At 72.5% G+C, this 56,203-nt stretch carries 51 protein-coding genes, 2 pseudogenes and 1 riboswitch (2 of these 54 cut by a window edge); of the genes and pseudogenes, 26 read left to right on the top strand and 27 right to left on the bottom strand.

Annotated features, from left to right (window positions below; genetic code table 11):
- The 3 genes in view from A4E84_RS25135 to A4E84_RS25125 are tightly spaced (at most 19 nt apart) and all read left to right on the top strand, a layout consistent with a single transcriptional unit that may run on beyond the window.
- Positions 1-283, top strand: the 3' portion of a protein-coding gene (locus A4E84_RS25135; protein ID WP_062928711.1) for a succinate dehydrogenase hydrophobic membrane anchor subunit. The gene continues 200 nt to the left of window position 1, outside the view; 283 of the gene's 483 nt are visible here — the last part of the coding sequence; its start codon lies beyond the left edge, outside the window; its stop codon occupies positions 281-283.
- A 19-nt stretch (positions 284-302) separates the two neighbouring features.
- Positions 303-2,057 carry a succinate dehydrogenase flavoprotein subunit gene (gene sdhA, locus A4E84_RS25130; RefSeq protein WP_062928710.1) on the top strand — a complete coding sequence of 585 codons (1,755 nt, stop codon included), beginning with the start codon at positions 303-305 and terminating at the stop codon, positions 2,055-2,057.
- Positions 2,057-2,836, top strand: a complete 780-nt coding sequence (locus A4E84_RS25125) for a succinate dehydrogenase iron-sulfur subunit (protein WP_062928709.1) — start codon at positions 2,057-2,059, stop codon at positions 2,834-2,836. The genes sdhA and A4E84_RS25125 overlap by 1 nt, the downstream gene beginning before the upstream one ends.
- 111 nt (positions 2,837-2,947) lie before the next feature.
- On the opposite strand, the gene A4E84_RS44735 is transcribed toward A4E84_RS25125, so the two are convergent.
- On the bottom strand, positions 2,948-3,220 hold the full coding sequence (locus A4E84_RS44735; protein WP_237304998.1) for a hypothetical protein: 273 nt from the start codon (positions 3,218-3,220) through the stop codon (positions 2,948-2,950).
- Between the two features lie 231 nt (positions 3,221-3,451).
- Here A4E84_RS44735 and A4E84_RS25115 point away from each other — a divergent pair, with 231 nt between their 5' ends.
- Genes A4E84_RS25115 through A4E84_RS25105 form a run of 3 tightly spaced genes read left to right on the top strand, consistent with a single transcriptional unit; the run spans position 3,452 to position 5,202 of the window.
- Positions 3,452-3,859 (top strand): hypothetical protein, encoded by a 408-nt coding sequence (locus tag A4E84_RS25115; protein WP_062928708.1) that lies wholly within the window; start codon positions 3,452-3,454, stop codon positions 3,857-3,859.
- A gap of 45 nt (positions 3,860-3,904) precedes the next feature.
- Positions 3,905-4,399 (top strand): thiol-disulfide oxidoreductase DCC family protein, encoded by a 495-nt coding sequence (locus tag A4E84_RS25110; RefSeq protein ID WP_062931605.1) that lies wholly within the window; start codon positions 3,905-3,907, stop codon positions 4,397-4,399.
- 56 nt (positions 4,400-4,455) lie between these two features.
- Positions 4,456-5,202: a TetR/AcrR family transcriptional regulator gene (locus A4E84_RS25105; RefSeq protein ID WP_062928707.1), complete on the top strand. Its 747-nt coding sequence runs from the start codon at positions 4,456-4,458 to the stop codon at positions 5,200-5,202.
- 19 nt (positions 5,203-5,221) lie between these two features.
- Here A4E84_RS25105 and A4E84_RS25100 read toward each other — a convergent pair whose 3' ends face one another.
- The 3 genes from A4E84_RS25100 to A4E84_RS25085 all read right to left on the bottom strand — a co-directional run bounded on the left by A4E84_RS25100 (position 5,222) and on the right by A4E84_RS25085 (position 9,087).
- Positions 5,222-6,775 carry an ABC transporter substrate-binding protein gene (locus A4E84_RS25100; RefSeq protein ID WP_062928706.1) on the bottom strand — a complete coding sequence of 518 codons (1,554 nt, stop codon included), beginning with the start codon at positions 6,773-6,775 and terminating at the stop codon, positions 5,222-5,224.
- Positions 6,776-6,959: 184 nt separating this feature from the next.
- Entirely contained in the window at positions 6,960-8,222 is a 1,263-nt protein-coding gene (locus A4E84_RS43260) for a metallophosphoesterase (RefSeq protein WP_237305146.1), read from the bottom strand.
- A 625-nt stretch (positions 8,223-8,847) separates the two neighbouring features.
- The gene (locus A4E84_RS25085; RefSeq protein WP_062928704.1) at positions 8,848-9,087 is read right to left on the bottom strand and encodes an SCO4848 family membrane protein; all 240 of its coding nucleotides are present in this window, start codon (positions 9,085-9,087) and stop codon (positions 8,848-8,850) included.
- Positions 9,088-9,178: 91 nt separating this feature from the next.
- Here A4E84_RS25085 and A4E84_RS25080 point away from each other — a divergent pair, with 91 nt between their 5' ends.
- Positions 9,179-10,492, top strand: a complete 1,314-nt coding sequence (locus A4E84_RS25080; RefSeq protein WP_062928703.1) for a D-alanyl-D-alanine carboxypeptidase family protein — start codon at positions 9,179-9,181, stop codon at positions 10,490-10,492.
- Here A4E84_RS25080 and A4E84_RS25075 read toward each other — a convergent pair.
- The 4 genes from A4E84_RS25075 to A4E84_RS25060 are packed head-to-tail and all read right to left on the bottom strand — an operon-like array spanning position 10,440 to position 13,252.
- Complete coding sequence (locus tag A4E84_RS25075; protein ID WP_062928702.1) at positions 10,440-11,357, bottom strand: YihY/virulence factor BrkB family protein; 918 nt, start codon at positions 11,355-11,357, stop codon at positions 10,440-10,442. The two genes, A4E84_RS25080 and A4E84_RS25075, sit on opposite strands and share 53 nt — an antisense overlap.
- Positions 11,345-11,797 (bottom strand): GtrA family protein, encoded by a 453-nt coding sequence (locus tag A4E84_RS25070; RefSeq protein ID WP_062928701.1) that lies wholly within the window; start codon positions 11,795-11,797, stop codon positions 11,345-11,347. Before A4E84_RS25070 ends, A4E84_RS25075 begins: the two co-directional genes overlap by 13 nt.
- Complete coding sequence (locus A4E84_RS25065; protein WP_062928700.1) at positions 11,794-12,738, bottom strand: decaprenyl-phosphate phosphoribosyltransferase; 945 nt, start codon at positions 12,736-12,738, stop codon at positions 11,794-11,796. Before A4E84_RS25065 ends, A4E84_RS25070 begins: the two co-directional genes overlap by 4 nt.
- Complete coding sequence (locus tag A4E84_RS25060) at positions 12,731-13,252, bottom strand: phosphatase PAP2 family protein (protein ID WP_062928699.1); 522 nt, start codon at positions 13,250-13,252, stop codon at positions 12,731-12,733. The genes A4E84_RS25065 and A4E84_RS25060 overlap by 8 nt, the downstream gene beginning before the upstream one ends.
- 133 nt (positions 13,253-13,385) lie before the next feature.
- On the opposite strand from A4E84_RS25060, the gene A4E84_RS25055 reads away from it, so the two are divergent.
- Both A4E84_RS25055 and A4E84_RS25050 read left to right on the top strand, forming a co-directional pair.
- Entirely contained in the window at positions 13,386-14,768 is a 1,383-nt protein-coding gene (locus A4E84_RS25055; protein ID WP_062931604.1) for an FAD-binding oxidoreductase, read from the top strand.
- A 19-nt stretch (positions 14,769-14,787) separates the two neighbouring features.
- Positions 14,788-15,543: a decaprenylphospho-beta-D-erythro-pentofuranosid-2-ulose 2-reductase gene (locus A4E84_RS25050; RefSeq protein WP_033311457.1), complete on the top strand. Its 756-nt coding sequence runs from the start codon at positions 14,788-14,790 to the stop codon at positions 15,541-15,543.
- 13 nt (positions 15,544-15,556) lie between these two features.
- On the opposite strand, the gene A4E84_RS25045 is transcribed toward A4E84_RS25050, so the two are convergent.
- A complete protein-coding gene (locus tag A4E84_RS25045) occupies positions 15,557-16,135 on the bottom strand; it encodes a 2'-5' RNA ligase family protein (protein ID WP_033311458.1) in 579 nt (192 codons plus the stop codon).
- Positions 16,136-16,274: 139 nt separating this feature from the next.
- Complete coding sequence (trpS, locus tag A4E84_RS25040) at positions 16,275-17,288, bottom strand: tryptophan--tRNA ligase (RefSeq protein WP_062931603.1); 1,014 nt, start codon at positions 17,286-17,288, stop codon at positions 16,275-16,277.
- Between the two features lie 191 nt (positions 17,289-17,479).
- On the opposite strand from trpS, the gene A4E84_RS25035 reads away from it, so the two are divergent.
- On the top strand, positions 17,480-18,157 hold the full coding sequence (locus A4E84_RS25035; RefSeq protein ID WP_062931602.1) for a hypothetical protein: 678 nt from the start codon (positions 17,480-17,482) through the stop codon (positions 18,155-18,157).
- Positions 18,158-18,171: 14 nt separating this feature from the next.
- Here A4E84_RS25035 and A4E84_RS25030 read toward each other — a convergent pair whose 3' ends face one another.
- From A4E84_RS25030 to A4E84_RS25020, 3 genes are all read right to left on the bottom strand, one after another.
- A complete protein-coding gene (locus tag A4E84_RS25030) occupies positions 18,172-19,671 on the bottom strand; it encodes a glycine hydroxymethyltransferase (RefSeq protein ID WP_079129103.1) in 1,500 nt (499 codons plus the stop codon).
- Positions 19,653-19,738: riboswitch (ZMP/ZTP riboswitch) on the bottom strand. (Overlaps the previous gene by 19 nt.)
- Positions 19,739-19,858: 120 nt before the next feature.
- Positions 19,859-21,040: a glutathionylspermidine synthase family protein gene (locus A4E84_RS25025; RefSeq protein ID WP_062928697.1), complete on the bottom strand. Its 1,182-nt coding sequence runs from the start codon at positions 21,038-21,040 to the stop codon at positions 19,859-19,861.
- Positions 21,041-21,055: 15 nt separating this feature from the next.
- Positions 21,056-21,400 (bottom strand): hypothetical protein, encoded by a 345-nt coding sequence (locus A4E84_RS25020; RefSeq protein WP_062928696.1) that lies wholly within the window; start codon positions 21,398-21,400, stop codon positions 21,056-21,058.
- A gap of 124 nt (positions 21,401-21,524) precedes the next feature.
- Between A4E84_RS25020 and A4E84_RS25015 the strand changes: the two genes are divergently transcribed.
- The 7 genes from A4E84_RS25015 (at position 21,525) to A4E84_RS24985 (ending at position 31,083) form a co-directional block, all read left to right on the top strand.
- Complete coding sequence (locus tag A4E84_RS25015; RefSeq protein WP_062928695.1) at positions 21,525-22,367, top strand: DMT family protein; 843 nt, start codon at positions 21,525-21,527, stop codon at positions 22,365-22,367.
- 115 nt (positions 22,368-22,482) lie between these two features.
- Entirely contained in the window at positions 22,483-23,061 is a 579-nt protein-coding gene (locus A4E84_RS25010; RefSeq protein WP_062928694.1) for an antibiotic biosynthesis monooxygenase, read from the top strand.
- Positions 23,062-23,091: 30 nt separating this feature from the next.
- Positions 23,092-25,989, top strand: coding sequence for an aminodeoxychorismate synthase component I (pabB, locus tag A4E84_RS44730; RefSeq protein WP_237304997.1), 2,898 nt, complete (start codon positions 23,092-23,094; stop codon positions 25,987-25,989).
- A complete protein-coding gene (locus tag A4E84_RS25000) occupies positions 25,986-27,509 on the top strand; it encodes an AMP-binding protein (protein WP_062928693.1) in 1,524 nt (507 codons plus the stop codon). The genes pabB and A4E84_RS25000 overlap by 4 nt, the downstream gene beginning before the upstream one ends.
- 23 nt (positions 27,510-27,532) lie before the next feature.
- On the top strand, positions 27,533-29,092 hold the full coding sequence (locus tag A4E84_RS24995; RefSeq protein ID WP_062931601.1) for a class I adenylate-forming enzyme family protein: 1,560 nt from the start codon (positions 27,533-27,535) through the stop codon (positions 29,090-29,092).
- Positions 29,089-30,267, top strand: a complete 1,179-nt coding sequence (locus A4E84_RS24990) for an FAD-dependent oxidoreductase (RefSeq protein WP_062928692.1) — start codon at positions 29,089-29,091, stop codon at positions 30,265-30,267. The genes A4E84_RS24995 and A4E84_RS24990 overlap by 4 nt, the downstream gene beginning before the upstream one ends.
- Before the next feature lie 15 nt (positions 30,268-30,282).
- Positions 30,283-31,083, top strand: a complete 801-nt coding sequence (locus tag A4E84_RS24985; protein WP_062931599.1) for an aminotransferase class IV — start codon at positions 30,283-30,285, stop codon at positions 31,081-31,083.
- A gap of 80 nt (positions 31,084-31,163) precedes the next feature.
- Here the strand turns inward: A4E84_RS24985 and A4E84_RS24980 are convergent, their stop codons facing one another.
- Positions 31,164-31,631, bottom strand: a complete 468-nt coding sequence (locus tag A4E84_RS24980; protein ID WP_062928691.1) for a carboxymuconolactone decarboxylase family protein — start codon at positions 31,629-31,631, stop codon at positions 31,164-31,166.
- Positions 31,632-31,680: 49 nt separating this feature from the next.
- Complete coding sequence (gene pdxR / locus A4E84_RS24975; RefSeq protein ID WP_062928690.1) at positions 31,681-33,069, bottom strand: MocR-like pyridoxine biosynthesis transcription factor PdxR; 1,389 nt, start codon at positions 33,067-33,069, stop codon at positions 31,681-31,683.
- Between the two features lie 46 nt (positions 33,070-33,115).
- Between pdxR and A4E84_RS24970 the strand changes: the two genes are divergently transcribed.
- Both A4E84_RS24970 and A4E84_RS24965 read left to right on the top strand, forming a co-directional pair.
- Entirely contained in the window at positions 33,116-33,625 is a 510-nt protein-coding gene (locus tag A4E84_RS24970; RefSeq protein ID WP_062928689.1) for a carboxymuconolactone decarboxylase family protein, read from the top strand.
- 17 nt (positions 33,626-33,642) lie between these two features.
- Positions 33,643-34,365: an isocitrate lyase/PEP mutase family protein gene (locus A4E84_RS24965; RefSeq protein ID WP_062928688.1), complete on the top strand. Its 723-nt coding sequence runs from the start codon at positions 33,643-33,645 to the stop codon at positions 34,363-34,365.
- A gap of 3 nt (positions 34,366-34,368) precedes the next feature.
- Here A4E84_RS24965 and A4E84_RS24960 read toward each other — a convergent pair whose 3' ends face one another.
- The 9 genes from A4E84_RS24960 to A4E84_RS24920 form a co-directional block, all read right to left on the bottom strand.
- A complete protein-coding gene (locus A4E84_RS24960; RefSeq protein WP_062928687.1) occupies positions 34,369-35,325 on the bottom strand; it encodes an ABC transporter substrate-binding protein in 957 nt (318 codons plus the stop codon).
- Position 35,326: 1 nt separating this feature from the next.
- Positions 35,327-37,276: an ABC transporter permease gene (locus tag A4E84_RS24955; protein WP_062928686.1), complete on the bottom strand. Its 1,950-nt coding sequence runs from the start codon at positions 37,274-37,276 to the stop codon at positions 35,327-35,329.
- Positions 37,276-38,352, bottom strand: a complete 1,077-nt coding sequence (locus A4E84_RS24950) for a quaternary amine ABC transporter ATP-binding protein (RefSeq protein ID WP_062931598.1) — start codon at positions 38,350-38,352, stop codon at positions 37,276-37,278. Before A4E84_RS24950 ends, A4E84_RS24955 begins: the two co-directional genes overlap by 1 nt.
- Before the next feature lie 38 nt (positions 38,353-38,390).
- Positions 38,391-39,923 carry a GMC family oxidoreductase gene (locus tag A4E84_RS24945; protein ID WP_062928685.1) on the bottom strand — a complete coding sequence of 511 codons (1,533 nt, stop codon included), beginning with the start codon at positions 39,921-39,923 and terminating at the stop codon, positions 38,391-38,393.
- Positions 39,924-40,037: 114 nt separating this feature from the next.
- On the bottom strand, positions 40,038-41,558 hold the full coding sequence (locus A4E84_RS24940; protein ID WP_062928684.1) for an aldehyde dehydrogenase family protein: 1,521 nt from the start codon (positions 41,556-41,558) through the stop codon (positions 40,038-40,040).
- 251 nt (positions 41,559-41,809) lie between these two features.
- A complete protein-coding gene (locus A4E84_RS24935; RefSeq protein ID WP_062928683.1) occupies positions 41,810-42,799 on the bottom strand; it encodes a malate dehydrogenase in 990 nt (329 codons plus the stop codon).
- A gap of 359 nt (positions 42,800-43,158) precedes the next feature.
- A complete protein-coding gene (locus tag A4E84_RS24930) occupies positions 43,159-44,451 on the bottom strand; it encodes a helix-turn-helix domain-containing protein (RefSeq protein ID WP_237304996.1) in 1,293 nt (430 codons plus the stop codon).
- A gap of 381 nt (positions 44,452-44,832) precedes the next feature.
- On the bottom strand, positions 44,833-45,276 hold the full coding sequence (locus tag A4E84_RS24925; RefSeq protein WP_062931597.1) for a DUF3017 domain-containing protein: 444 nt from the start codon (positions 45,274-45,276) through the stop codon (positions 44,833-44,835).
- A 127-nt stretch (positions 45,277-45,403) separates the two neighbouring features.
- Positions 45,404-46,258, bottom strand: coding sequence for a bifunctional methylenetetrahydrofolate dehydrogenase/methenyltetrahydrofolate cyclohydrolase (locus A4E84_RS24920; protein WP_059423424.1), 855 nt, complete (start codon positions 46,256-46,258; stop codon positions 45,404-45,406).
- Positions 46,259-46,531: 273 nt separating this feature from the next.
- On the opposite strand from A4E84_RS24920, the gene A4E84_RS24915 reads away from it, so the two are divergent.
- From A4E84_RS24915 to A4E84_RS24900, 6 genes and pseudogenes are all read left to right on the top strand, one after another.
- On the top strand, positions 46,532-47,110 hold the full coding sequence (locus A4E84_RS24915) for a hypothetical protein (protein WP_062928681.1): 579 nt from the start codon (positions 46,532-46,534) through the stop codon (positions 47,108-47,110).
- Between the two features lie 234 nt (positions 47,111-47,344).
- Entirely contained in the window at positions 47,345-48,910 is a 1,566-nt protein-coding gene (locus A4E84_RS24910; protein ID WP_062928680.1) for a protein kinase domain-containing protein, read from the top strand.
- A 43-nt stretch (positions 48,911-48,953) separates the two neighbouring features.
- A pseudogene (locus tag A4E84_RS42400) lies at positions 48,954-49,214 on the top strand (protein kinase); the annotation flags it as partial.
- Between the two features lie 18 nt (positions 49,215-49,232).
- Entirely contained in the window at positions 49,233-49,616 is a 384-nt protein-coding gene (locus A4E84_RS44725; RefSeq protein ID WP_237305144.1) for a M23 family metallopeptidase, read from the top strand.
- Positions 49,617-49,715, top strand: a pseudogene (locus A4E84_RS44720) (ALF repeat-containing protein); the annotation flags it as partial.
- 344 nt (positions 49,716-50,059) lie between these two features.
- Positions 50,060-51,811, top strand: coding sequence for a serine/threonine-protein kinase (locus tag A4E84_RS24900; protein ID WP_062928678.1), 1,752 nt, complete (start codon positions 50,060-50,062; stop codon positions 51,809-51,811).
- Between the two features lie 39 nt (positions 51,812-51,850).
- Here the strand turns inward: A4E84_RS24900 and purH are convergent, their stop codons facing one another.
- Both purH and purN read right to left on the bottom strand, forming a co-directional pair.
- On the bottom strand, positions 51,851-53,413 hold the full coding sequence (purH, locus tag A4E84_RS24895) for a bifunctional phosphoribosylaminoimidazolecarboxamide formyltransferase/IMP cyclohydrolase (protein WP_062928677.1): 1,563 nt from the start codon (positions 53,411-53,413) through the stop codon (positions 51,851-51,853).
- Positions 53,410-54,048: a phosphoribosylglycinamide formyltransferase gene (purN, locus tag A4E84_RS24890; protein WP_062928676.1), complete on the bottom strand. Its 639-nt coding sequence runs from the start codon at positions 54,046-54,048 to the stop codon at positions 53,410-53,412. The genes purH and purN overlap by 4 nt, the downstream gene beginning before the upstream one ends.
- A 305-nt stretch (positions 54,049-54,353) precedes the next feature.
- On the opposite strand from purN, the gene A4E84_RS24885 reads away from it, so the two are divergent.
- Positions 54,354-55,160 (top strand): hypothetical protein, encoded by an 807-nt coding sequence (locus A4E84_RS24885; protein WP_062928675.1) that lies wholly within the window; start codon positions 54,354-54,356, stop codon positions 55,158-55,160.
- Between the two features lie 4 nt (positions 55,161-55,164).
- Here A4E84_RS24885 and A4E84_RS24880 read toward each other — a convergent pair whose 3' ends face one another.
- Positions 55,165-56,203, bottom strand: the 3' portion of a protein-coding gene (locus A4E84_RS24880; protein ID WP_062928674.1) for a cell division protein PerM. The gene runs 791 nt beyond the window's last position; the window shows 1,039 of its 1,830 coding nt (coding positions 792-1,830); the start codon falls outside the window, past its right edge; it ends in the stop codon at positions 55,165-55,167.

Below are 56,203 nucleotides of genomic sequence, written 5' to 3'. Positions count from 1 at the left end.
CGGCCACCTGCTGATCCAGCTCGTGCTGGACGGCGGCGTCTCCAAGATCGGCTTCGCCTTCGTGGCGGGCCGCTGGGCGTCCCCGTTCTGGCAGGTCTGGGACCTGCTGATGCTGTGGCTCGCCATGCTGCACGGCGCCAACGGCCTGCGCACGGTCATCAACGACTACGCGGAGCGCGCGAACACCCGGCTGTGGCTCAAGGGCCTGCTCTACACGGCCACGGTGTTCACCATCCTGCTGGGCACGCTGGTGATCTTCACCTTCGACCCGAACATCCGCTAGGCACGGGGCTGCGAGAATCATGAAGATCCACAAGTACGACACCGTCATCGTCGGCGCCGGTGGCGCGGGCATGCGCGCGGCCATCGAGTCCACGAAGCGCAGCCGCACCGCGGTCCTGACGAAGCTGTACCCCACCCGCTCCCACACGGGCGCCGCGCAGGGCGGCATGGCCGCCGCGCTGGCCAACGTGGAGGAGGACAACTGGGAGTGGCACACCTTCGACACGGTCAAGGGCGGTGACTACCTGGTCGACCAGGACGCCGCCGAGATCCTGGCGAAGGAGGCCATCGACTCCGTCCTCGACCTGGAGAAGATGGGCCTGCCGTTCAACCGCACGCCGAACGGCACCATCGACCAGCGCCGCTTCGGCGGTCACAGCCGCAACCACGGCGAGGCCCCGGTCCGCCGCTCCTGCTACGCGGCCGACCGCACCGGCCACATGATCCTCCAGACGCTGTACCAGAACTGCGTCAAGGAGGGCGTGGAGTTCTACAACGAGTTCTACGTCCTGGACCAGCTGATCACCGAGGTCGACGGCGTCAAGAAGTCCGCCGGTGTCGTGGCCTACGAACTGGCGACCGGCGAGATCCACGTCTTCCAGGCGAAGTCCGTGGTCTACGCGTCCGGCGGCTGCGGCAAGTTCTTCAAGGTGACGTCGAACGCCCACACGCTGACCGGTGACGGCCAGGCGGCCGTCTACCGCCGCGGGCTGCCGCTGGAGGACATGGAGTTCTTCCAGTTCCACCCGACCGGCATCTGGCGCATGGGCATCCTGCTGACGGAGGGCGCCCGCGGTGAGGGCGGCATCCTCCGCAACAAGGACGGCGAGCGCTTCATGGAGAAGTACGCGCCGGTCATGAAGGACCTCGCGTCCCGTGACGTCGTGTCCCGCTCCATCTACACGGAGATCCGTGAGGGCCGCGGCTGCGGTCCCGAGGGCGACCACGTCTACCTCGACCTCACGCACCTTCCGCCGGAGCAGCTGGACGCGAAGCTCCCGGACATCACGGAGTTCGCGCGCACCTACCTCGGCATCGAGCCCTACACGGACCCGATCCCGATCCAGCCCACCGCGCACTACGCCATGGGCGGCATCCCGACCAACGTCGAGGGTGAGGTCCTGGCGGACAACACCACGGTCGTTCCCGGTCTGTACGCCGCGGGCGAGGTCGCCTGCGTGTCCGTGCACGGCGCCAACCGTCTCGGCACGAACTCGCTGCTGGACATCAACGTCTTCGGCAAGCGCGCCGGTATCGCGGCCGCGGAGTACGCGCAGAAGGCGGAGTTCGTCGAGCTGCCGGAGAACCCGGCGGAGCTCGTGGTCGAGCAGGTGGAGCGGCTGCGCGACGCCACCGGCAACGAGCGGGTGGCGGAGCTGCGGCGCGAGCTGCAGGAGACCATGGACGCCAACGTCATGGTGTTCCGCACCGAGCAGACGATCAAGACGGCGGTCGAGAAGATCGCGGAGCTGCGCGAGCGCTACCGGAACGTGGCGATCCAGGACAAGGGCAAGCGGTTCAACACGGACCTGCTGGAGGCCATCGAGCTGGGCAACCTGCTCGACCTCGCCGAGGTCATGGCGGTCTCCGCGCTGGCCCGCAAGGAGTCCCGCGGCGGTCACTACCGCGAGGACTACCCGAACCGCGACGACGTCAACTTCATGCGGCACACCATGGCGTACCGCGAGGTCGGCGCCGACGGTTCCGAAACCGTCCGTCTCGACTACAAGCCGGTCGTCCAGACCCGCTACCAGCCGATGGAGCGTAAGTACTGATGGCTACCCCTGTTCTGGACAAGGAAGACGCGGCCGGCAAGCCCGAGCCCGGTTTCGCCGACTCCCCCTACATCACGGTCACGTTCCGCGTCCGCCGGTTCAACCCGGAGGTCGCGGCGGACGCCACCTGGGAGGACTTCCAGGTCGAGATCGACCCCAAGGAGCGTGTCCTCGACGCCCTCCACAAGATCAAGTGGGAGCTCGACGGTTCGCTGACGTTCCGCCGCTCCTGCGCGCACGGCATCTGCGGCTCGGACGCCATGCGGATCAACGGCAAGAACCGTCTGGCCTGCAAGACGCTGATCAAGGACATCAACCCCGAGAAGCCGATCACGGTCGAGGCCATCAAGGGCCTGACGGTCCTGAAGGACCTGGTCGTGGACATGGAGCCGTTCTTCCAGGCGTACCGGGACGTCATGCCCTTCCTCATCACGAAGGACACGAACGAGCCGACGCGTGAGCGTTTCCAGACGGCCGAGGACCGCGAGCGCTTCGACGACACCACGAAGTGCATCCTCTGCGCGGCCTGCACCACGTCGTGCCCGGTCTTCTGGAACGACGGCCAGTACTTCGGCCCGGCCGCCATCGTCAACGCGCACCGCTTCATCTTCGACTCGCGTGACGAGGCCGGCGAGCAGCGCCTGGAGATCCTCAACGACCGCGACGGCGTCTGGCGCTGCCGCACGACCTTCAACTGCACGGACGCCTGCCCGCGCGGCATCGAGGTCACGAAGGCGATCGCGGAAGTGAAGCGTGCGCTGATCACGCGCCGCTACTGAGCGTTGCCGCTTACTCATGAGGGCCCCGTCTCCGTCGGAGATGGGGCCCTCTGGCATGTGCCACACCAGCGGGTGAACGCAGCGGAACGGGCCGCAGCGAAGTCGTCCGGCCTACGATGATGCTCTCGACACCAGCCACGGGTGGCACCCTGATGTCCGCTGCAGCCGTCGAGCGGCCCTACGGAAGGCGTCCGCCCCCACCAGCACCAGGAAGCCGCTCCCGGCGGAGGCCCGCTCGGCCAGGGCCGTCTGCGCCTCGGGGTCGATCCGGCGAGGCGTGCGCACCGCGTAGCCGTTCAGCACGCGCTCGGTGTCCTCGGGCTGCACGAGCCCCTGGACCACCTCCGGCGTGCGGGCGTTGCACTCCGCGACCTCCTGGAACACCCGGCGCCGGATCAGTTGCCGTACGGGCAGCCGTTCTTCGGCGGTCTCCAGCCCTCAGGCCGTGCGCCGCTCCCCCGCCGTCGTCTCGTCCACGAACGTCACGGTTCCCATGCCGACCACCGTACGAGCCACCACTGACAATCACTCCGCGGCATCGTGTTGAACATGTTCAAAAGTAGGTCTAGAGTCATCCGCGACAGCGTTTTGAACGTGTTCAAGAAGGGTGGGGCTATGGACCGCACGGTCATCGCCTACGTCATCTACCTGCTGGTCAGCATCGGTCTGACCATCTGGGTGGCCCGCACGCTCAGCCACAACGGGAGGGTTTTCCTCGCCGACGTGCTGCACGGCAACGAGAAGCTCGCCGACGCCGTCAACCACCTCCTGGTGGTCGGCTTCTACCTCGTCAACCTCGGGTTCGTCGCGCTGTACCTGAGCGACGACGAGACCATCACCGACGCCCGCGGCGTCTTCGAGGCCCTGTCGACCAAGCTCGGCGTGGTGCTGCTGGTGCTCGGCGTGATGCACCTGGCCAACGTGTACGTGCTCAACCGGATCCGGCGCCGGGGTGCCATGGAGCGGGAGCAGGTGCCCCCGGTGCCGCCGCAGGGCTGGGTGGCCCCGCAGGCGCAGGCCTGAGCGGAGGAGGCCCACGTGAACGCCACCAGCACGAACGCGACCGGCATGAACGCACCCGCACCGGTCCGCCGGCTCACCGTCCTGTACGACGCCGAGTGCTCCCTGTGCGCGTTCCTGCGCGACTGGCTCCTGCGGCAGCCGAAGCTGGTGCCGCTGGAGCCGGTCCCGGCCGCCTCCCAGGAGGCCCGTCGGCGCTTCCCCGGCCTCGACCACGGCGCCACCCTCGACGAGATCACCGTCATCGGCGACGCCGGGCAGGTCTACCGGGGCCCAGCCGCCTGGGTGGTCACCCTGTGGGCGCTGCGCGAGCACCGGCCGCTCGCCCACCGGCTGAGCACCCCGGCCGGCGCCCGGCTGGCCAAGGGCGCGGTGCTCGCCGCCGCCAAGTGGCGCGGGGCGCAGGCCCACCGGGGGCAGCGCGGCGGCGCGCAGTGGGGCGGCCGGGTGTACCGGCGCGCGGACGGCTGGTCGTACGCCCCCGGCAGCGGATGGAGCTACACCGCGCCGGGCTGCGCCGACGGCACCTGCGCCCCCAGGTAAGCGCACCGGTAGCCGCACCGATGGCCGCACCGGTGCTGACGTTAGGCTCTCTTCCCGTGCCCGCGAAGAACGACGGCCCCGACGACGGCGCCACCCCCACCAAGTCCGAGCAGACCCGCGCCCTGATCCTGGAGACGGCCATGCGGCTGTTCCAGGAGCGCGGCTACGACAAGACGACGATGCGGGCCATCGCCAAGGAGGCCGGCGTCTCCGTCGGCAACGCGTACTACTACTTCGCCGGCAAGGAGCACCTGATCCAGGGCTTCTACGACCGGATCGCCGCCGAGCACCAGGTGGCGGTCCGGGAGATCCTGGACCGGGAGCGAGACCTGGAGGCCCGGCTGGCGGGCGTACTGCGGGCCTGGCTGGACATCGCGGCGCCCTACCACGAGTTCGCGGTGCAGTTCTTCAAGAACGCCGCCGACCCGGACAGCCCGCTCAGCCCCTTCTCGCCCGAGTCGGAGCACGCGCGCGAGGAGGCCATCAGCGTGCACCGGGAGGTGCTCGCCGGGGCCACCAAGACCAAGGTCCCCGAGGAACTGCGGGACGTCCTGCCCGAGTTGATGTGGCTGTCCCAGATGGGACTCGTCCTGTACTGGATCTTCGACCGCACCGAGGGGCGCGAGCGCAGCTACCGGCTCGCCGAGCGCGGAGCCCGGCTCACCGCGCGGGGCGTCGCCCTGGCCCGCTTCCGGGTGCTGCGCCCGCTCGTGCGCGAGGTGCACGAGCTGTTCACGGAGTTCCTGCCGGGGATGACGAACGCCATCCCCGATCCGGCGGCCCGGCGGCGCACCGACCCCTGAGCCGCGGCCGGGCGGGACCTCAGAGCGCCGTCAGGCTCCACAGGCGGAACACGCCCGTGCCGTCCGACAGGTACTGACCGCCGCCGACGTCCTCGGTGGTGACGACGTACTCCTTGGCCTGCCACAGCGGCAGCACCGGGACGTCCTCGGCGACGGTCTGCTGCACCGAGCGGAAGTCCTGGTCCGCCTCGGTCCGCTCCGCGAAGCGCCGGCTGTCCGCGATGAGCCGGTCGACGGTCTTGCTGCTGTAGCCGGTGTTCATGGCACTGCCGGTACCGACGAGCGCGGCGCCGAAGGTGTCGGGGTCGGGGAAGTCGGCGACCCAGCCGACGGCGTACGCGTCGAGCTCGCCGCTCGCCCACTGCTTCTGGAAGGCCGTCCACTCGTAGCCCTTGAGGGTGACCTTGAACAGGCCGCTCGCCTCCAGCTCCTTCTTGATCTCGGCGCCCTCCTGCTCGCCGGCCCCACGGCCCTTGGCGTAGCCGTAGGTGAAGTGCACCGGCAGGCTCACACCGGCCTGGGTGAGCAGCTGCCGGGCCTTGTCCGGGTCCGGCTTCGGGTAGTCGTCGAAGAACGAGGCGGTGTGCCCGGTGAGACCGGCCGGAATCAGGGAGTACAGCGGGTCGACGGTGCCGTCGTAGACGGTGGCGGCCAGCCGCTCGCGGTCGATCAGCCAGGCGATGGCCCGGCGGACCTTCGGCTCGTGCAGCGGCTTTCCCGCGCGGGTGTTGAAGTACAGGTTGCGGGTCTCGGAGCCATCGGCCTCGTAGACGCGCTGGGTGGGGTCGCTCGGATTGAGGCCGGCGAGGACGCCGGGCGGCAGCTGGTCGGTCGCGACCTCGACCTGCTTGTCCTTCCGGGCGGTGTCCAGGGCCTCGGGGGTCGCGTAGTAGCGCAGTTCGACGGGCCGGGCGGTGCCGCTGACGGCGCCCCGGTAGTGCCGGCTGGGCGCGAGGACCGCGTCCCGTCCCTTCGTGTACGAGGTGAGGGTGTACGGGCCGGTGCCGTCGACGCGGTCGCCGGTGCGCAGCTTGCCGGCCGGGTACGCGGTGTGGTCGACGATCGAGCCGGCGCCGGTGGCCACCTTGAAGGGGAACGTCGCGTCCGGCGAGGTCAGGTGGAAGGTGACGGTCATGCCCTCGGCGTCCACGGAACCGAGCGTGCCGAACAGGGAGGCCGGGCCGACCGGGGCCTTGATCTTCAGAATCCGGTCGAAGGAGTACTTCACGTCCTCGGCGTTCATCGTCCGGCCGCTCGGGAAGGTGAGGCCGTCGCGCAGCTCGCAGCGGTAGTCGGTGAGGTCGCCTCGGACGAACGCGCAGCTCTTCGCCGCGTCCGGCACGGGGGCGGTGCCGCCCGGCGCGAAGGTCAGCAGCGACTGGAAGACGTTGCTGAACAGCGCCCAGGAGCCCGCGTCGTAGGCGCCGGCGGGGTCGAGCGACGTGACGCCGTCCGTCGTGCCGACCGTGATGGTCCTGGCGTCGCCCTTCGACGGCAGGAGCCGCCAGGCGCCCACACCCACGGCGGCCAGGACGAGCAGCGCCGCGAGTATCCGTATGCGAACCGATCGCATCGGCTTTGCCCTCCCCAGGCCCTTTGAGGACCGTTCAGGCCCGTGTGCGTATGCCACACCCTTCGTGGCGGGCTCACCCAATCACAGGATTTTGAGCAGGGGGAAGGGAGATCCGGCGAGTTGGGAAAGAACTTACCGATGGGCGATTCGGGGTGGTTTCACAGCGCTCTCACAGGGTGCGCGGTCAGGCCTGCTTCGACGCGAGTTCGATCAGGGTGATGTCCGAGGGCGCGCCCACACGGGTGGGCGGGCCCCAGGCGCCGGCGCCGCGCGAGACGTAGAGCTGGGTGTCGCCGTAGCGGTCCAGGCCCGCGAGGGTGGGGTTGACGCCGGCGGCGATGAGGTTGCCCGGCCAGAGCTGGCCACCGTGGGTGTGGCCGGAGAGCTGCAGGTCGACGCCGTGCTCGACGGCGTCGTGGATCTGGACGGGCTGGTGGGCGAGCAGGACGCACGCGCGTGCGGTGTCCCGGTCGCCGAGTGCCTTCGCGTAGTCGGGGCCCTGGCCCTCGGCCTCGCCGGTCACGTCGTTGACACCGGCCAGGTCGAAGTGCGGCATCTCCCTGCGGGCGTTCTCCAGGGGGTCGATGCCCAGGCGGCGGACCTCCTCGACCCACTGCTCGGCGCCGGAGAAGTACTCGTGGTTGCCGGTGACGAAGTAGGAACCGTGACGGGCCCTCAGTTGCGCCAGCGGGGCGGCCGCCGGGCCCAGGTCCTTCACGCTGCCGTCGACCAGGTCGCCGACGACCGCGATCAGGTCGGGCTGGGTCGAGTTGATCGTGTCGACGACCTTCTGTGCGAAGCCGCGTCCCAGGACCGGGCCGAGGTGCACGTCACTGACCACGGCGATCCGGTACCCGTGCGCGGCGCGCGGCAGCTTGGCCAGGGGCACGGTGACCCGCTTGACCTTCGGCCCGCGCAGCACGCCGTACGTCCCGTACCCCACGGTCCCGACGGCCGCGGCCGCGGCGGCCCCGGCGACGACGCGGGAGACGAAGAGGCGACGGGAGAGGCCGGCGGGGGTGGCGGTGCCGGTCGGGTCCGGGGCGGCAGGGGGCTCCGGGGTGCCCTCGGGCGACGCGTCCGGACCCGGCGGGTGGGGGACGGTGGCGGAGGCGCCGTGGCCGGGCTGCGACGCGGCCGCGGGCGCAGATGCCTGGGTGGTGCCGCCGCCCGGCTGGGAGCCTGCCGCCGTCCCGGACGCAGAAGCTCCGCCGGCATCGCCGGGCTCGGGCACGGGAGCCGTGCCGCCGCCCTTCGCCTGCGGCACGGCCGCGGGCGCAGATGTCTGAGTGGTGCCGCCGCCCGGCTGGGAGCCTGCCGCCGTCTCGGACGCAGAAGCTCCGCCGGCATCGCCGGGCTCGGGCACGGGAGCCGTGCCGCCGCCGTTCGCCTGCGGCCCGGCCGTCGCGGCCGTGGACGCGCCGACGCCACCGCCGGGCCGCGGCACGGCCGCGGGCGCAGATGCCTGGGTGGTGCCGCCGCCCGGCTGGGAGTCTGCCGCGGGCGCGGCCGTCGCCGTGGAGGCCGCGCCGACGCCGCCGTCGGGCCGCGAGGCGGTCGCGGAGGTGGCCGGGCCTCCGCCGTCGGCCTGGGGGCCTGTCGGGCCCGTGGCGGGAGTGCCGTCCGCAGGGGAATCGGGGTCCGTGGCCGGCATGCCCGCGGAACCCGCCGGGGCGTGCGCGGTGGGCGTCGCCGGGCCGGGCTGTGTGCCCTGGTCCGTTCGTCTCGCCCGGTGTTCCAGGAAGCGGCGCAGCAACGGTCTGACGATTTCCCCGGCCAGCACCGCCAGCAGCAGGTATATCGACAGGGCCAGCCACAGGAAGCCCGGCCAGGCGAGGACCTGCTGGAGCCAGAACGGGGCGCCCGAGCGCTCGGCGACCAGGGCCGTGATCGCCAGGATCCAGCCGCCGGCGATCAGGACCGCACCCGCGCGGCGCGTCAGGCCCGGGCCGCGGGTCGTGTCGCGGAACAGGCGGCGCCACACGTACCAGTTGGCCGTCACGATGACGGCCAGGACCAGACTTGCGACGAGTACGAAAACGATGACCACGGTGTCGTGTCTCCCGATCGCCCTATGACGTCCGGCGCAGTGCGCGCAGACCACGCAACCCGATGGCCCCGACGACCGTCCCCAATACGAAGGAAACGACGGCGAGCAGCAGGTGCACCCAGAAGTAGGCCGTGGGAAGACCGTCGTCGAAGGCGAGCCCGCTGCCGTCCGCAACCAGGTTCTTGACGAAAGTGATCCAGATGACCCAGCTCCACACCCCGAAGGCGAGCAGGAACCAGGAGACGGGGCGGCTGAGCTTCATGAGACCAGTATCGCCAGAGTCTGTCCGGTTCCGTTCGCGGGGTGGGGCCGGAGGCGGGACTTCCCTCCGTACTGCATGTACGTTTCCGACCGTGCCCGCTCCGAAGAAGACCGCCAGGCGATCCCTGCTGGTCACCTCCGCCGTTCTGTCGTCCCTCGCCCTGGCCGCGCCCGCCGCCGTCGCCGCCCCGAAGCCCTCGGGCAGCCCGTCGGCGAGCGCGAGCCCCTCGGCCACTCCCCCGGCGTCGATGTCGACCGTGGGCGGCGCCCGGCTCGGCAGGCCGGGGACGCAGGTGAACCTGGCGAGCGGCGTGCCGGTGCTGCCGAAGGACCTGAGCGCCCGCTCCTGGATCGTCGCGGACGCCGAGTCCGGTGACGTGCTGGCCGCGCACAACGCGCACTGGCGCCTCGCTCCGGCCAGCACGCTGAAGATGCTGTTCGCGGACACGCTGCTGCCGAAGTTCCCGAGGGACACCAAGCACAAGGTCGTGCCCTCCGACCTGGCCGGCATCGGCCCCGGCTCCAGCATGGTCGGGATAAAGGAGGACGAGACGTACACGGTCCACGACCTGTGGCTGGGCGTCTTCCTGCAGTCCGGCAACGACGCCGTGCACGTGCTGTCCGCGATGAACAAGGGCGTCGAGAACACCGTCAAGGAGATGAACGAGCACGCCGAGGAGCTCCAGGCCCTCGACACGCACGTGGTCAGCCCGGATGGTTACGACGCCGAGGGGCAGGTGTCGTCGGCCTACGACCTGACGCTGATCGCCCGCTCCGGGATGCAGAAGAAGGACTTCCGCGAGTACGCCTCGACGGTCACCGCGAAGTTCCCGGGCGAGACGAAGAAGGGCAAGAAGGGCAAGACGCTCCGTAAGCCCTTCGAGATCCGGAACACCAACCGGCTGCTGGCCGGTGACGTGGACGTGCCCGTCTACCAGGGCATCGCGGGCGTGAAGAACGGCAACACCACCAACGCGGGCGCCACCTTCACCGGCGTCGCCGAGCGCGGCGGCAAAGTGCTGCTGGTGACGGTAATGAACCCGGAGAAGTCCGAGCACAACGAGGTGTACAAGGAGACGGCCCGGCTGTTCGACTGGGGCTTCAAGGCGGCCGGGAAGGTACAGCCGGTGGGTGAGCTGGTGCCGCCCAGGGGTGCAGCGCAGGCCAGTGCCCAGCCCGGCGCGAACCCCTCCGGCGAGGCCGGCGGCTCCGGGGACGGCGCCGACGGCACGGCCGGGACCGGTTCGAAGCCGGTGGCCGGCGCCCCGGTCGCGGACGGCTCCAGCGGCATCGGGACCGCGCTCGGCATCACGGGCGGGGTGCTGGTGCTGCTCGCGGGCGGCGCGTTCCTGGTCAACCGCCGTTGGCCGCTGCCGGATCTGGTGCGCCGCCGGACTCGCCCGTGAGGTCCGGGACTTCGTCCTCCTTGCTCTGCGTCGCCGTCCAGGAGGCGCAGAACAGCACCAGCTTCGAGGTGAAGTTGATCCACAGCAGCAGCGCGACGGGCACCCCGAACGCGCCGTACATGCTCTTCGCCGCCACGCCCTGCAGATAGCCGCTGAGCAGCAGCTTCAGCAGTTCGAAGCCGATCGCGCCGGTCAGCGCCGCCACGAACAGGCGGTGGCGCGTCGGCTCGACGCCGGGCAGCAGGGTCAGGACGTAGAGCAGGAGCAGGAAGTTGGCGAGGACGGCGATCAGGAACGCGACGATGTGCAGCAGGACCCCGCCCCAGCCGCCCTCGTCGATGCCGAGTTCCCGGGTGATCCAGCCGATCATCGCGGAGGCGACGGCGGAGGCGGCGATGGTGACGAGCAGCGCGCCGCCGAGGCCGAGCAGGACCCCCGCGTCCTTGCCGTAGCGCACGGCGGGGTTCTCCTCGTCGTCGTCGAGGTCCCACACCGCCCGCAGGCATTCGCGCATCGAGCCGGCCCAGCTGACGCCCGTGAAGAACAGCAGCGCGCCCGCGATGAGGCCGATCGTGCCGGCGTTGTCCGTGAGGCCGGCGATGTCCAGCTGGTCGGAGATGCCGGGGACCTGCTCGGCGAGCTTGTCCTGGAGCTTCTCCTCCCGCTCCGTGCTGAGCGTGGCGGCGGCGATGGTGGCGGCCACCGTCAGCAGCGGGAACAGCGCGACGAAACTCCTGAAGGTCATCGCGGCGGCCAGCCGCGTCCACTTCACGCGGTCCAGCCGCTCGTACGACCGCCACGCGTGCGTGATCATCAGCCGTTCCGCCCACGGCCCGATCACCGGTAGCTTTTTCAGCCAGTCCATGATCCGACTCTGCCCTCCGCCCGGAACACCCATGTACGGGTACCCCAGAACCGCAGGACTGTGGCCAGTGCCATACCGATGACCGCGCCGGAGACGGTGTCCGCGCGCTGCGAGGTGAGCCCGAGGCCGTAGTGACTGACGGCCAGGCAGAGCAGTTGTACGGCGGCTCCGGCGAGGTTCACGGCGAAGAACACGGCGTACGGGCGCAGGCCTGTGGCGCGCGTGGTCCGATAGGGGCCGAGGGCGTTGCCCGCGTAGGCGACCGTGCAGGCGGCCAGGAAGGACAGGGACTTGGCGGGGAGCGGGTCGAGTCCGGCGGGGCCGCGCAGGTACGTGAACAGGGCGAGGTCGACGGCGTAGGCGAGGAGGCCGACGGTGGCGAAGCCGATCAGTTCCCGGCGGGCCGGGAGCGAGGGGCTCCGCCACACGCGCGTGGTCACCAGTTCGCCACGGCCAGGCCGTACATCGCCACCCATGCCACGCCGATGAGGGCGAGCGCGCGGTCGCGCAGGACGACGTCCTCGGGTTCGCCGGCCGTGCCGCGGTCGGCGAAGACGGCGTAGCGGAGGACCGCCAGGATGAAGGCGACCATGGACAGTTGGCGCCAGGGCAGCACGCTGGTGTGCGGGACGCCGCCCTCCTCCATGGCCCACAGGCAGTAGCCGAGGACGGCGACACCGGCCGCGAGCTGCCAGACGAAGCGGAGGTAGCCGGTGGTGTACTCGGTGAGCAACGCCCGGGTGGCGCCTGCCTTTCCGGCCATCTGGACGGCTTCCGAGTAGCGCTTGGCCGACACCATGAACAGCGCGCCGAAGCCGGTGGTGATCAGGAACCAGCGCGACAGCGGGATGCCGAGGGCGAGTCCGCCGATCATCGCCCGCATCAGGAAGCCGGTGGTGACGACGGCGAGGTCGACGACGAGGACGTGCTTGAGGCTGATGCAGTAGGCCAGTTGCATGGCGAGGTAGGCGGTCAGCAGCGCGGCGACGGCCGGGCCGCACAGCCAGGCCGCGGCGGCGGGCGCGAGGATGCCGAGGCAGCCGCCGACGGCGTAGGCGACGGGCACGGGGACCTGCCCGGCGGCGACCGGGCGGTGTCGCTTCACGGGGTGGGCGCGGTCGGCGTCGGCGTCGCGGGCGTCGTTGACGAGGTAGACGGCGGCGGCGCAGGCGGTGAAGAGGACGAAGACCAGGGCGAGTCGGCCCAGGGCGTGCCGGGAGAAGAGCTCGCCCGCGGCGGCCGGGGCGGCGACCACGAGGACGTTCTTGACCCACTGCTTGGGGCGCGCGGTCCTGAGGAGACCGGCCAGGAGACCGCCCTTGCGGGGTGGTGCGGGCCGCTCCTGGTGGGTGCGCTGCCGCAGGACGGCCGTCTCAGTCATGGTGGGCGCCTCCCCGCATCCAGCGGGCACCGAGCCGGGCCGTGAGGGCGCCCAGGGCCGCACCCGCCGCGACGTCCGTGGGGAAGTGGACGCCGGCCACCAGCCGCGAGACGCACACCAGGCCGGCGAGCGGCGGGACCGCGTGTGCTCCCAGGGCGCCGAAGGCGACGGCGGCGGCCGCCGCGGAGGTGGCGTGCGAACTGGGGAAGGAGTGCCGGCCGGCCGTGCGCACCAGGGGCTCGACGTGCGCCGGGCGCGGACGGCGCACCACCCGCTTCACCCCCATGCTGACGAGGTGCGCCCCGGCGGTGAGGGCCGTGCCCCGCAGCCAGGCACCGCGCCGCCTGCCGTCGACGGCGGCTCCGGCGAGTCCCGCCGCCAGCCACAGCGCCGCGTGCTCCCCCGCCCAGGACAGGGCGCGCGCGGCGCCGGCCACGCGCGGGTCGGTGCCGCACTCCCTGAGCGCCGAAACCATCCGGTGGTCCATGTCGTGCAGGTCGTCGAGGTCGTCCATGGGGACTCACTGTTCACGCCCACCAGGCCTGAACTCCGGCAATATTGAGCGACATCCCATTAATCACCCATTTCGGGGAGAGATGCCATGTTCTCGAACTAATCGCTCACACTTGGACGATACGGTCACGGACATGTCTGCCGAGACCGATTTCGACCCGGACGTCATGGGCCTGGACCACACCACCGTCACGGGCTGGGGTCGCACCGCCCCCACCGCCGCCTGGCTGATCCGCCCGCGCACGTACGAGGAGGCCGCGGCCGCCGTCCTGGACTGCGGGGCCCGCGGCGGGATCCCCCGGGGCCTGGGGCGGGCGTACGGGGACGCGGCGCAGAACGCGGGCGGGTCCGTGCTCGACATGACGGCGCTGGACCGGGTGCACGCGATCGACGCCGACGGCGGCACCGTGCTGTGCGACGCGGGCGTCTCCCTCCACCGGCTGATGGAGGTGCTGCTGCCGCTCGGCTGGTTCGTACCGGTCACCCCCGGCACCCGCTACGTCACGGTGGGCGGGGCGATCGGTGCCGACATCCACGGCAAGAACCACCACGTCTCGGGCTCCTTCGCGCGGCACGTGCTCGCCCTCGAACTGCTCACCGCGGACGGCGAGATCCGCACGGTCATCCCCGGCTCGCCGCTCTTCGACGCCACGGCCGGCGGCATGGGCCTGACCGGTGTGATCCTCACCGCGACGATCCGGCTCCAGCCGGTCGAGACCTCGCTGATGTCGGTCGACACCGAGCGGGCGACGGACCTCGACGACCTGATGGCCCGGCTCGCGGCCACCGACCACCGCTACCGCTACTCGGTCGCCTGGATCGACCTGCTGGCCCGGGGCGCCGCCACCGGCCGCGCGGTCCTCACCCGGGGCGACCACGCGCCGCTGGACGCGCTCCCCGCACGCCTGCGCCGCGACCCGCTCGTCTTTCGCACCCCCCGCCTCCCGGCCACCCCCGCGATCCTCCCCGACGGCCTGCTCAGCCGGACGACCGTGGGCCTGTTCAACGAGCTGTGGTACCGCAAGGCCCCCCACGCCCGCACCGGTCAACTCCAGCGCATCTCCGCCTTCTTCCACCCCCTGGACGGCGTGCCCGACTGGAACCGCGTCTACGGCCGCGGCGGCTTCGTGCAGTACCAGTTCGTCGTCGGCCACGGCCGCGAGGACGCCCTGCGCCGCATCGTGCGCCGCATCTCCGAACGCCGCTGCCCGTCCTTCCTGGCCGTCCTCAAGCGCTTCGGGGAGTCCGACCCGGGCTGGCTGTCCTTCCCCGTGCCGGGCTGGACGCTGGCCCTGGACATCCCGGCCGGCCTGCCCGGCCTCGGCGCGTTCCTCGACGAACTGGACGAGGAGGTCGCCGCCGCGGGCGGGCGCGTCTACCTCGCCAAGGACGCCCGGCTGCGCCCGGACCTGCTCGCGGCCATGTACCCCCGCCTCGACGACTTCCGCGAACTGCGCGCCCGGCTCGACCCGCGCGGGGTGTTCGTGTCCGACCTGGCCCGCCGCCTCAGTCTGTGAGCAACCTCTAGGAGCTGTCATGAAGGACGCCTTCGGTCTCCCCCAGTCCCTGCTCGTCCTCGGCGGTACGTCGGAGATCGCGCTGGCGACCGCCCGCCGGCTGATCGCCCGCCGCACCCGTACGGTCTGGCTGGCCGGCCGCCCCTCCCCCGCCCTGGAAGAGGCAGCGGGGCAGCTGCGCGGGCTCGGCGCCGACGTGCACACCGTCGCCTTCGACGCGCTCGACCCCGGCTCCCACGAGGCCGTGCTCGGCAAGGTCTTCGCCGAGGGCGACGTCGACATGGTGCTGCTCGCCTTCGGGCTGCTCGGCGACCAGGCCCGCGACGAGCGGGAGCCGGAGGCGGCGGTGCGGGTCGCGCAGACCAACTACACCGGCGCGGTCTCGGCAGGGCTGGTGTGCGCCCGCTCGCTCCAGTCCCAGGGGCACGGCTCGCTCGTCGTGATGTCCTCCGTCGCGGGCGAGCGGGCCCGCCGCGCGAACTTCATCTACGGCTCCAGCAAGGCCGGCCTCGACGCCTTCGCGCAGGGCCTGGGCGACGCGCTGCACGGCACGGGCGTGCACGTCATGGTCGTACGCCCCGGCTTCGTCCGGACGCGGATGACCGCCGGTCTGCCCGAGGCGCCGCTCGCCACCACGCCCGAGGCGGTCGCGTCGGCCGTGGAGCTGGGGCTGCGGCGCCGCTCGGAGACGGTGTGGGTGCCGGGGACGCTGCGCGTGGTGATGGCGGCGCTGCGGCACCTGCCGCGCGGGGTGTTCCGGCGGCTGCCGGTCTGACCCCGCGGGCGGGTCAGCGGATGGGGACGGAGCCGCGCTCCACCCGCCCGGCCTGCGGGGGGACCACCGAGCCGCCGAAGGGGAACTCGCGGAGCTTGCGCCAGACGCCGTCGGCGCCCTGTTCGTAGAGGGCGAAGCCGGTGCAGGGCCACTCGGCCTCGTAGCCGGCGAGTTCCTCGAAGGCGCGGTCCATGGCCGCGTCGTCGATGCCGTGCGCCACGGTGACGTGCGGGTGGTAGGGGAACTGCAGTTCGCGGTTGACCGGCCCGGCGGGGTCGCGGACCTGCTGCTGGAGCAGCGTGCAGGCCTCCGCGCCCGCGACGACCTGGACGAAGACCACCGGCGACAGGGGCCGGAAGGTGCCGGTGCCGGACAGCCGCATGGGGAAGGCGCGGCCGGCGGCGGCGACCTCGGCCAGATGCGCCTCGACGGCCGGCAGGGAGGCCTCGTCGATCTCTGTCGGCGGCAGCAGGGTGACGTGTGTGGGGATGCCGTGAGCGGCGGCGTCGCCGAAGCCCGCGCGCAGCTGCTGGAGCTCGCTGCCGTGAGGCTCCGGGACCGCGATCGAGACACCGATCGTTACGGTCCCCACGTCGTCTCCTGTCGTGTCAGTGTGGCCGCTGATACGACCACCCGGTTATCGACTGTACGGCCACGACCGGGTTACGGGCAGGCGCAACCGGAGTGATGTACAGCGCTGTTCGGTGGTACGGCTGTGCGCTGGGGCGGGTTCAGTGCTTGGCGGGCAGGAAGCCGACCTTGTCGTACGCCTGCGCGAGGGTCTCCGCGGCGACCGCGCGGGCCTTCTCGGCGCCCTTGGCCAGGATCGAGTCGAGCGTCTCGGGGTCGTCCAGGTACTGCTGGGTGCGCTCCCGGAACGGCGTCACGAAGTCGACCATGATCTCGGCGAGGTCCGTCTTGAGCGCGCCGTACATCTTGCCGGTGTACTTCTCCTCCAGCTCGCCGATGCTCTCGCCGGTGAGGGTCGAGTAGATCGTGAGGAGGTTGCTGACGCCCGGCTTGTCCCCGGCGTCGTAGCGGATCACCGTGTCGGTGTCGGTGACGGCGCTCTTGACCTTCTTGGCCGTGGCCTTGGGTTCGTCGAGGAGGTTGATGAGGCCCTTCGGCGTGGACGCCGACTTGCTCATCTTGATCGACGGGTCCTGGAGGTCGTAGATCTTCGCCGTCTCCTTGAGGATGTACGGCTTCGGGAGCGTGAAGGTCTCGCCGAAACGGCCGTTGAAGCGCGTGGCGAGGTCGCGGGTGAGCTCGATGTGCTGGCGCTGGTCCTCGCCGACCGGGACCTCGTGGGCCTGGTAGAGCAGGATGTCCGCGACCTGGAGGATCGGGTACGTGAACAGGCCGACCGAGGCGCGCTCGGCGCCCTGCTTGGCGGACTTGTCCTTGAACTGGGTCATCCGGCCGGCCTCGCCGAAGCCGGTGAGGCAGTTCATGATCCAGGCGAGCTGGGCGTGCTCGGGGACGTGGCTCTGCACGAAGAGCGTGCAGCGGTCCGGGTCGAGACCCGCCGCGAGGAGCTGGGCCGCGGCCAGGCGCGTGTTCGCCCGCAGGTCCTTCGGGTCCTGCGGGATGGTGATCGCGTGCAGGTCGACGACCATGTAGAACGCGTCGTGGGTCTCCTGGAGGGCCACCCACTGGCGGACGGCGCCGAGGTAGTTGCCGAGGTGGAACGAGCCGGCGGTGGGCTGGATCCCGGAGAGCACGCGAGGTCGGTCAGAGGCCATGCTCACCATTCTCTCAGGTCCCGGGGGCCGATCCGGAACGGGCCGGAAACAGACGGGATCCCGTTCGGCTCCGGCGGTGTAACAAGGGGTGAGGCGCGGGAGGGGGTGCCCCCGGCCGCGCTCGGGGCGCTGCGGACGGGGAGGGGGATCCCTTGCAGGCACGAGGCGGGGTGGGGCGGGGCGTGCTGGTGATGGCGGTGGCGGGCGCTGTCGCCGGGTGCGCGGCGGTGCCGGCCGCCGTGGCGCTCCCGGCGCGGGGGCGGGACGTGCCCGACGTGGCGATGGTCGTCGCGGGCGCGACGGGGCGGACTGCGGCGGTGCGCTCGGGGCAGCGCGACTTCGCCCGGCTGTGGCAGCTGCTGCAGCCCACGCACACGGAGACGGAGCGGGTGCCGGACGACTGGGCGGAGGGGGACTTCCCGCAGGTGCGGCTCACGGTGCTCTGGGGGCGGTCCGGGGTCGGCGGTTGGCCGAGCACGAACCGGCCGCCGGGCGGGGACGTGGCCGTCGAGCGGCAGGACCAGCTGCTGGTGGCCGAGGACGGCACGCCCTGGGTGCGCTCGGACCCCAGCCCCACCGTGGAGGACGACGACATCCGCTGGCACCGGGCGCCGCGGTCCGTCTTCGAGCGGTTCGACCTGGCCCGGCTGCTCGGTGAGGCGGAGGGCGGACCCCTCGCGAGCCCGGCCGCCGCCGCGGACCCGGACGGTCCGGCGCGGAGTGGCGTCCGGTGGGCGGTGACGGCAGGGGCGCTGGGCCTCGCGGCCGGTGCGGGCGGCACGCTGCTGATACGCCGCGCGGCGGCCCGGCGGGAAGCCGGGCCGCCGCGGGAGGAGCCGCGTCAGGTGCTGATCGACCTGGACGAGTGACGGGCCGGGGGGCGTCAGCCCAGGTCGATCTCCGGGTAGAGCGGGAAACCGGCCACGAGGTCGGTGGCGCGCTGAGAGATCTCGTCGGCCACCTTCGCGTCGAGGACGTGGGCCGCCTTGGAGGGGGCGCCCGACTTGGTCGTGCCCGGCTCCGTGGTGGCGAGGACGCGGTCGATGAGGCCGGCGACCTCGTCCATCTCGGCGGTGCCCAGGCCACGGGTGGTCAGGGCGGGGGTGCCGATACGGATGCCGGAGGTGTACCAGGCGCCGTTGGGGTCGGCGGGGATGGCGTTGCGGTTGGTGACGATGCCCGACTCCAGCAGGGCGGCCTCGGCCTGGCGGCCGGTGAGGCCGTAGGAGGAGGCGACGTCGATCAGGTTCAGGTGGTTGTCCGTGCCGCCGGTCACGAGGGTGGCGCCGCGGCGCATCAGGCCTTCGGCGAGGGCGCGGGAGTTGTCGACGATGCGCTGGGCGTAGTCCTGGAAGGACGGCTGCCGGGCCTCGGCCAGCGCGACCGCCTTGGCGGCCATCACGTGCGGGAGCGGGCCGCCGAGGACCATCGGGCAGCCGCGGTCGACCTGGTCCTTCAGCGAGTCGTCGCACAGGACCATGCCGCCGCGTGGGCCGCGCAGCGACTTGTGGGTGGTCGTCGTCACGATCTGGGCGTGCGGGACCGGGTCGAAGTCGCCGGTGAGGACCTTGCCCGCGACCAGGCCGGCGAAGTGCGCCATGTCGACCATGAGCGTCGCGCCGACCTCGTCGGCGATCTCCCGCATGATGCGGAAGTTCACCAGACGGGGGTAGGCGGAGTAGCCGGCGACGATGATCAGCGGCTTGAACTCGCGGGCGGAGGTGCGCAGCGCCTCGTAGTCGATGAGGCCCGTGGCCGGGTCGGTGCCGTAGGAGCGCTGGTCGAACATCTTGCCGGAGATGTTCGGGCGGAAGCCGTGGGTGAGGTGGCCGCCGGCGTCCAGGGACATGCCGAGCATGCGCTGGTTGCCGAAGGCCTGGCGCAGCTCGGCCCAGTCGGCGTCGGTCAGGTCGTTGATCTGGCGGGCGCCGGTCTTCTCCAGGAAGGGCACCTCGACCCGGGCGCCGAGGACGGCCCAGAAGGCGACCAGGTTGGCGTCGATGCCGGAGTGCGGCTGGACGTAGGCGTGGCGGGCTCCGAAGAGCTCCTTGGCGTGCTCGGCGGCGAGGGACTCGACGGTGTCGACGTTGCGGCAGCCGGCGTAGAAGCGGCGGCCGATGGTGCCCTCGGCGTACTTGTCGCTGAACCAGTTGCCCATCGCCAGCAGCGTGGCCGGGGAGGCGTAGTTCTCCGACGCGATCAGCTTGAGCATCTCGCGCTGGTCGGCGACCTCCTGGCCGATGGCGTCCGCCACGCGGGGCTCGACGGCGCGGATCACGTCGAGGGCGGCGCGGTAGGCGGTGGAAGCGGTGGAGAGGGGCTCGGCTGACATGGTGGACCTCCGGACGTTGCGTTCAGCGTTCACGGTACGGCCCAGGCGCACGGCTCTCTCTGCTCGGGCCGCTCCCCGATGGTTTGTCCATCCCAGCGCGCCAGTCACGGCCCTCGGTCAGCCTACCGGGTGCCCTTCGGTGCCGAGTGCGGGTGGTACGTGGCTTGACGCGCCCACGCGGCGGAGCCGCATATGGACACAGCCCCGCGCCCCTGGGTGTCCGAGCCCCGCCCCCTGCCTAAAGGATCACGTGGGGCAGGAACCTCGCGTATTCGTCCGTTATCAGGCCCGACGACTCTCTGATGCCCAGGCCCGCCGACTCGTTCTCCACCACCCAGGTGCCCAGGACCACGCGGTTGCCGTCGAAGTCGGGCAGGGGGGCCAGTTGCTGGTAGACGCAGGGTTCGTCGCGGAGGGTCGGCGTGGAGCCGGGTTCGTGGATCGTGACGCCCGCGCCCTCTCGGCCCAGGAGGGGCTTGGCCACCCAGCCCGGGGTGGACAGGCCGCGGGGGCCGTCCAGGTACGCGGGGAGGAGGTTCGGGTGGTCGGGGTAGAGCTCCCAGAGGATCGCCAGGAGTGCCTTGTTGCTGAGGAGCATCTTCCAGGCCGGCTCGATCCACAGGGTGGAGCCGGTGCCGCCGCCGTTGTCGAGGGTGTCCAGGACGTGCTCCGCGAAGCGGTCGGTGGTGAGCCATTCCCAGGGGTAGAGCTTGAAGACGCTGCGGATGAAGCGGAGGCGGTTGTCGACGAAGCGGCTGGAGAGGCGGTCCCAGCCGATCTCCTCCATGGCGATCCAGTCGGTGGCCAGGCCTGCCTGTTCGGCGGTCTCCTTGAGGTAGGCGACCGTCATCATGTCCTCGCCGAGTTCGTCGGCGGAGGAGTACGCGAAGTAGAGGGGGCTGCCCGGCGGGAGGAGGGCGGCCTGCTTCTTCCAGGCGTCGATGAGGCGCTCGTGCAGGGAGTTCCACTGGTCGGCGCCGGGGAAACGGTCCTCCATCCAGAACCACTGGGGGGACGCGGCCTCGACCAGTGAGGTGGGGGTGTCGGCGTTGTACTCCAGGAGCTTGGCCGGACCGGTGCCGTCGTAGCGGAGGTCGAAGCGGCCGTAGACGGAGGGGAGTTCGGCTCGGCGGTGCCAGGCCTCGGCGACCCTGCGGGCGACCCGGGGGTCGGTGATGCCCAGGTCGGCGAAGCGGTCCTCGGTGACGATGTGGCCGGCCGCCGCCAGGCACATGCGGTGGAGGTCCTCGACCACCTCCTCCAGGGCCTCGATCTCCTCCAGGGAGAAGACGTAGTACGCGCTCTCGTCCCAGTAGGGGCGCAGGGAGTCGTCGGGGTAGCGGGTCAGGGGGTAGATCAGGCCCTGTTCCTCGACGGTCTGCTGCCAGCCGGGGCGGGGCTCCATGGTGCGGCGTTCCATCGCTGAGTCCGCCCGTCAGCCGCCGCCGCTGCCGGAGCAGCCGAAGCCGCCCCGGTCGACGGCCTCGTCACGGCTGAAGGTGCCGTCGTCGGCCCAGCCGCCGCTGACGTCGGCGTCGTAGTACCAGTCGGCGTCGCTGACCTTCGTCTTGCCGGTCTTCTTGCCCTTGCCGGAGGAGGACGTGCCGGACGAGCAGTTCTTGTCGGCGACGATCTTGTAGCCGTTGATGTAGTCGTAGCTGTCCCGGTCCACACAGCGGCGGTCGGGGTCCGAGCCGCACGCGGACAGGGCCGCCGCCAGGACGCCCATGCCGCCCAGCACCACCGTGCTCGAACGCAACCGTCGCCGTGTTTCAGCCATGTGCGTGTCTCCCCGCATCTCCCCGTGTGCACTGACAGACGGTCAGCCTAGAGATCGGTGTGAACGGCCCCGCATGGCCCCCCGTCCCCGGGAGCTCCCCTACTGTCGATTTGTGATCTTTGGAATGGTGTGTGCCCTCGGCGCGGCGGTCTGCTTCGGTACGGCGACCGTGCTGCAGGCGATCGCCGCGCGGTCGGCGGCGGCGACCGGGCCCAGCGGGGACGTGGCACTGCTGTGGCGGGCGGTGCGGCAGTGGCGCTACCTCGCCGGGCTCGCGCTGGACGGGCTCGGTTTCGTGCTGCAGATCCTCGCGCTGCGGTCGGTGCCGATCTACGCCGTGGGGGCGGCGCTGGCGGCGAGCCTCGCGGTGACGGCCGTGGTCGCCGCGCGGCTGCTCAAGGTGCGGCTGAGCCGCGTCGAGTGGGCGGCGGTGGCGGTGGTGTGTGCCGGGCTCGCACTGCTGGGGCTGGCCTCCGGGGCGGAGGGCGACGAGGGGCCGGCCTGGCTGAAGTGGGCGATGCTCGGGGCGGCGGCCGGGGTGCTGCTGCTCGGGGCGGTGGCCGGGCGGCTGCCGGAGCGGGGGCGGGCGCTGACGCTCGGGCTGGGGGCGGGGCTCGGGTTCGGGGTGGTGGAGGTGTCGGTGCGCTTGATCGACGGGTTCTCACCCGGTGAGCTGTTCCCCGATCCGGCGACGTACGCGCTGCTGCTCGGCGGCGGGGCGGCGTTCCTGCTGCTGACCTCGGCCCTGCAGCGCGGGTCGGTGACCACGGCGACGGCCGGTCTGGTGCTGGGGGAGACGGTCGCGCCCGCGCTGATCGGCGTGGTGTGGCTCGGGGACCGTACGCGGCCGGGGCTGGGGTGGCTGGCGATCCTCGGTTTCGCGGTGGCGGTGGCGGGGGCCCTGGCGTTGTCGCGGTTCGGGGAAGCGCCGGTGCAGGCGGAGGAGAGTGCGGTCACGCCGAGTTGAGCGGATGCGCTTTCCGACCTGCGGGGATTCTTCACCTTCGGGTGACCTCGCAGACAACCGGAAAATTCTTTGTTGAATCTTGAACGCGCGGTGAGCGCTTTCCGTATGGGACGGCGTGACCAGTAATCCCGTCACGGTCACCGTGGCCTATCGCGTGACGCCGGGCCGAGCAGCCGACTTTCACTCGTGGGGGTGGGCGATGCTGGGCGCGACCGCGCGGCAGCCGGGATTCATGGGGGGTGGGGTACTTGTCGACGGAGGGGCGGAGTGGCATGTCGTCTATCGCTTCGCCAGCGAGGGTATGGCCCTGGCCTGGGAGAAATCACCCTCCCGGGAACAATGGGACGCCCGGCTGGCGGGCATCGCCCAGGAGGCGGAGCGCAGGCGGGTTCCCGGCGCCCGGGCCTGGTTCGACGCGCAGACACTGACTCCCCCGCCACCGGCTCCGCCGTCGAAATGGAAACTGTGGTTCGTGAATATGAGCGCGGTTTTCCCGCCGGTGCTCCTGTTCAATCTGACGGTGCTTCCCTATCTCGGTGACCTCAATGCACTTTTTCGCACGCTGTTGTTGTGTCTGTGTGTAACGGCCCTTGTCACCTGGATTCTCATGCCGCGGCTCCAGCGTTTCTTCCGGAAATGGCTGTACCCGTCGCTCCAGGCACTGCGCGGGCGGCACAAACGCCGGGCCGTATAGGCCCGCGAACGAACAGAGGGAGGTGGGCGGGTGAAGACCCTGCTCATCGACAATTACGACTCGTACACGTACAACCTGTTCCAGCTGATCGCCGAGGTCAACGGCGAGGAGCCGGTGGTCGTCCGGAACGACGCTCCCGTCGACGGTCTTCCCGATCTCCGGGCGTTCGACAACCTCGTGGTGTCCCCCGGGCCCGGGCATCCGGGCGAGGCGCGTGATTTCGGTATCGGCAGCAGGCTGCTCGCGACCTCCCCGGTTCCGGTGCTCGGTGTGTGTCTGGGGCATCAGGGGATCGCGCTCGGGGAGGCCGGGCTGGTGGGGCCCGCTCCGGAGCCGCGGCACGGGCATCTGTCCACGGTCCGGCATGACGGCCGGGACCTGTTCCACGGTCTGCCGCAGCACTTCGCCGCCGTCCGCTACCACTCGCTGGCCGTGCGCGAGCCGTTGCCGGAGACGCTTCAGGCCACGGCCTGGGCGGAGGACGGCGTCCTGATGGGGCTACGGCACCGCAGCCGGCCGCTGTGGGGAGTGCAGTTCCATCCGGAGTCGGTCCTCACGGAGTACGGGCACCGCATGCTCGTGAACTTCCGCAACCTCACCGCTGAGCGGGCGGGCAAGCTGCGCACGAAGAACACGGCCGTGCCCGCGCACGAGCAGGTCCGGCGGCGGGTCGTCGTCCCGGAGTGCGACGCGGGGGCCCGGCGCTCTCCGGGGGGTCTTCTCGGCCTCGGCGGCCTGCGTCGCCCGGTGGCCGCGGCCGTCTTCCAGGTCGCCGCCGTCACCCGGGCGAGGGCCAACCCGCCCGGCGGCGGGGTGGCGGGGCTCGGCGAGACCACGCCGTCGAGCAAGCCGACTCCGCCGGCGGGGGTCGGGCTCCGCCCCGAGGCCGTGGCGTCAGCCCCGGTTGCTCATACGCCCGGCGCGGCCGCCCCCGCAGCAGGGCCAGGGGCAGGCCCCGAGGCTGCCGCACCCGCCCCGGCAACCGGAGCCGGGCCACGCCCCGAGGCCGCGGCATCCCCCCGGGCCGCGGCGGCACCCGGCGAAGACGTCCCGGCTGCGGAGCCGGGAACAGACCCCGGGACCGCCCCCGTCCCGGCTGCAGGGCCCCGCCCTCAATCCGAGGCCGCCTCATCCAACCCGACAGCTCCAGCACCCGGCGCGGCCGCCCCAGCCGCAGGGCCGGGGATATGCCCTGGGGCTGTCCCGTCCGGCCCTCTCGCCCTGGCGCCCGGCGGGGCCGTCTCCGGTGAGGGCCCGGCGTCCGGTGGGGCCGCGTCGGTCCCCGGGCAGGGAGCATCCGTGGTCACCACCCCGGCTGCCGGTGCCCCGGCCACGGGCGCGTCCGCCGCACCGGCCGCCCGGGGACGGAAGACGCCCGCCGAGGTCGCACCGGACTCCGTTGCCGTCCCCCGGCCCCGTCGGCCCGATCGGGTCGGGTATCGGCTGCACACCCGGAGGGTCAGCGGTGCTGTTGACGCCGAGGCGGTCTTCAGCCGGATGTTCGCCGGGTCGCCGCGGAGCTTCTGGCTGGACAGTTCGCTGGTGGAGCCGGGGCGGTCGCGGTTCTCGTTCCTGGGGGACGACCAGGGGCCGCTCGCCGAGTTCGTGCGGTACGACGTCGGTGCCGGGCGGTGTGAGATCCAGCGGGCGGGGCGGCCCCTGCGGCGGGTGGGGGCGAGTGTCTTCGATTACCTCAAGCGGCAGTTGACCAACCGCCGGGTGGACGCCACCGGGCTGCCGTTCGACTTCACCGGCGGCTACGTCGGCTACTTCGGCTACGAGATGAAGGCCGACTGCGGGTCGGCCAACCGGCACGACTCCCCCACCCCGGACGCCGCGTGGCTGTTCGCCGACCGGGTGATCGCGGTGGACCACGAGGAGGGCTTCACCTACGCCGTCTGCCTGGCGGAGGACACCCCGCAGGCCGCGCGGGAGGCCGCCGACTGGCTGGAGGGCGTGCTGGCCGGCCTCTCCTGCGTGGCGACGGAACGCCCGTCGCCGCCCGGACCGCCGGCCCCGGCCGACCCCGGCGCAGCCGAGCCCTGGCTGGTGCGCGACCGGGCGACGTACCTCGCGGACATCGAGGCGTGCCGGCAGGCGCTGCGGTCCGGCACCAGCTACGAGGTCTGCCTCACGAACGCCGCCCGGCTGCCCGCTCCGCCCGACCCGCTGGAGTTCTACCGGACGCTGCGCCGCGACAACCCGGCCCCGTACGCGGCGTTCCTGAGGTTCGGGGAGCTGGAGGTGGCCGGTTCCTCGCCCGAGCGGTTCCTGCGGATCGGCCGGGACGGCACCGCCGAGGCCCGGCCCATCAAGGGCACCGCGCCCCGGGGCGACGGGCCGGAGGAGGACGCCCGGCTGCGGGACGCGCTCGCCTCGGACGCCAAGACCCGGGCCGAGAACCTGATGATCGTGGACCTGCTCCGCAACGACCTGGGGCAGGTCTGCCGGACCGGCACCGTGCGGGTCTCCAAGCTGATGGCCACGGAGACCTATGCCACCGTGCACCAACTGGTCTCCACCGTGCAGGGCAAGCTGCGGGAGGGCACGGACGCGGTGGACTGCGTGCGGGCCTGCTTCCCGGGCGGGTCGATGACCGGCGCACCGAAGCTGCGCACGCTGGAGATCATCGACACGCTGGAGACCGAGGCACGTGGCGTCTACTCCGGCGCCCTCGGCTACTTCGGCTGCGGTGGCGGTGCGGACCTGAGCATCGTGATCCGGACCGCCGTCTTCGCCGACGGCGTGACGCACCTGGGTGCGGGCGGCGCCATCGTGCTCGGCTCCGATCCGGACGCCGAGTACGAGGAGATGCTGCTGAAGACGGCGGCCCCGATGCGCGCCCTCCAGCAGCACAGGGCCGGCCGGTCGCGGCAGGAGGGTCCGCCCGGGCAGCGGGCCGGGGCCGCGGGGGAGGTCAGACGATGACCAGTCCACAGGTCATGCCGAGCCCGGCGGAGGCCGAGGCGCCCGGGAATCTCGCGGCCCACCTGGCGGAACTCGCCGAGCGGCGCGGGTGGAGCGGACGGACCGCCTTCCACCAGGGGCACCGGGCCTGGACCCACTGTGAGGTGCACGACCTCGCCGCCCGCGCGGCGACCGTGCTGGCCGGCCTCGGGGTGCGCCCCGGCGACCGGGTGCTGCTCGCGCTGCCGGACTCCGTGGCCTGGGTGACGGCGTTCCTCGCCACTGCCCGCCTCGGTGCCGTGGCGGTGCCGGTCAACCCCGAACTCCCCGCGGCCGACCACGCGTTCCTGGCCGAGGACACCGACGCCGTGCTGTGCGTGACGGGGCCGGGCCTGGAGGAGCGGTTCGCCGGCCGGACGGGCCTCGGCGCCGACCAGCTGATGGCCCTCGCCCCCACCGCCGCGCGCGCTCCCGCCCACCAGGTCGACGCGCACACCCCGCTGTACGTGCAGTACACCTCCGGCACCACGGGCCGGCCCAAGGGCGTTGTGCACACGCACGGCGATCCACGGACGTACCACGACCTGATCGGGCGGCGGGTGCTGCGGATCACCGCGGAGGACGTCACCCTGTCGGTGTCGAAGCTGTTCTTCGCCTACGGGTTCGGCAACGCGTTCGTCTTCCCGCTGTTCTCCGGCTCGTCCGCCGTGCTGGTGGACCGGCGTCCCGGCCCGGCCACCCTCGACGAGCTCGTCGCCCGGCACCGGGTGACGCTGCTGTACTCCGTGCCGTCCGCGTACGCCGCGCTGGTCGCCGAACGGGGCAACGGGCACGAGGGATGCTTCGCCTCGGTGCGGGCCGCGGTGTCGGCCGGCGAGGGGCTGCCGGAAGGGCTGGCCACGCAGGTGACCGCGCTGCTGGGCGCGCCGGTGCTGGAGCAGATCGGCTCCACCGAGGCCGGTCACGCCTTCTGCGCCAACGGCTTCGGCCACAACCACCCGGGCACCGTCGGCCCGCCCGTCCCCGGCTTCGAGGTGGAGCTGCGCGACCGCGACGGCCACCCGGTGCCGGACGGCGACGAGGGCGAGATGTGGGTGCGCGGGCCAACGGTGACGCCCGGCTACCTCAACCGGCCCGAGGAGACCGCCCGGACCCTGGTGGGCGGCTGGCTGGCCACGCGGGACCGGGCCTGCCGCGAACCGGACGGCACCTACCGGCACCTGGGCCGCGCCGACGACATGGAGATGGTCGGCGGCATCACCGTCTCCCCGCTGGAGGTGGAGGCCGTGCTGCGTTCCCATCCGGCCGTGCGGGAGGTGGCGGTCGCCGCCGTTCCCGACGGGCGCGGCGCGAGCCGGCTGCGGGCCTTCGTGGTCCCCGTCCCGCCCGTCCGGGAGGGTCTGGCCGAGGAGTTGACCGGCCTGGCGCGGATGAGTCTCGCCGCGTTCAAGGTCCCCCGCAGCGTCAGCTTCGTCCCGTCGCTGCCCCGCACCCCGACCGGGAAGCTGCGCCGCCATCTGGTGCGCAAGGGCGCCTGGTGAACACCACGGAGAGGAACGACCCCATGCGACAGCCCCTGCTCGCGGACCGCGGCTTCTACCTGGGGCCGCTCTTCCGGCGTGCGGCCGACCGGCACGGAGCGGTCTTCGTCACCCTCGACCGGCCGCTCGACGTCGCCCCCGCCCTCGGCACCGACCTGAACTACACCGTGCTGGCCGAGGTGGCCGAGGAGTTGTCCGGCCGGCTGTGGGAGGCCGGGGTGCGGCCCTCGGAGCAGGTTGCCGTGCACAAGGCGGACAACGTCGACATCATGCTGCTGACCTGTGCCGTCTCCCGTATCGGTGCCGTGCCCGTGCTGCTGTCGCCCGCGCTGGCCCCGGAGGTGGCCGGGCAGCTCCTCGGACGGCTGCGCCGGCCCTGGCTGATCACCGACGGCGCGACGCTGGACGGTCTGAAGGGCGTCGCCCTGTCCGGGCTCGTGCGGCGGACGCTGTCCGTGGACGACGCGCCCCGTGCCGAGCCCTTGTCGCGGTACACCGGCGCCGAACCGCCCCCGCCGGTCCGGCTCCACCCCCGTGAACCCGCCCTGATCACCCACAGCTCGGGCACCACCGGCGTCCCCAAACTGGCCGTGCACTGCGCGCGGACCATGTGGAACCGGCTCGTGCCGCAGCAGGCGATGGGCCGGCTCACCCGGGGCGAGACCGCCGCACTGCACATGTCGTTCGTGCACTCGCGCTTCTACCACCTGCTCGGCGTGCTGCTGCACTTCGGCAGCCCGCTCGTGCTGATCACCGACCCGGACCCGGCCTCGGTCGGCCCGCTGCTGGTCCGGCACCGGCCCGGCATCGTGGAGACGCATCCCAACACGTTCGTGCTGTGGGAGGAGTTGGCCGGTGCGCCCGGGGCGCCGCTGTCCCGGGTCCGGTCGTACGGCTCGACGTTCGATGCGATCCATCCGCGGACCGTGCGGCGGCTGCTGGACGCGTCGCGGCGCCGGACGCCCTGGCTGGTCCAGCTGTACGGGCAGAGCGAGACGGGCCCGGTGGCGTTCCAGGTGGTGACCCGGCGCAGTGCGGCCCGGGCGGACGGCCGCCGGGTCGGGTTCGGGATACCCGGCTTCACCCGGGTGCGGGTGACCGACGCCGAGGGCCGGCGGGTCGCGCCCGGCACCCCGGGCCGTATCGAGGCACGCACCCGTGGCCGCATCCTCACCTACCTCGGCATGCCGGACCGCTACGACCGTCAGCTCACCGACGGCTGGTGGGAGATGGGCGACCTGGGCTACCGCGACCGTCTCGGCGCGCTGTACCTGATCGACCGGGAGATCGACCGGATCGACGCCGTGCACAGCAACCTGGAGGTCGAGGACACGCTGATGTCCCGGCTGGAGGAGCTGCGCGAGGTCGTGATCGTGCCGGGGGCGGACCGTGAGCCGGTGCCGGTGGTGTGCGTGCGCGGCGAGCGGCCCCTGGATCCGGAGCGCTGGCGGCGGGCCACGGCCGGGCTGCCGGCGATGGCCGAGCCCCGGCAGTGGCGGTTCGAGGAGCTGCCGATGACGGCGACCTGGAAGGTGAAGCGGGTGGAGATCGCCCGGATGCTCGGCGAAGGCGTCGGGGCGTGACCCCGGTCGTGGTCGTGGGGGCCGGCCCGGTGGGCCTGTCGGCGGCCCTCGCGCTGCGCGCCCACGGCCTGCCCGTCACCGTGCTGGAGGCCGACCCGGAGGACCGTGAACGGCCCGGCAGCCGGGCCCTGTTCGTGCACCGGGAGACCCTCGGCCTGCTGGACGCGATGCTGCCCGGCCTCGCCGCCGAGATCACGGCGTACGGGCGGACCTGGCACACCAGGCGCACCCTCTACCGGGGGCGTGAGGTCTACGCCCGGACCTTTCCGCTCCCGTCCGGCCCGCCGCCCTTCACGAGCCTGCGCCAGACGGACACCGAACGCTTTCTGCGCACGGCCTGTGGGCGGGCCGGGGTGGACTTCGAGTGGGGCGCCCGGGTGACGGGCGTGCGCAGCACGGGAAGCGGGGTCCGGCTGACGGGAGCGGACGGGCGGCAGTGGAGCGCTTCCCACGTCGTCGCCGCCGACGGGGCCCGCTCCGCGGTCCGGCGCGAGCTGGGCATCGAGCTGGAGGGCACCCGCGGCGAGGGCTTCCACGTCGTCGTGGACGTCGCCGACGTGCCGGGCGGCGAGCTGCCGTTGGAGCGGGTCTTCCACTACGAGCATCCCGGGGCGGGCGGGCGCAGTGTGATGCGGGTGCCGTTCACCGGGGGCTTCCAGATCGACCTCCAGTGCCGCGACGACGACCGGCCGGAGGAGTTCGGCACCGAGGCGGCCGTACGCCGCTGGCTGCCGGGGATCGTCGGGGACGGCTACGGCGACCGGATCCTGTGGGTGTCGACGTACCGCTTCCTGCGCAAGGTGGCTGCCTCGTTCACCGATCCGCACGGGCGGGTGCTGCTGGCCGGTGAGGCGGCGCATCTCTTCCCGCCGTTCGGGGCGCGCGGCATGAACAGCGGGATCGCGGACGCGGCGGCCGCCGCCGGGGCGATCGCCGCCGGGACCGCGGAGGCGGTCGCGGACTTCGCGGAGGTGCGGCGCGCGGCGGGCCTGTTCAACATGGCCGCCGCCGGCACGGCCCTGGACCATCTGCGGCCGCACCGCCGGATCGTCCGGGTCAGGCAGCGGGCCGCGGCGGCCCTGGCGCCGGTGCTGCCGTGGTGTGGATCCTGGTTGGAGCACGCGCCGTACGGGCCCCGGCACGGGGCGCCCGCCGTCGCGGGCCGCAAGTACTGAGAAGAGGACCCCATGGTGACTGGACCGGCGGTGGCGGAGGGCCTGTGGGCCTGGACGCCCGGCCGTGGCCTGGCCCCGGCCCCGGAGGGGACGGCCGGGGGGCGGCTGCTCGTCGCGGACTCCTGGCTGCTGCGCGAGGGCCGGGTGCGGGCCTACGCCCGGCACCGGGAGCGGTTCTCGCGGTCCTGCGGTGACTGCGGCGGACCTCGATCGCGCCGGCTCACGGCGTTCTGGCAGGACGTGACCGCGGCCCTGCCGAGAGCCGGGGAGTGGTTCCCCCGGGTGGAACTCGCGGCGGGCTCCCTGGAGCTGCGGCTGCTGCTGCGGCCCGCTCCGCCGCTGGGTACGGGGGTGCGCCTGTGGGCGGCGGGCCAGTCCGATCCGCGGACGGTGCCCCGGCGCAAGGGCCCGGACCTCGACACCCTGGCCCGGGTGCGCCGCCGGGCCAGGGGCGAGGGCGCCGAGGAGGCGGTGCTGATCGCCCGCTCGGGCACGGTCCTGGAGTCGGCCACGGCCGGTGTCCTGTGGTGGGAGGACGACACCCTGTGCCTGCCCCCGCCGCGGCTGCCCGTCCTGCCGAGTGTGACGGCCGCGCTGGTGCAGGAGCGGGCGCTGCGCTCCGGGGTGCGGATCGCGCACCGCGAGCGGACCGTGGCGGAGCTGGACGGCCGTGAGGTGTGGCTGGTGAACGCGCTGCACGGGATCCGGCCCGTCACGGGCTGGGTCGGACGGCCGATGCGGGTGCCGCCGGCGGACCGGGCCGGGGAATGGCGCACCTGGCTGGACAGCGCCATGGAGCCGCTGCCGGCCGAATGAATTGCGGGCAGAGAGCGACGCCGGGTCGAATGCGACCCGGCGCCTTTTCCGTTGCACTTTTCAGTTGTTCGGGAGCGTTTTCAGCTTTTCGGGACCATGCGCGTGGCTATCGCAATCCGGTTGTAGGCGTTGATGACGGTGGCTGCCCAGATGAGGGCCGCGATCTGGTTCTCGTCGAAGACCCCGGCCGCCTCGGCGTAGACGGCGTCCGGGACGCGGCCGTCGTGGACGAGCGTCACCGCCTCGGTCAACGCCAGGGCCGCACGCTCGCGTTCGGTGAAGAAGGGCGCCTCCCGCCAGGCGTTCAGGGTGTGGATGCGCTGCTCGGTCTCTCCCCGTCCGCGGGCGTCCCTGGTGTGCAGGTCGAGGCAGAACGCGCAGCCGTTGATCTGCGAGGCGCGGATCCTGACCAATTCCAGCAGTTCCGGTTCGAGCTTTGCCTCCTGGGCGGCGGAAACGGCGGCGGCGTGCAGGGAGCCCATGGCCGCGGAGACGTCGGGGGTGATTTTCTTCAGGGCCACGCGGGAGGGGGAAAGGTTTTCACTCATGAGGTGACCATATCCGCCGGACGGAATTTCCGAGGGTGAATTCGAGTGATTATCCGGGCAGTACCGCGGACAGCGCGTCCAGCGCCCCCGACCAGGCGTGGTCCGGTGGTGTGCCGTAGCCGACGACCAGGGCGTCGACGGGCTCGGCCGGCGCGGCGGGGTGGGTGTAGCGGGCGAGTCCGTGGAGCGCGAGGCCCCGCCAGTTCGCCGCCTGGACCACCGACTGTTCGGTGCCCGGCGGCAGGCGCAGCAGGACGTGCAGACCGGCCGCGATGCCGGTGATGCGGGCCTGGGGGGCCCGGGCCGTGACGGCGGCGACCAGGGCGTCCCTGCGGCGCCGGTAGCGCAGGCGGGTCGCGCGCAGGTGCCGGTCGTAGGCGCCGGAGGTGAGGAACTCGGCCAGGGTCAGCTGGTCCAGCACCCCGCAGGTGTCGACGCCGCCCTTCGCCGCGGCGACCTCCTCGGCGAGGCGCGGCGGCAGCACCATCCAGGCCAGCCGCAGGCCGGGCGCGAGGGACTTGCTCGCGGTGCCCAGATGGACCACCCGATCGGGGTCCAGGCCCTGGAGCGCGCCGACGGGCTGCCGGTCGTAGCGGAACTCCCCGTCGTAGTCGTCCTCCAGCACGAGCCCGCCGGTGCGCCGCGCCCAGTCCACGACAGCCGTGCGGCGGTCGCGGTGCAGGGGCACGCCCATGGGGAACTGGTGGGCGGGGGTGAGCAGCAGTGCGTCGGCTTCGGACAGGGCGCCCGGGTCGGTGCCCAGGCGGTCGAAGGGCAGCGGGGCGGTGTCCAGGCCGGAGGCGGCCAGGATCCGCCAGTGGACGTCGAGACCGTACGACTCGACCGCGACCGTCCGTGCTCCGCGCGCCCGCAGGGCCGTGCCGAGCAGCTTCAGGCCGTGCGCGAACCCGGCGCACACCACGATCCGTTCGGGGCCGGTGCGCACGCCCCGGGCCCGGGAGAGGTACCCGGCGAGCGCGACCCGCAGCTCGGGGCGGCCGCGGGGGTCGCCGTAGTCGAGGGCGTGGTGCGGGGCGGCGGTGAGGGCGCGGCGGGCGGCCTTGAGCCATGCCGTGCGCGGGAAGGACGCGAGGTCGGGACTGCCGGGGCGCAGGTCGTAGGCCGGGCGGGGGGGCGCGCGGGGGGGGGGTGCCGTGCCGGACGGCGGGACGACCTCGCGCGCGGCGACCCGGGTGCCCGAGCCCTGCCGGGCGGTGAGCCAGCCCTCGGCGACCAGGTCGGCGTAGGCGTCGGCGACGGTGTTGCGGGCGATGCCCAGGTCGGCGGCGAGCGTGCGGGAGGAGGGCAGCCGGGTGTCCGGGGCCAGCCGGCCGGAGCGCACCGCCTCGCGCAGGGCGTCGGTCAGCCCCCGTCGCAGGCCCGGCCCGGCCGGCTCCACATGCAGGTCGATGCCCAGAGTGGCCCAAGGTTCCGCCATGGAAATGGACCATACTCCTGGGCTGCTTCCCTCTAGGGTCGAGGGCATGACGACGCACACCGACACCCCGACGACCGTGGAGTACGCCCCCGAGCAGCCCGCCCGCCTGGAGTGGGCCAAGCACGCGCCCGAGGTCTACAAGGCGATGGTCCGGCTGGAGACCGCCGCCCGGAAGGGCCTCGACCACAAGCTGTACGAGCTGGTGAAGATCCGCGCCTCCCAGATCAACCACTGCGCGTTCTGCATCGACATGCACACCAAGGACGCCCTGGCGGCGGGCGAGAGCGTCGAGCGGATCGTGCAGCTCAGCGCCTGGGACGAGTCGCGGCACTTCTACACCGCGAAGGAGATCGCGGCACTGGAGCTGACGGAGGCGGTGACCGTGCTGACGGACGGCTTCGTACCGGACGAGGTCTACGACAACGCCGCGAAGCACTTCGAGGAGGCCGAGCTGGCGCAGGTCATCGCCGCGATCACGGTCATCAACGCCTGGAACCGGTTCGGGGTGACCTGCCGTATGGCGCCGGGGCACTACGAGCCGGGGCAGCACAAGTGACGACCGGGAGGGGGCGTATGACGGGCAAGGCCGGTGTGTTCCGCGCCCTGCACCACCACCGGACGCCCGGCGATCCGCTCGTGCTGCCCGGGCCGTGGGACGCGGCCAGTGCGCGGGTGTTCGCCGAGTCCGGGTTCCCCGCGCTCGCCACGCCCAGCGCCGGGGTCGCCGCCTCGCTCGGCTACGAGGACGGGCAGGTCCCGGCCGACGAGATGTTCGCGGCGGTCGCCCGGATCGCCCGGGCCGTCGACGTGCCCGTCTCCGCGGACGTGGAGGGCGGCTACGGGCTCGCTCCGAAGGAGCTCGTGGAGCGGCTGCTGGAGGCGGGGGTGGTCGGCTGCAACCTGGAGGACTCCGAGGGCGGGGTGCTCAAGGAACCGCGGGCCCACGCCGACTGGCTGGCCGAGGTGCGGGAGGCGGCCGGTGACCGGCTGTTCGTCAACGCCCGCATCGACACCTTCTCCCGCGGTGTCGACGATCCCGGCCCGGCCATCGAGCGGGCCGCGTTGTACGTCGCCGCCGGGGCCGACTGCGTGTACCCGATCGGGGCCCCGCCGGAGATCCTGCCGCTGCTGCGGGCCGGCATCCAGGGGCCGGTCAACGTGGGGGCGCCGGTCGACGGTGGCCCCTCACCCGCCGAACTCGGCGCGCGAGGGGCCACCCGGATCACCTTCGGGCCGGGACTCCAGCGGCGGGCCGCCCGGGCCCTGCGGGAGATCGCCGGCCTGTTGGTGCGGTGAACGTCAGGACAGCCACTTCTTCCACGTGGACTTGTGGCTGTCCACCCACTTCTTCGCCGCGTCCTCCGGCGTCATCTTCTGGTCGGCGATCATCAGGGAGACCTCGTTCTGGTCCTCGGTCGTCCACTTGAACTTCTTCAGGAAGGCCGCCGCCTTGCCGCCGCTCTTCGCGAAGTCGGCGTTGAGGTACTTCTGCAGCGGCGTGTGCGGGTAGGCGCAGGCGACCTTCTCCGGGTCGGCGTCGCAGCCCTCCTTGTAGGGCGGCAGCTTCACCTCGGTCATCGGGACCTTCTTGAACAGCCACTGCGGCGTGTACCAGTAGGTGAGGAAGGGCTTCTTCTCCTTGGCGAACTGCCGCATCTGCGTGATCTGCGCGGCCTCGGACCCGGCGAACACCACCTTGTAGTCCAGCTTCAGGTTCTTCACCAGCGCCTTGTCGTTGGTGACGTAGGACGGCGAACCGTCCATCAGCTGGCCCTTGCTGCCGCTCTCCGGGGTGCGGAACTGATCGGCGTACTTGTTGAGGTTCTTCCAGTTGGTGACGTCCGGGTGCTTCTTGGCGAAGTACGTCGGGACGTACCAGCCGATGTGGCCGGTGACGCCGAGGTCGCCGCCGGGCGCGATCGTCTTCTTGTCCTTGACGTACCGCTGTTCCTGCTCGGGGTGGCCCCAGTCCTCCAGGAGCGCGTCGACGCGGCCCTGGCTGAGGGCGTCCCAGGCGGGCACCTCGTCGACCTGGACGGTGTCGACGCGGTAGCCCAGCTCGTGCTCCAGGATGTACTGGGCGACGGCCACGTTGGACTGTGCGCCCACCCAGGACTGCACGGACAGGGTCACGGTCTTGGCGCCCTGCGCGTTGGCGAAAGGCGAGGCCTGCTTGGTCATGTCGGCGGCGCCGCAGCCGGTGAGCAGCGCCAGGGAGCTCACCGCGGCGATCGCGGCGGTCGTGCGGATCCGCATGTCAGGCTCCCTTCTTCGCACGGCGTTCGGTGGGCTGGGTCACCCGGTCGAGCATCAGGCCGAGGCAGACGATCGCCGCACCGGCCACCAGACCGGTCGCCAGGTCGCCCTGGGCGAGGCCGAAGACGACGTCGTAGCCGAGGGCGCCACCGCCGACCAGGCCGCCGATGACGACGACGGCGAGGACCAGCACGAGGCCCTGGTTGACGGCGAGCAGCAGCGCCGGGCGGGCCAGCGGGAGCTGCACCTGCCGCAGCTGCTGCCAGCTGGTCGCGCCGAGCGAGCCGGACGCCTCCAGAGCGGCCGGGTCGACCTGGCGCAGGCCCTGGGTGGTGATGCGGACGACGGCCGGCAGCGCGTAGACGATCGCGGCGGCGACGGCCGGGGCGCGGCCGACGCCGAACAGGGCGACGACCGGGATCAGGTACACGAACTGCGGCATCGTCTGGAACACGTCGAGGACCGGGCGCAGCGCCCGCTCCAGGCGGTCGCTGCGGGCCGCGGCGATGCCGACGGCGAACCCGACGACGAGGGTGACGGCGACGGCCGCGAGGACCTGGGAGAGGGTGTCCAGGGACGGCTTCCAGACGCCGAGGACGCCGATCGCGGCCATGGCGAGGACGGCGGTGAGCGCGGTGCGCCAGGTGCCGATGACCCAGGCCAGGGCGGCGACGATCAGCAGGACCCCCCACCAGGGCAGCGCCTGGAGGCTGTCGCGCATCGGGTCGAGCACCCAGGTGGTGAAGTGGCCCGCCCAGTCGGCGGTGCCGCCGATGACGGGGACGCCCGAGTACAGGTGCGCGGTCATCCAGTCGACGGCGCGGTTGACGGGCTCGGCGATGGCGACGACCCAGGAGTCGGGCCAGTCGAGGCGGCCCACGAGCCGCCCGGCGACCGCCACGGCGACGACGCCGGCGAGCGCGATGAGCCAGCCACGGCCGCTGTGGGGTTCGGGTTCGGCGCCGAGCTTCTCCCCCGCCGCGCCGGTGACGCGGTCGAGGACGACGGCCAGCAGCACGATCGGGATGCCGGCGGCGAGCGCGGCACCGACGTCGACCGAGGCAAGGGCCTGGTAGACGCGGTCGCCGAGACCGCCGGCGCCGATGACGGCCGCGATGACGGCCATGGACAGCGCCATCATGATCGTCTGGTTGAGGCCGAGGAGGAGTTCCTTGCGGGCCAGCGGGATGCGGGCGGTCAGCAGGCGCTGGCGTGCCGTGGAGCCGAGCGACTCGACGGCCTCCAGCACCTCCGTGTCGGCGCCGCGCAGCCCGAGGGAGGTCAGGCGGGCCATGGGCGGGGCGGCGTAGATGACGGTGGCCAGGACGGCCGCCGGGACGCCGATGCCGAAGACCAGCACGACCGGCAGCAGGTAGGCGAAGGCGGGCAGCACCTGCATGGTGTCCAGGACCGGGCGCAGCACGCGGTCCGCCCGGTCGGACAGCCCGGCGGCGAGTCCGAGCAGCACACCCACGGCGACCGAGGCGAGGACCGCGACGACCATCAGGGCGAGGGTCTGCATGGTCGGCACCCACATGCCGAGCAGCCCGCAGGCGAGGAACGCGGCGGCCGTGCCGAGCGCCAGCTTCACGCCTGCCACACGCCAGGCGACCAGCGCGCCCAGGGCCGTGACGCCCGCCCAGCCGACGGCCAGGAGGGTGAGGTAGACGGCCCGTACGGCGATGACGACGACGTTGCTGACGTGGCCGAAGAAGTAGAGGAACAGCGGGTGGCTGTCGCGGTTGTCGATGATCCAGTCGCTGGCCTTGGCGAGCGGTTCGGAGAAGTCGACGGTCAGCGCGCTCGGCCAGGTGCCGCTCGCCCAGCGGGCGTTGGCCAGCGGCACGAGGATCGCGGCGGCGAGGGCGAGCAGGAGCAGCTTGTGGACGGCGCGGTGCTTGAGGAGGGCGGGCAGGCCGACACGCGGCGGGGACGCGGTGATGGTCGCCATCACACCGCCTCCTTGGGCTGCTCCGTCCCGGGTGGAGCGGGCTGCTCCGTCCCGGCGACGATGCCGAGGAGCGTGTCGGAGTCGACCACGCCCACGCACCGGCCCTTGTCGACGACCCGGGCCGGAGCGCCGGCGCGGGCGACCGCCTCGATCGCCTCGGAGACCGTCGCGTCGGGGCGCACCGCCGGTCCGCTGCCGTCCTGGTCGGCCGAGGGGCGGCGCATGGCCGTACGGACGGTGAGGACCTGCTCGCGGGGGACGTCCCGGACGAACTCGCGGACGTAGTCGTCGGCGGGCGCGCCCACGATCTCCTCGGGCGTGCCGAGCTGGACGACCCGGCCGTCGCGCATCAGGGCGATGCGGTCGCCCAGCTTGAGGGCCTCCTGGAGGTCGTGGGTGATGAAGACCATCGTGCGGCCCTCCTCGTGGTGCAGCCGGATCACCTCCTCCTGCATGTCGCGCCGGATCAGCGGGTCGAGCGCGCTGAACGGCTCGTCGAACAGCAGGACCTCGGGGTCGACGGCGAGCGCGCGGGCCAGGCCGACGCGCTGCTGCTGGCCGCCGGAGAGCTGGCCGGGGCGGCGGTGCTCCATGCCTTCGAGGCCGACCTTGGCGACGACCTCGGCGGCCCGCTCGCGCCGCTGGGCCTTGCCCATGCCCTGGATCTCCAGGCCGTAGGCGACGTTGTCGAGGACGGTGCGGTGCGGCAGCAGGCCGAAGTGCTGGAAGACCATCGCGGCGCGGTGGCGGCGCAGTTCGCGCAGCCTGGAGCGGTCCATGGCGCGGACGTCCTCGCCGTCGATGGCGATGGTGCCGGCCGTCGGCTCGATGAGCCGGGTCAGACAACGCACCAGCGTGGACTTGCCGGAGCCGGACAGGCCCATGACGACGAAGACCTCGCCCTTGCGCACGTCGAAGCTGACGTCCCGCACGGCGGCGGTGCAGCCGGTGCGAGAGCGCAGCTCGGCGGGGTCGAGGGCGGTGAGCTCGGGGTCGGCGGGAACGCGGTCGGCCTTGGGGCCGAACACCTTCCAGAGGCCCTCCACCGAGAAGACGGGAGTGGTGTCCGTGTCCATGGTCTGCTCCGTGGGGGGTTCGAGGGTCGGGATCTCGGTCACCGGTCACCACCACCGATCAGCTCGGCGGCTTTCTCCCCGACCATGAGCACTCCGATCATCGGGTTGACGGTGGTCATCGTGGGGAACACGGAGGCGTCGGCGATGCGGATGCTCTCCAGGCCGCGGACGCGCAGCTCGGGGTCGACGACGGCCTGCCGGTCGTCGGCGGCGCCCATCTTGCAGGTGCCGGCGGGGTGGTAGACGGTGTGCGCGACCTTGCGGGCGTACTCGCCGAGCTCCTCGTCACCGGTGACGTCCGGGCCGGGGGCCACCTCGCGCTTGAGCCAGCCGGCCAGGGGGTCGGTCTTGGCGATCTCGCGGGCGATCTTGATGCCGTCGACGAGGGTCCTGCCGTCGTAGTCGTCCTCGTCGGTGAAGTAGCGGAAGTCCAGGGCGGGCTTGACCTCGGGGTCGGCGCTGGTCAGGTACAGCCGGCCGCGGCTCTTCGGCTTGGGGATGTTCGGGGTCATGGAGACGCCGAACTCCGGCCGCTGGTAGCCCAGTCGCTCCGGGTTGTCCGTGAACGGGATCTGGTAGAAGTGGAACATCAGGTCGGGGTGCGCCAGTTCGGGGTCGCGGCGCACGAACAGGCCCGCGTCGGAGTCCATCGCGGAGTTCTCCGGGATGGGGCCGTTGGTCTCCCAGACGATGACGGACTCGGGGTGGTCGAGCAGGTTCTCGCCGACGCCCGGCAGGTCGTGCGTGACGGGTATGCCGAGCTTCTCCAGGTCGGCCTTGGGGCCGATGCCGGAGTGCATCAGCAGCCGGGGCGAGTCGACGGCGCCGGCGCACAGCAGGACCTCGCGCCGCGCCTTGACGAGGATCTCCTCGCCGTCCTTGGTGCGCACGTGCACGCCCTCGGCGCGGTTGCCTTCGAGCTGGAGCTTGTACGCCCAGGTCTCCAGCAGGATCGTCAGGTTGGGCCGCTCGTCCATCACCGGGTGGAGGTACGCCACCGACGCCGAGGACCGCTTGTTGTTCTCGGGGTGGTAGGCGAGGTCGAAGAAGCCGACGCCCTCGGTGAACGGCTTCTTGTTGAAGCCGTCGACGCGCGGCACACCCAGGGCCTCCTGGGCCGCGTCGACGAAGTCGCGGGCGATGGCGTTCCGGTCCTTCTCGTCGACCGGGACGATGTTGTTGAGCAGCCGGGCGAAGTACGCCTCCATCTGCACCGCGCCCCAGCCCTTGGCGCCGGCCTCCTCCCACTCGTCCCAGTCGGCGGGCAGCGGCTTGAAGGCGATCAGGGTGTTGTGCGAGGAGCAGCCGCCCAGGACGCGGGCCCGGCTGTGCCGGATATGCGAGTTTCCGCGTGGCTGTTCGGTGGTGGGGTAGTCGTAGTCGAGTTCACCGCCGAGCAGGCCCATCCAGCGGCGCAGGGTCAGTACGTCGTCACGGCCGACGTCACTGGGGCCGCCCTCGATGACGGCGACGGTGACGTCCGGGTTCTCGGTCAGGCGGGAGGCGATCACGGAACCTGCGGTTCCGCCGCCTATCACGACATAGTCGTACTCATGGCTGGTGTGGGACATGGCGTACTTGCTCCAGTGGGGATGAAGTGAACGGGCTCGGGGGCCGGGGACGTTCAGCCCGGGGTGTGGGGGTCAGCCCGGGATGAGGGGTCGGCGGCCCGGCGGGGGCGGGGGTCAGCCCGCGAACCAGCGCACCGGCTTGGGAGCGAGGTTCTGGTAGACGTGCTTGGTCTCCCGGTACTCGGCGAGTCCGGCGGGGCCGAGTTCGCGTCCCACTCCGCTCTTGCCGAAACCGCCCCACTCCGCCTGCGGCAGGTAGGGGTGGAAGTCGTTGATCCAGATCGTGCCGTGGCGCAGCCGGCCGGCCACCCGGCGGGCACGGCCCGCGTCGGCGGTCCAGACGCCGCCCGCGAGTCCGTACTCGGTGTCGTTGGCGAGGGCCACGGCCTCGTCCTCGGTACGGAAGGTCTCGACGGTGAGGACCGGCCCGAAGACCTCCTCCCGGATGACGCGCATCTCGCGGTGGCAGTGGTCGAGGACGGTCGGCTCGTAGAAGTAGCCGTTCTCGGGCCGCTGCGGGGACGGCTCGGGGCGCTTGCCGCCGGAGCGCAGCACCGCACCCTCCTTGAGGGCGGACTCGACGTACATCTCGACCTTGGCGCGCTGCTGCTCGGAGACGAGCGGGCCGCACTCGACGCCGTCCTCGGTGCCGCGGCCGAGGCGGATCCTCTCGGCGCGCCGGGCGAGTTCGGTGACGAAGCGGTCCCGGACGGACTCCTCGATGATCAGGCGGGCGCCGGCCGAGCAGACCTGGCCGCTGTGGATGAAGGCGGCGTTGAGGGCCTGGTCGACGGCGGTGTCGAAGCCCTCCTCGGTGGCGCAGGCGTCGGCGAAGACGACGTTGGGGTTCTTGCCGCCGAGTTCGAGGGCGACCTTCTTGACGGTCGGGGCGGCGGCCTCGGCGACCTTGGTGCCGCTGACCAGGCCGCCGGTGAAGGAGACCAGGTCGACGTCGGGGTGCTCGGACAGGCGCGCGCCGACGGAGTGGCCCGGGCCGGTGACGATGTTGGCGACGCCCGCGGGGAGTCCGGCCTCGACGAGCAGCTCGATGACCGCGATCGTCGTCATCGGCGTGATCTCGCTCGGCTTGACGACGAAGGTGTTGCCGGCGGCGAGGGCGGGGGCGATCTTCCAGCTGGCCTGGAGCAGCGGGTAGTTCCAGGGCGTGATCATCGCGCAGACGCCGATCGGCTCGTGCACGACGACGCTGTGGATGTCGGTCGAGCCCGCGTCCACGACCCGGCCGGGGGCCTCGCCGGCGACCAGGTCGGCGAAGTAGCGGAAGGCGTCGGCGACACAGTCGATGTCGACGCGGCCCTCCTCGACGGTCTTGCCCGCGTCCTGGGCCTCCAGCCGGCCGAGCTTGTCGCGGTCCCGCACGAGGAGATCGGCGACGCGGCGCAGCAGCGCGGCCCGCTCGGTGACGGGCGTGTGCGGCCACGGCCCCTCGTCGAAGGCGCGCCGGGCCGCGGCGATCGCCAGATCGGTGTCCTTCTCGTCGCCCTCCGCGACCACGGCGAAGGGCAGGGCGTCCGCGGGGTCGAGGATCTCGCGGGTGGCCCCGGAGACGGCCGCCCGCCACACTCCTCCCGCATGGATGGTTTCGCGTGCCTGAAGTTCGGTACTTTCCGCCATGGTCGCTCTTCGCCTTCCGTTCCTGATCAGCGCCCCTGTGTCACATTCGTGTCACTAAGAGACCGAGTTCGCCTGCCCGACTCCCTCGGATGCATGCGCATCGATGGCCGAAAGTGCGCCGTGTCACGGGAGATACGGACAAACAGGAACAAAAGAGGCGGAGATTCGCCTCGGCCGACCCGTGGGAAGCCCGCAGGCCCCGCACCGGGCAACCGGTGCGGGGCCTGCGTACGGAGTTCGAGCGGCTCCGGTCAGATGAGGCCGAGGCCGCGGACCGCCTCGCGCTCCTCCTCGAGCTCCTTGACGGAGGCGTCGATCCGGGCGCGGGAGAACTCGTTGATCTCCAGGCCCTGGACGATCTCGTACTGGCCGTCCTTGGTGGTGACGGGGAAGGAGGAGATGAGCCCCTCCGGCACGCCGTAGGAACCGTCGGACGGGATGCCCATGGAGACCCAGTCGCCGTCGGCGGTGCCGTTGACCCACGAGTGGACGTGGTCGATGGCGGCGTTGGCGGCGGAAGCGGCCGACGAGGCGCCACGGGCCTCGATGATGGCGGCGCCGCGCTTGGCGACGGTCGGGATGAAGTCCTCGGCCAGCCACTTCTCGTCGTTCACGACCTCGGCGGCGTTCTTGCCGGCGATGGTGGCGTGGAAGATGTCGGGGTACTGGGTGGCGGAGTGGTTGCCCCAGATGGTCAGGCGCTTGATGTCGGCGACCGTCGAGCCCGTCTTCTTCGCGAGCTGGGTCAGCGCGCGGTTGTGGTCCAGGCGGGTCATCGCGGTGAACCGCTCGGCCGGTACGTCCGGCGCGGCGGCCTGGGCGATGAGGGCGTTGGTGTTGGCCGGGTTACCGACGACCAGGATCTTGACGTCGTCCGCGGCGTGGGCGTTGATGGCCTGGCCCTGCGGCTTGAAGATGCCGCCGTTGGCCTCCAGCAGGTCGCCGCGCTCCATGCCCTTGGTGCGAGGGCGGGCGCCGACGAGCAGACCGACGTTGGCGCCGTCGAAGGCGACGTTCGGGTCGTCGGTGATGTCGATGCCCTGCAGGAGCGGGAACGCGCAGTCGTCCAGCTCCATGGCCGTGCCCTCGGCCGCCTTCAGGGCGGGCGTGATCTCCAGCAGGCGCAGCTTCACCGGCACGTCCGCGCCGAGCAGCTGACCGGAGGCGATGCGGAAGAGCAGGGCGTAACCGATCTGGCCGGCCGCGCCGGTGACGGTGACGTTCACGGGAGTGCGGGTCATGGCGTTCTCCGTATGACAGCTGGCGGTGGGGCGGTCCCTGCCCCGGACGTTTGATCGATCTCTTGGCGTCAAGAGATCCATCCAGCCGTCAGGCTATCGCGCATCCGGGATCTCGGACGTCCGGGTCGGTGTGGCCCGGCCCACAACTCCGGCCCTTCCTCGGACACGCACCCGGCCCCACGCGAGAGGCGGCCGCCCGTCCGGGAGAGGAGGACGAAGGCGGCCGCCTGGGGGGATACCGACCATGCCGGACTCCCGTGGGGGTACGGTTCGCGTGCCCCCGATCCGGGCGGGCATTCCCCTCCTTCGGAAATTTGTCACCCGGGCCGGTGGCACCGCTGCGCGCCCAGGCCGTGTCCTCAGTCGGTGCAGCCCTGCCCACCGGCCGTCAGCGTCGCGCAGGCCTTGGCGTCGGCGGCGCCCTTCACGGCGACCATCGGGGTGTAGGCGATGGTGTCGCCGGCCGCGGTGATGCTGCCGGTCTGCTTCGCCTTGCCCGAGCTGATCTCGACCTCGTCGCCCTGTGCGGCCTGGGTGATACGCCCCCAGGCCGCCTTGCAGGTCTCGCTGTAGCGGACCTCGACGACGGTCGTGCCGACGGTCGCGGTCTGGGCCGTGGTCACCAGGTCACCGCTGCACCCCATGGCCTCCGCGTCCTTGCCGGTGCAGCCGGCGCCGCTGCACTTCACACCGGGCGGCAGCTTGGGGTCGGTGCTGACGGTCGGCGAGGGCGACTTGGCACCGCCCTTGGCCTCGTCGTCGCCACCGCCGCCGGTGAGGTAGAACGCGCCGGCGATCACCACCAGCACGCCCACGACGCCCGCGACGAAGGTCGCGGTCCGCTTCTTGCCCGCGGGGGCGGAGGGGGCGCGGCGGCTCCCGCCGGCACCACTGCCGACCGCGCCACCGGCCCGGGCCGGGACGGCGTCCTGCGGTTCGCCGTACGAGCCGGCCCCGGCGCCGGGCGCTCCTGCGGGGGTTCCGGGACCTGAGCCGGGCCGGGATACCCGATCCGCACCGGGTCCGGCGGAACGGCCGCCGCCCGTCGGCGACGGGCCCTGGTAACCGGCCAGCCCCCACGAGTTGACCTCGGGCGCGGCGGCCCGGCCGCTCCCCTCCCGCAGACCCGCGCCGCTGGAGTCCTGGACCTCGGGGGCCGTCGGCTGTGGCGGCACGGTCGGGGCCACACCGGCCGGCCCCGCGATGCCCGGCGTGACCGTGGTGCCGCCGCTGCGGCGGGCGGGCTTGCCGCTGCCCGCCGAGGCCGCTCTGCCCTCGCCCGCCGGGGCCGCCTTGCCACCGGCCGAGGGGTCGGTGAAGTCCTGCCCGCCGAACTCCCCGAGCGCGGCGCGCGCCTGGGAGATCCGTATGGCCTCCATCGTCATGTCGTGCCGCATCTCCGAGCGGCTCCAGGCGCGCTCGGCGAGCTCCCACATGGTGGTCAGGTGCACCGGATTGGTGCCGGTGACCTCGGCCAGGGCCACGATCGCGCCCTTCGGCGCGAGCAGCCGGCCGTTCAGGTAACGCTCCCAGGACGTCTTGCTGTAGCCCGTGCGGTCCGCAACCGACGCGATGCTCAGACCGCTGCGGTCCACGAGCCTGCGCAGCTGACTGGTGAACTCCCTGATCTGCGGATCGAGCTCATCCGGCAAGGCCTTCCAACGAGGCATTGCTCCCCCTCTTCCCCCGTACGTGCTGATATTTCTCGCGCTGTTCGCCCCGCGCGTGGCGGCCTTGGCCGAGTCCCCGTTCTGGATACCCACAGGGATGCGCCCAGTCAGGATCTCAGTTCCCTGACGGGGGGCGCACAGGAGCATGGTGACCGCGCGCGGTACACCCTGGACCGTCCTGATTGTCCCTGCCAATCCCCGCGTCGCACCACTTTGTGCAGTATCGGAAGCGAGACGTACCGGAACTGTCACTTCCGTGCCACAGCGCACTGACAGCCGTTGAACAGGCCGTTCGCCGTACAGGAGGGTGGTGCGTGCCGGCGGCCCGTCCTTCCTCGGGGGAGAGGACGGGCCGCCGTCCCGTCACTCGTTGGTGACCGTGAAGTGCAGGGTGTCCTTCAGGAAGGGGATCTGCAGCCATGGCTTCGGCTGGGCCATGAGCGCCAGCATGACGATCACCAGGCCCAGCACCCCGTAGGTGACGATGTCCGTGAAGCGGGAGCGGACGGCGAGCATACCGACGCCCGGCAGCAGCCAGCGCATCGCGCCGCCGCCCAGCAGGGCGACACCGATCAGCAGCGTCCCGAGCCGGAACTGGCCGAAAGCGGTCACCAGCAGCCCGAGCCCGGCCAGCCCCAGCACGGCGAGCACGGGCCACTGCCGCGCCGGCGCGGGCGCGTCCCCGGGCGCGGCCCGGCCACCGCCCTCGGGCCGCGCGGTGTCCTTGGTGAACAGCGGGAAACGCCGGGTGACCCGCCGCGGCCGCCCTTCGGCGTCGGGCGCGCTGATGGGGTCCCGGACGGTCATGTCCTCCGGCGCCTCGTGCCCGCCCGGCGCCTCGTGCCCGCCCGGGACCTCGTGCCCGCCCGGGACCTCGTGCCCGCCCGGGGCCTCGTGCCCGCCCGGGGCCTCGTGCCCGCTCGGGGCCCGGTGCTCAGCCGACACTGCGCTCCGCCGCCTCGACCACGTTCACGAGCAGCTGGGCGCGGGTCATCGGGCCGACTCCGCCGGGGTTCGGGGAGATGAAGCCGGCGACCTCTGCGACGTCGGGGTGGACGTCGCCCACGATCTTGCCCTCGGCGCTGCGCGAGACGCCCACGTCGAGGACGGCCGCGCCGGGCTTCACGTCCTCGGCGCGGATCAGATGGGCGGAACCGGCCGCGGCGACGATGATGTCCGCGCGCTTGAGGTGCGCCGACAGATCACGGGTGCCGGTGTGGCACTGGGTCACGGTCGCGTTCTCGCTGCGGCGGGTCAGCAGCAGCGGCATCGGCCGGCCGATGGTCACACCGCGCCCGACGACCACGACCTCGGCGCCCTTGATCTCCACGCCGTAGCGGCGGAGCAGGGTCAGCACGCCGTTCGGGGTGCAGGGCAGCGGGGCGGGCTCGTTGAGGACGAGGCGCCCCAGGTTCATCGGGTGCAGCCCGTCCGCGTCCTTGTCCGGGTCCATCAGTTCCAGGATGCGGTTCTCGTCGATGCCCTTCGGCAACGGCAGTTGCACGATGTACCCGGTGCAGGCCGGGTCCTCGTTCAGCTCGCGGACGGCGGCCTCGATCTCCTCCTGGGTCGCCGTGGCGGGCAGTTCGCGCTGGATGGAGGCGATGCCCACCTGCGCGCAGTCGCGGTGCTTGCCGGCGACGTACTTCTGACTGCCGGGGTCGTCCCCGACCAGGATCGTGCCGAGGCCGGGCGTGACGCCCTTCTCCTTCAGCGCCGCCACGCGGGCGGTCAGATCGGACTTGATCGCGGCTGCGGTGGCCTTGCCATCGAGAATCTGGGCGGTCATGGCCCCATCCTCGCGGATGACCCCGCCGCGGTTCCAATCCGGCCGCAATCCGGGCACCACGGGTCCGTCCTCCCGTATCCGCCCATGATCAGCGATGTTGCACTTGCACAACACCTCGGGAATGCGGCTGGACAAGCCGGTCAGTGGTGAAGAACGATGACCCGACAAGTGCCGCGGGCAGCTCAACGGGGGGACGGTCGCAATACTGAAGATTTCCTCCGTGCGGGATGTCACGCGTCGTCCCCGCACTCGGACCAACGGAGGAAAGTCCCCATGAGCTACGGCGACCCGAACAACCCCTACGGCGCACCCCAGGGGCAGCAGCCGCAGCAGCCCGGCTACGGATACCCGCAGGACCAGGGGCAGGCGCCCGGCTACGGCTACCCGCAGGCCCCTCCGGTCTCCCCCTACGGCGGCCCCGCCGCTCCGACCACGATGCCCGGCTCGGTGGGCGCGGCCCGCGTGATGATGTGGGTCATCGTCGGTCTGCAGGTCCTCGGCGTGGCCATCTTCGCCTTCTCCGCCATCGCGCTCAACGCCGCGAAGGACGACGAGTCCCTCAAGGACAACACCGCCTTCCAGGACCTGGTCGGCGACTCGACCGGCTTGATCTGGGGCTACGTCGTGTTCGGCCTGGCCTGGCTGGTGTTCGCGGCCGTCCTGGCGACGAAGTTCAAGAACGGCGGCAACGGCGCCCGGATCACCATCCTGGTCTTCGCCATCATCACGGCGGTCCTCGGCATCTACCCGTTCGTCATCGTGGGCCTGGTGCACACGGTCCTCGCCATCCTGGTGGCCGTCTTCGTGGGCAACGCCAACGGCAAGGCCTGGTTCAACCGGCCCCGCTACTGAACGGACCGGTCCCGGACCAGTTCACGCCATTCACTTCCAAGGGCCGTGTCTCACCCGTACGAGGGGGGCACGGCCCTGGTGCGTCGCCCTAGTCTGACGGTGGTAGCTGTTCAGGCACGGGGAGAGCACCTTGTTCAGCATCATCGTGGCACCTCCGCCGACCACGGAGGACGAGCGAAACCGCACCCCCACCTTCCGGGTCCCCGGCCGTCCTGACCGGCCCGGGGCGACCCGGTGACCGAGGCCTACGCCGTACCCGTGCCAAAGGGCTACCGGGTCGGCGACTGGGAGGTGCGCGAGCCCATCGCGACGGGCGCCTTCGGCAGTGTGTACGCGGCCCGGCGCGTCGGTGCCGGCACCGAACTGCCGCTCACGGCCGCGATGAAGTTCCTGCCCACCGGGACGGCCACGCCCCGCCGGCTGGCCCACCTGCGCGAACTGATCGACCGGGAGGTCGAGCTGTACCGGCGGCTGAGACATCCGCGGCTGGTGCGGATGTACCAGACGCTGACGGTCGACGACCCGGGCCGTCCGGAGCTGGACGGCGCCACCGTCCTCGTCCTGGAGAAGGCCGAGGGCTCCCTGTCGGCGCTGCTCGCCGCCACGCCCCGCCCCGCGGCCGGCCCGGCACTGCTCGCGCAGATCGCCGAGGGCCTCGCCCAGCTGCACGACGCCGGCTGGGTGCACGGCGACCTGAAGCCGGCCAACGTGCTGCTGATGGCGGACGGTTCGGTCCGTCTGGCCGACTTCAACCTGGCCGCCGAGCTGGAGGGCACCCACGCCTACACGCCGGCCTTCTCCACCCCCGACTACACCCCGCCGGAACTGCTGTGGACCGAGATCGGCGAACGCGGCCGCCGCATCCGCCCCTCCGCCGACATCTGGGCCTTCGGCGTCCTCTCCCACCTCGTGCTCACCGACGCCTTCCCGCTGCCCGGCGCCACCCCGACAGCCCGTCGTGACGCGGCGGCGGCCTACGCCCGCGGCGTCGACCAGTTGCGCCTGTCGCCGGAGTTGCCCGACGACTGGCGGGAGATCGTGGGGGCCTGTCTGACGCGGACGCACCAGCAGCGCATCGGCGGCGCGGCGCTGCTGCGCCGTGTGACGGCGGCCGCGGGCCAGGGTCGGCGCGCCTTCCGCCTGCCCGCCCTGCGCTCCACCCGCCACCGCTCGCGCCGCGGAGCCCTCGCGGCCGTCCTGGCCGCGGCCGCCGCGGCCCTGGCCGCCCTGCTGGCCTACGGCATCGGCGTCTCGGCCGGAGGCGGCGGCGCCGGCAGCGGTCCCGGCGCGACGGCGAACGTCTCGGCCGCCGCGTACGGCGCCTCCGAGCTGCACACCGACCGGGGCGTGCCGCCCGCCTACCGCCTCCTGATCGTCGAGACGGCGCACGACTGCGACCAGGAGGAGGTCAGCCCGGTCCTGATCGCCGCCATGCTGAAGGTGGAGAGCGACTTCGACCCGGACCTCTCCGACCCCGCGAACGACGAGTACGGCATCGCCCGCTGGACCCCGCGCGTCCTGCGCTGGTGGATGAACGAGGACGGCACCCCCGGAGAGACGGTCCCCGAACCTCCCTTCCCGCCCGCCGAGTCCATCCCGGCGATGGGCCGCTACCTGTGCTGGATCGCCCCGCGCCTGCACGCAGACCTGCCGGGCGACCGGCGCGTCCTCGTCGCCGCCGCGTACCGCAGGTCGTACCGCACGGTGAACGCGGCGGGCGGCGTGCCCCCGGACGTCCGCGCATACGCCGACCGCGTCGCCCACTTCCTGGAGGAGTACGCGCCGCCCGGCAAGAAGTGACACGCCGTCTTTGCCATCCCAGCGGGAAAGCGGAGGCCCTCCGGTGAGCCAGGAGTCATGGCCGCACGCCGTACAGGTCCCGCGGGGTTTCCGCGTCGGCGCCTGGGAGATTCGCGAACCCATCGTCTCCGGGGCCTTCGGCAGCGTGTACGCCGCCCGCCGGGCCGAACCCGCCGAGGGCCTGCCGGCCGAGGCCGCGCTGAAGTTCCTGCCCACGGGCACTCAGACCCCGCGCCGACTGCGCCACCTGCGGGAACTCGCCGAGCGGGAAATGGAGTTGCTGCGCAGGCTGCAGCGCCCACGCCAACCCGGCCTGGACATCGTGGTGAAGGGCAACACGGGCTCGTCGGGCAAGGCGGTGTACCCCGGCTACCAGGGCACGGTGGCCCGCACCTTCTGGGACCGGGGCGCCGGCAACGTCATCGTCGTCGAGCACGGCAGCGGTTGGTACACGGCGTACTACCACCTCAAGGACAAGCACGACACGTACGTGCGGAAGGGCGACAAGGTCACCGCGACGACGAGGATCGGCCGCATCGGCGCCACCGGCGGCAACAGCGGCGACTGGGCGCACCTGCACTACGAGCAGCGCTACAGGACGGACGGCATCCCGACGGAGGCCGACCGGCAGCCCGTGCACGTCGACGGCAAGAAGTACCCGGGGGCGGGGAACACCTGGATGGACGTCGTCAGCAACAACTGCTGAAGCGACGCGCCGCGCGCCGCGGCTGAGGACGCCATCGACGGCACGCCGGAGGAGTTGCGGTACTTCCTGGACGTCGGGCGGCACGAGGGGGACGGCTGAGCGTTGCCGGAGCCGCCGGGTCCGAACTCGCCCTTGCGGTGCCGGACCGGCACACGTGGACAACCAAACCTGGCCCGCAACCTGTTCCCGGCGACCCCCGACGGGAAGCGGCACAGCATGGACAACGGCATTACGTCCACCGGGGGTGAGGTGAGCGGCTGCCGCACCGGGAGCTTCATCAGCCGAGCCGGCCGACAGACGCACACGTGGTCCGCCGGGGCGCATGCCCGGCGGACCTTCCCCGTCCTGCGTCTGCGGGTCACACACGAGCCCTCGCGCGATAGCCTCGCTGCAACTCACGTGACGCAGGGGCACGTTGGTGAAGGTGACCAGTCGGGGGATCCATGACAGACCATCGGCGGCCCGGTCCGGCCGACGCTCCGGCGTTCGACGGCGGCGCCCTGAAGCAGGCGGGCACCACCCCGCTACAGCCCGCCGACCCCGGGCGCATCGGCCCGTACATCCCCCTGGGGAGGCTCGGCAGCGGCGGCATGGGCCGTGTCTACCTCGCCCGCCCCGCCGACGGCGCCCCCGGCCTCGCCGCCGTCAAGGTGATCCGCCCCGAGTACGCCGACGACCCCCGGTTCAGGCGGCGTTTCGAGCGGGAGGCATCGCTGCACGGCCGAGTGCGTACCGTGCGGGCGCCGCAGTTGCTCGGCACCGGATTCGACGACTCCTTGCTGTGGATGGCGACGCAGTATCTGCCCGGCCTCAACCTCGCCGACGCCGTCCGCGAATGCGGCCCTCTCGAAGTCGCCGGAGTCTGGCGGCTGGTCTCCGATCTCGGGCATGCCCTGTCGGCACTGGCCGTGGCCGGTATCGTGCACCGCGACCTCAAGCCGTCCAACGTGGTCCTTTCCCAACAGGGCACCCACGTCATCGACTTCGGCATCGCGCAGGCCACCGACAGCAGCGCGATCACCTCGTCGGGGAGCCGGGTCGGCACGCCCGCCTTCATGGCGCCCGAGCATCTGCGCGAGGGCCGCTGCGACACCGCCTCCGACGTCTTCTCGCTCGCGGGGAGCCTGATCTACGCCGCCACCGGGCGCGCTCCCTTCGGTGACGGAACGGGCGTCGACGTGATGCACCGGGTCGCGTTCGAGGAACCCAAACCCGGCGTCATGGCCGGGATCGCGGCCCGGGACGCCGGACTGGCCGCGCTGCTGTCCGCCTGCCTCTCCAAGGACCCCGCCGGCCGCCCCACCCCTCGGCAACTGACCGAGGCAGCCGAGGCCGCCGAGGGCCACCGCTCCCCCTCCTGGCACGAGCCGCTGGGCGGCCTGCTGCGCACCCGGCGGCAGGCCTGCGACGAACTGGAACGTTCAGTCGTGCGGGAGGCCGTACCCGGGACCGGCCGGTTACGTACGCCGGCGCAGGACCCGGCAACCCCTGCCAACGGCCCCGCCCAGGGTCCCGCCCGCGAGAGCGGTGCCGGGCGCGGGAAGCGGAAGGTGTATCTCGCCCTGGCCGCCGGTCTCGCCGTGTGCGCCGTCGTTGCAGGAACCTTCTTCCTCACCCGTCCGTCCGCCGGCGGAACCGCCTCGGCCGCACCGACAGCGGCCGGCGGCACTGCCCGCGACGGCGCCCGCACCTCCCCTGCCCCCGGTGCCTCCGCCTCACCCTCCGGCGCCGAAGACAAGGACGAGGCGAAGGAGGAGGCCGGGCAGGAGAAGGCAGCGGCCTCGGGGGCGGGAGCGGACGAGACGTCACCCGACCCGAGGACAACCGGAGACGAAGCCACTCCCCCCGCCGCCCCCGGGGACGGCGAAGGCGGCGGCAGTGACGATGACGGCGGCATCGTGCCGACCGCCTCACCCACCAAGACGGCCACCACGCCCGCCGGCCCTCCCTGGAACTCGCGCTGCGCGTACTACTCCGGCACCGAACTCACCGTCCGCGGCGACAAGGGGCAGCGCGTGGTCCAGGTGCAGTGCATGCTCACCCAGCGCGGCTTCAAGGTCGGCGACGCGGGCGTGGACGGACAGTTCGGCGGCGCCACGCAGGCCGCCGTCAAGAAATTCCAGAGGGCCAAGGGCCTCTCGGCGGACGGCGAGGTGGGGTCCGACACCTGGGCGGCGCTGCGCAGTTCGACGTAGGTGCCGATCCAGCGCGGCGCCGCCGGGGTCAGGGGCCCGTCAGTGGAAGAAGTGCCGCGTCCCCGTGAAGTACATCGTGACGCCGGCCTTCCGGGCGGCCTCGACGACCAGCTCGTCCCGGACGGAACCGCCGGGCTGGACCACGGCCTTCACCCCGGCCTCGGTGAGGATCTCCAGGCCGTCCGGGAAGGGGAAGAACGCGTCGGACGCGGCGTACGCGCCCGCGGCGCGCTCGGCACCCGCCCGCTCGACGGCCAGCTTCGCGGAGTCGACGCGGTTGACCTGCCCCATGCCGACGCCCACCGAGGCACCGTCCTTCGCGAGCAGGATCGCGTTGGACTTCACCGCGCGGCAGGCCTTCCAGGCGAAGGCGAGCTCGGCCAGCTCGTCGGCGCTCAGCGCGTCACCGGTCGCCAGCGTCCAGTTGGCCGGGTCGTCGCCGTCGGCCTGGAGGCGGTCGGTGACCTGGAGCAGCGCGCCGCCGTCGATCGGCTTGACCTCGACGGGGGCGGCGGGCCCGTCGGCGCAGCGCAGCACGCGGATGTTCTTCTTCTTGGTGAGGGCCTCCAGGGCCCCGTCCTCGTAGCCGGGCGCGACGATGACCTCGGTGAAGATCTCCGCGACCTGCTCCGCCATCTCCTTGCTGACCGGGCGGTTGACCGCGATCACGCCGCCGAACGCCGACAGCGGGTCACAGGCGTGCGCCTTGCGGTGCGCCTCGGCGACGTCCGCGCCGACGGCGATGCCGCAGGGGTTGGCGTGCTTGATGATCGCGACGGCCGGCTCTGCGTGGTCGTACGCGGCACGGCGGGCGGCGTCCGTGTCCGTGTAGTTGTTGTACGACATCTCCTTGCCGTGCAGCTGCTCGGCCTGGGCGAGGCCGCCCGTGCCCGACACGTAGAGGGCCGCGGGCTGGTGCGGGTTCTCGCCGTAGCGCAGGGTGTGCTCGCGCTCCCAGGTGGCGCCGAGGAAGTCGGGGAACTGCGACTCATCGACCGGCGCGTAGGAGGAGGCGAACCAGGAGGCGACGGCGACGTCGTAGGCGGCCGTGTGCTGGAAGGCCTCGGCGGCGAGCCGCTTGCGGGTGGCGAGGTCGAAGCCGCCGCCCTGGACGGCCTTGAGGACGTCGGCGTAGCGGGCAGGGCTGGTGACGACCGCGACCGAGGGGTGGTTCTTGGCGGCGGCCCGGACCATCGAGGGACCGCCGATGTCGATCTGCTCCACGCACTCGTCGGGCGAGGCACCGGAGGCGACGGTCTCGCGGAACGGGTAGAGGTTGACGACGACGAGGTCGAACGGCTCGACACCCAGCTCGGCGAGCTGCTCACGGTGGCTGTCCAGGCGCAGGTCGGCGAGGATGCCGGCGTGCACGCGCGGGTGCAGCGTCTTCACGCGGCCGTCCAGGCACTCGGGGAAGCCGGTGAGCTCCTCGACCTTGGTGACGGGGACGCCGGCAGCGGCGATCTTCGCGGCGGTGGAGCCGGTGGAGACGAGCTCGACCCCGGCCTCGTGGAGCCCACGCGCCAGCTCTTCCAGACCGGTCTTGTCGTAGACGCTGACGAGCGCCCGGCGAAGGGGCCGCTTGTTGCTCTCGGCGGTCACTGGATAACTACCTTTCGTCCCTCAATGCGATAGCCGTTGCGGGCGAGGCGCCCCACGACCTCGACGAGCAGCCTTCGCTCGACTTCCTTGATGCGCTCGTGGAGAGCGCCTTCGTCGTCCTCGTCCCGGATCTCCACCACGCCCTGCGCGATGATCGGCCCGGTGTCGACGCCGTCGTCGACGAAGTGGACGGTGCAGCCGGTGACCTTGGCGCCGTACGCGAGCGCGTCCCGCACGCCGTGGGCTCCCGGGAAACTGGGCAGCAGGGCGGGGTGCGTGTTGACGAACCGCCCCCCGAACCGCGCGAGGAACTCCTTGCCGACGATCTTCATGAACCCGGCGGAGACGACGAGGTCGGGCTCGTGGGCGGCGACGGCCTCGGCGAGGGCGGCGTCCCACTCCTCGCGGCTGCCGTGGTCCTTGACCTTGCACACGAAGACCGGCAGCCCGGCCCGCTCGGCACGCGCCAGCCCCTCGATGCCCTCGCGGTCCGCGCCGACGGCCACGACCTCGGCCCCGTACTCCTGCGCGCCGACGGCGGCGATCTCGTCGAGCAGCGCCTGAAGGTTGGTGCCGGATCCGGAGACCAGCACGACGAGGCGCTTGGCGCGCGGGGCCACGGGCTTGGCGGCCACGGTGGGGGCCTTTCTCGGGGGAGCGTCTGTCCAAGGCGGCCGGCACCCGACGTTTTGTGCATTCATACGAATGCTTTGCGTCCCCGGATACGGGGAAGCCTACGAACCGGCCGACCGTCAGCAACGATACCGGCACACCGGACGGCCCCCACGGGACGGGGGCGGGGCCGGAAGGTAGCGTCTGGGCGGAGCCGGTTCGGGAACGACGTCCGGACGTGGTGCGTTCAGGAGGTGACGGACCCGGGTCCGACGCCGTTCCGTTCTGTCCACTCATTCCTCCTCACCAACGGGAAGACGCTCACCTGATGCCGGACCGCAGCCTGCGACTCCTCACGTTCCCCCAGCTGTCGCCGCAGGGAGGGGAGCGCGGCGCCGTGCTGCTGCGGGAGCGCCCCAGCTCGCCGCCCGACGCGCCTTCGGGCGGCGACGGCGGGGAGGGGCGGGGCCGTGAGTCCCAGAAGGACAACCCCTTCGCCCCGCCGCCCGAGGGCACACCGGACCGGCCCTGGCAGCCGCGGCGCCCGTCGGGTGACGACTCCCAGGACTCCCAGGACTCCCAGGGCGGTGGCGGGTCCCGCTCGCCCTGGGGCAGCCAGTGGAGCGACCGGCAGCCCGGCCGCTCCTCCGGCGGCTTCGGCGACCGCCCCCGCAGCGGGCCCGAGGGCCAGGGCGGCCCCCAGGGCGGCGGCCCGAACGGGCGCTGGGACCCGACGGATCCCGCGCAACGCCGGGCGCGCTACGCCCTGCTGTCGGGCATGTGGGCCTTCTTCTTCGCCCTCTTCAGCTGGCCGTACGTGGCCCTGCTGCTCGGCGCGCTCGCCCTCTACTGGGCCATCAGCTCCCTGCGCGCGGGGCCCCGCAGGCCCGACCCGGCCTCCCCCGCCCCCGCCCCCGAGCAGCAGGGCGGCGGCCGCCCCCAGACGACGGCGGCGGTGAGCGGTCTGGTCACGGCGTCGCTGGCGATCGCCCTGGTCGCCGCCTCCTTCACGGCGCAGCTGGTCTACCGCGACTACTACACGTGCACCAACGACGCCCTCACGAACGAGGCGAAGCAGTCGTGCACCGAGCTTCTGCCGGAGGAGCTCCGCGGGCTGCTGGGGACGGACGACTGACGCTTCAGGAGGTTTCCGGCGGGCTGGACCGGCCGGACGGGGCCGGGGCGTCGTACGGCTCGGGGTCCCGGGTGTCGTACGGCTCGGGGTCCGGGCCGGGCGGCAGGAAGTCGTAGAGGCCGAAGTCCGTCTCGCGGTCCTGGTCGCGCGGGCCCGGCTCGTCCGGCGCCGGTTCCGAGGGGTGGTGGGGCGACGGCGTCCCGTCGGCCGGTGAGGCGTCGCGCGTGGTGCGTCCGCCGCTTTCCACCTCCCAGTCGTCGCCGGGATCTCCGAGGCCCCAGACACCTTGGGCGACCTCGTCCCGCCCCGGCCGTCCGGTGCCCCGGGCGCCCTCGGCGGCCCCGCTCACCCCGGCCGTCCCGGCGACGCCGGTGCGCGTGAACCAACCGCGGCCGTCCTTCCGGACCCGCCGTTGCCCCCGGGCGCCGTGGGCCGCCGTCTCCCGCTGCTTGCCGATCTTCGGCTCCGCTGCCCGGGTCGAGCGGCACCGCCAGGCCCGTACCCCCACTGCCGTCGGGATCGCCAGCAGCCACAGCCAGACCAGCGTCGCGGCGGCGACCTGCCACCACACGGGGCCGAAGCGGGACAGCACGGCAGAACCGATGGGGCCGCCCGACATCGCGGCCAGCCCCGCGAGCGCGGCCGCGCAGAGCAGCGAAGCCAGCGCGGCGGCCCGGGCGGTGCGGGCGGCCGACCAGACCGCGGTCCGCGTGCCGCCCGGTTTCGTCCCGCCCCGCTCCGCGGATGCCGCGCCCTGGGCCACCGTCCAGCCGACGACCAGCGCGGCGATCACGGGTACCACCCCGGCCGCCCAGTGCACCGGCGCCCCCTCACCCGCCTCCGGCACCGCCGCCAGCAGCGGAAACGGTGGCAGGAACGGAGCCGGCGCCGAGGCGAGCGGGCCGACCGTGTGGCCGGCGCCGAGAGCGAAGCCCGGGCCCAGGGCATAGGCGGCGCCCCACACCGCCGCGTTCGGCACCAGGGCCGCGCACAGCAGGAGTACGGCGAACCGCCCCGACCATCCCTCGGTCAGCCGGAGCAAC

The sequence above is a fragment of the Streptomyces qaidamensis genome, from assembly GCF_001611795.1.
Lineage (GTDB): Bacteria > Actinomycetota > Actinomycetes > Streptomycetales > Streptomycetaceae > Streptomyces > Streptomyces qaidamensis.
This window is presented reverse-complemented; position numbering and strand designations above follow the sequence as displayed.

Excerpts from the sequence above, each read along its gene's own strand:
- sdhA (WP_062928710.1), top strand. The coding sequence starts at position 303 with ATGAAGATCCACAAGTACGACACCGTCATCGTCGGCGCCGGTGGCGCG.
- A4E84_RS25125 (WP_062928709.1), top strand. The coding sequence starts at position 2,057 with ATGGCTACCCCTGTTCTGGACAAGGAAGACGCGGCCGGCAAGCCCGAG.
- A4E84_RS25115 (WP_062928708.1), top strand. The coding sequence starts at position 3,452 with ATGGACCGCACGGTCATCGCCTACGTCATCTACCTGCTGGTCAGCATC.
- A4E84_RS25110 (WP_062931605.1), top strand. The coding sequence starts at position 3,905 with ATGAACGCACCCGCACCGGTCCGCCGGCTCACCGTCCTGTACGACGCC.
- A4E84_RS25100 (WP_062928706.1), bottom strand. The coding sequence starts at position 6,775 with ATGCGATCGGTTCGCATACGGATACTCGCGGCGCTGCTCGTCCTGGCC.
- A4E84_RS25085 (WP_062928704.1), bottom strand. The coding sequence starts at position 9,087 with ATGAAGCTCAGCCGCCCCGTCTCCTGGTTCCTGCTCGCCTTCGGGGTG.
- A4E84_RS25075 (WP_062928702.1), bottom strand. The coding sequence starts at position 11,357 with ATGGACTGGCTGAAAAAGCTACCGGTGATCGGGCCGTGGGCGGAACGG.
- A4E84_RS25065 (WP_062928700.1), bottom strand. The coding sequence starts at position 12,738 with ATGACTGAGACGGCCGTCCTGCGGCAGCGCACCCACCAGGAGCGGCCC.
- A4E84_RS25060 (WP_062928699.1), bottom strand. The coding sequence starts at position 13,252 with ATGGACGACCTCGACGACCTGCACGACATGGACCACCGGATGGTTTCG.
- A4E84_RS25055 (WP_062931604.1), top strand. The coding sequence starts at position 13,386 with ATGTCTGCCGAGACCGATTTCGACCCGGACGTCATGGGCCTGGACCAC.
- A4E84_RS25050 (WP_033311457.1), top strand. The coding sequence starts at position 14,788 with ATGAAGGACGCCTTCGGTCTCCCCCAGTCCCTGCTCGTCCTCGGCGGT.
- trpS (WP_062931603.1), bottom strand. The coding sequence starts at position 17,288 with ATGGCCTCTGACCGACCTCGCGTGCTCTCCGGGATCCAGCCCACCGCC.
- A4E84_RS25035 (WP_062931602.1), top strand. The coding sequence starts at position 17,480 with ATGGCGGTGGCGGGCGCTGTCGCCGGGTGCGCGGCGGTGCCGGCCGCC.
- A4E84_RS25025 (WP_062928697.1), bottom strand. The coding sequence starts at position 21,040 with ATGGAACGCCGCACCATGGAGCCCCGCCCCGGCTGGCAGCAGACCGTC.
- A4E84_RS25020 (WP_062928696.1), bottom strand. The coding sequence starts at position 21,400 with ATGGCTGAAACACGGCGACGGTTGCGTTCGAGCACGGTGGTGCTGGGC.
- A4E84_RS25015 (WP_062928695.1), top strand. The coding sequence starts at position 21,525 with ATGGTGTGTGCCCTCGGCGCGGCGGTCTGCTTCGGTACGGCGACCGTG.
- A4E84_RS25000 (WP_062928693.1), top strand. The coding sequence starts at position 25,986 with ATGACCAGTCCACAGGTCATGCCGAGCCCGGCGGAGGCCGAGGCGCCC.
- A4E84_RS24995 (WP_062931601.1), top strand. The coding sequence starts at position 27,533 with ATGCGACAGCCCCTGCTCGCGGACCGCGGCTTCTACCTGGGGCCGCTC.
- A4E84_RS24980 (WP_062928691.1), bottom strand. The coding sequence starts at position 31,631 with ATGAGTGAAAACCTTTCCCCCTCCCGCGTGGCCCTGAAGAAAATCACC.
- pdxR (WP_062928690.1), bottom strand. The coding sequence starts at position 33,069 with ATGGCGGAACCTTGGGCCACTCTGGGCATCGACCTGCATGTGGAGCCG.
- A4E84_RS24970 (WP_062928689.1), top strand. The coding sequence starts at position 33,116 with ATGACGACGCACACCGACACCCCGACGACCGTGGAGTACGCCCCCGAG.
- A4E84_RS24965 (WP_062928688.1), top strand. The coding sequence starts at position 33,643 with ATGACGGGCAAGGCCGGTGTGTTCCGCGCCCTGCACCACCACCGGACG.
- A4E84_RS24960 (WP_062928687.1), bottom strand. The coding sequence starts at position 35,325 with ATGCGGATCCGCACGACCGCCGCGATCGCCGCGGTGAGCTCCCTGGCG.
- A4E84_RS24955 (WP_062928686.1), bottom strand. The coding sequence starts at position 37,276 with ATGGCGACCATCACCGCGTCCCCGCCGCGTGTCGGCCTGCCCGCCCTC.
- A4E84_RS24950 (WP_062931598.1), bottom strand. The coding sequence starts at position 38,352 with ATGGACACGGACACCACTCCCGTCTTCTCGGTGGAGGGCCTCTGGAAG.
- A4E84_RS24945 (WP_062928685.1), bottom strand. The coding sequence starts at position 39,923 with ATGTCCCACACCAGCCATGAGTACGACTATGTCGTGATAGGCGGCGGA.
- A4E84_RS24940 (WP_062928684.1), bottom strand. The coding sequence starts at position 41,558 with ATGGCGGAAAGTACCGAACTTCAGGCACGCGAAACCATCCATGCGGGA.
- A4E84_RS24935 (WP_062928683.1), bottom strand. The coding sequence starts at position 42,799 with ATGACCCGCACTCCCGTGAACGTCACCGTCACCGGCGCGGCCGGCCAG.
- A4E84_RS24925 (WP_062931597.1), bottom strand. The coding sequence starts at position 45,276 with ATGACCGTCCGGGACCCCATCAGCGCGCCCGACGCCGAAGGGCGGCCG.
- A4E84_RS24920 (WP_059423424.1), bottom strand. The coding sequence starts at position 46,258 with ATGACCGCCCAGATTCTCGATGGCAAGGCCACCGCAGCCGCGATCAAG.
- A4E84_RS24915 (WP_062928681.1), top strand. The coding sequence starts at position 46,532 with ATGAGCTACGGCGACCCGAACAACCCCTACGGCGCACCCCAGGGGCAG.
- A4E84_RS24900 (WP_062928678.1), top strand. The coding sequence starts at position 50,060 with ATGACAGACCATCGGCGGCCCGGTCCGGCCGACGCTCCGGCGTTCGAC.
- A4E84_RS24885 (WP_062928675.1), top strand. The coding sequence starts at position 54,354 with ATGCCGGACCGCAGCCTGCGACTCCTCACGTTCCCCCAGCTGTCGCCG.